This window comes from Acinetobacter sp. YH12076, assembly GCF_013419525.1.
GTDB classification, from domain to species: domain Bacteria; phylum Pseudomonadota; class Gammaproteobacteria; order Pseudomonadales; family Moraxellaceae; genus Acinetobacter; species Acinetobacter amyesii.
In genome coordinates this window covers 1-56,314 of record NZ_VOZY01000015.1, presented here as the reverse complement: position 1 = coordinate 56,314, position 56,314 = coordinate 1, and the positions used below count along the sequence as shown (strand labels likewise).

The following is a 56,314-nucleotide window of genomic DNA, read 5'->3' as shown; positions in this document are numbered from 1 at the left end:
ACCTCAGCAGTCAAAAATCCTTAATTGCCCATGCACAAAGCAAGATCAGTCTATTTGCAGCACAAGAGGGATTAAGAGCTTATGCAGGCAAAGGCAAAGTTGAAATCCAAGCCCAAGGAGATGGGGCGGATTTGATTGCCCGAAAAGGTATTCAAATTATTTCCACAGAAGAAAATGTTGATATAAAAAGTCCAAAGGAAATTATTCTTACCGCTGGTGGGTCACAACTTAAAATTACTAGTGCAGGAATATTTCCAACAACTGCGGCAAAGTTTGAGGTAAAGGCGGGACAGCATAAGTTTGTGGATGGAGCTCAAGTCAGTCCAGTAATTCCACCGTTACCAACTTTGAATATTAAGCCTGCATGGATTGAGCTGGCATTGCATACTGAAAATTTAGAACCAGTGTCTAATGCACCTTTTACAATCATTTTTGAAGATGGATCAACACTCAAAGGAACACTGGATAAAAGTGGATTTAAACGGATTGAAAATGCACCCAATATGAAATATGAAGTTTTCTTTGGTGATACGGATCATATAGAACCATTACGGCCTGTAACAGAATTAGTTGTAACAGAAGAAAATATTTTAGATGATTTAAAAAGTATTGGAATTGATGTAGAAACACCAGATTTTGATTTAGAAGGCTTCTTAAGAGAGTGTTCGGGAAGAGATTTAGACCCATTTAATGCTTTAAATGATTTGATTGCACAACAAGAACTAAATGAGGGCGAAAATAATGGCTAATACACAAGCCCCAAAGACTTTAACAAATGATCCTAAAGCAGATGCTATTGTTGCGATTGGTACTGCTATCACTTTAGGCGCAGTGCCATTCGCGGGTCAAGCAATAGATATCTATGACACAGTTGAAGGGATATGGGGAGTATATAGTAAAAGAAATAGTACCCAAAAAGAGAAAGATGAAGTTACTGTAGATCTAATTTTAGCTTTAATTGGGTGGATGCCTGGACCAGGTGATGGAATAAAAAAAATATTTAGATTGGTCAATCGTGAACCTAAGAAATATGCTCCAGTGATGATGGATTTAGTTCGTTATGTTGCACAAAAGAGCGGTATAAATACAAATATAGAACAGCTTATTTTAGATGCTACAGACAGTTCTAAATTAAAACCCTATCTTAATAGTGCTAAAAAAGTCATAGAGGATTCAAGCCTTTACGAAAGTCTTCCTAAAGATAAGCAAAAAATTGTTGGTGATGTATTCAAGATATTGTCTCAAGTATTTATGGCTTCTGTTGCTTTATTGGAGAGGCGTGTTATTGATTGGCTGAGTTTTGCTCCTAACAATGTTGCCTTTTCGAATAAGATGAAAAAACGAGGAGGACATAAAGAAAAAGTTCCTGAGCCGAAGAAAGAAAACACGAGTAATAGAGGATCAAATGCTCCCAAATATGGGAAACCAAGCAAGCAGCTATTAGCTACAATTGCTTCGCAAAGCCTAGATAAGATTACGACAGGTTTAGTAGGTGATATGGGGGAGCATATTGCTGATTATTATTGTGCAGAAAAGTTAGGATGGGGGAAATCTTGGAAAGGCCATGATCTAGGACCAAATGGAAATTGGGGCAAAACTAATCCCTCAAATACTGTTGCAGGTAAATTAAGTAATTCACATAAACTTTTTCTATTGAAAACAGGAAAATCGAATGGTCAAGGATTGGATGCAGTTTGGAAAGTCAGTTCGAATGCGCAAAATGGTGGTAAGCCATTTGCTATTGTAGAAGCTAAAAGCCATTTACCAATCACAAAAAAACCACATGGTTATTTCAAAGGGAAAAACCCAAATAAGCCATCTATGGCGGGTCGTTTAGATGTAAATGGGATGGAGGCTGTAAAAAGGGAATTAAAAACACTAGGTGCGTTATTACTTGACGGTGAAAAATCAGGTACAGCTGATGCAAAATCTTATGCCAATGATGGAGGCTCGGGGAAACCTGGTGGTGGGGGAGCAGGTAAACCAGGCGGAAAACCAAATACTACTGGAAGTGGAAAACCTAGTACGGGTAATTCTGCAAACCCTCCTGGAAGGCAGAATAAAACTCAATTAATTGTGCAAATGAGTGAAGAGTGGATTAGCAAAAATATAAAGAAAGCTGTAAATAGTATGATTTCAGATCTAATTTTATTAGATGGTCGTAGGAGCTATTCGAGATATATAGTTTATAGTCCATTATATTCTGATGGTTCTATTGAGCCGTTAAAAGCTACTAAACTACCTGCAGCGATTAAAGATGCAATTACTCATGCTAAAGTCCTAATGGCTGGTGAGGCAGAAAATGAGCAATTGCATCGTGAGCATGAAGCAGTGTTATATAATGAGGCGGAAGTAAAAAATATTGTAAATAAAATTAAAGCAAAATTAAGAAGCAAATATGCACATGTTCCCAATGTTGCTATAGAAATGTTAAAGCATGAAAAGTAAGGTGGTACCAATGCAACGTAGGCAAGTTTTTTTAACAGCAGATAATTATGATCGCTTGCATGGATATTTCTTTGAAATTTCTAAAAAAATTGAAATTAAAAAACAAGAATATAGTGGGATTTTGGAAGATCAAAGTCGTCTTTCACTATTCTTGGCAAGCGAAACATATCAATTTTTTTCATTAGAATATACAGCAGGTCATGATATTTCTAAAATGAGGTATTTTCTAGAAATAATAATTGAGAGATATGAAGCATATACTTTTGCTTTAAGAGAGTATGAAAATGATAATGATTGGGCACCATTTTACTTTACAGCTATAGATGAGTACGAAAGATGTATGCAGTTGATAGGGCTGTGTTATCTATTACACAGAAGAGACTTATTACCACGTATTGCAGCGATGCAAGACAAAATTTACCATGAGCAAACAGAACAATTAGATACGCTGTATGAGGACTTTTTATCATTTGAGTTGGCAGATAGATATGATGTAGATCAATGGTTTTTTGATAATCCATATCGCCCATTAATTTTTAGTAAATATAGAGATACTAAAGAAGAGAGTATTCAAGATATACAGGAATATTTGAAATTATGGTATCCAGCATTTGAAAGTGCTCCATGGCATGATATTCATAAATTGGATGAAAGTTTTTATTTTGGCTATTGGGCTATAGAAGCTGCTGCTTACGTTTATCTGTTAGATTTAGATGATAGCGAAATAACACATATGATTTATCCAAAAGATTTGGTTAAATTTGCCCGAGAGTTTGTACCTTCTGAGAAGGATATAAGTAATCCTAGTACAAAAACTCTAAGATGCGAAGCAGGCCAAATTTGCCCTAAAACAGGTGAGTGGTATAGTCCTGCGAATAACATGGAAAAACGTCATTTTAATCAAGGAGAAGATATGCCTGAGATTAAAGATAACCCTTGGGGATTAACGATTTGGTATCTGACTGAATAAGTAGATGCCATTCGGGGGGGGCATTTTGAAATGGATGCGAATGTATATTGGCAGTTTACTGGTGATAAATAGGATAAATTTTCCTTTTGGTTCTTCGTTTCTAATGGATAATATTTTTAATTTTCTTTGATTATTATTTTTAATTAAATAAATTAAAACCCCATATTTTTTAAAGGATAATAATGAAAGTTTTAAAAACGAATTTAATGCTTATTATGCTTTCAGCAATGAGTTTAATAGGGTGTAATACACATTCAACAAAAACTTATGTATTGACGACAACATCTTATGGCTATGATGTCAATTATATTCCTTATATAGTCGAATTAAATGGTGAAGAGTTGGGTGGTGGATTTGGTAGTGGAACAAAAAGATCAGCAGTGTTAACAGGGTCCCAATATGTTAAATGGGGTGAAACAAACAGTTCGCGTAAACATAAAGCTATAAATGTTCCTTTATTAATTTCTAAAGACTTAAAAGATAAAAAATATTTAGCAGTCCATTTATACCCAGATGATAGTGTTGAGATTACTCTTTTAAATGAATTACCTCGTGCTACAAATAAAGGTTTAGAGTGGAGAGCAAAAATTATTGATGAATTGAAGGTAAAAGAAGAAAAATAGCTGTATTAGTCATGAGTGGCATATAGATCAAAAAAAAGCGCATGATGACATGCGCTTTTTAATTTACAGCTAATTATTTTTCAACGAAAGCACGTTCAATCACGTAGTCGCCTAGAACGCCCATCTTAGGAGATTCTTTCAGGCCGTGCTGGTCAAGTAGTGCAGCAACGTCGTCTAGGAATGCAGGTGAACCGCAAAGCATTGCGCGGTCAGTTTCAGGGTTGAAACGTGGAAGACCAATTTTTTCGAAAAGTTGACCAGTTTCAATGGCAGTAGTTACACGGCCTTGAGTATGGAATTCTTCACGAGTTACCGTAGGGTAGTAAACCAATTTCTCTTTCGCGCCTAATTCACCAAAGAATTCGTGGTTAGGAATTTCATCTAAGATTAAATCTTGATAAGCCAATTCCGAAATGAAACGAGTACCATGTACAACGATGATTTTTTCAAAACGTTCGTAAGTTTCAGGGTCACGAATTACAGAAAGGAACGGTGCAAGACCTGTACCTGAAGAAAGTAGGTATAAGTTTTTACCAGGGTTTAAGTCATCTAGAACCAACGTACCTGTAGGTTTTTTAGACACTAAAATTTCATCGCCAACTTTTACTTTTTGTAAAATAGACGTTAAAGGACCATCTGGAACTTTAATAGAGAAAAACTCTAATTCTTCTTCATAGTTTGCGCTTGCAATAGAATAAGCGCGCATTAAAGGCTTACCATTTACTTCAAGGCCGATCATCACAAATTGACCGTTTTTAAAACGTAACGCAGTATCGCGAGTGGTTTTAAAAGAGAATAAAGTGTCATTCCAATGGTGGACGTGAGTAATCTTTTCGACGTTAAAAGCAGCCATTAAAGGTCTCAATAAAATTATCAAATTAGAACAGCTTACTATTCTAATCTAAAATCATTCTCGATAAACTGAATATATTTAATTGAACTTATCAGAAAAAGTGATTATGTCTGAGCTTAAAATGCCAATTATCGGGTATATGAAATCTCCCTACCGAGAAAAGTTTGGTATTCCACGTCAGCCAAATTTGGTGCAAGTCGAATCTTATATTGAAATGGTAGAACCTTATAACGATTTATTGGCTTTCGAAGGGATTGATGATTTTAGTCATCTTTGGCTGATTTGGCAGTTTCATGAAAATAAAAATGCAGATTCGACAAAATTTCGTCCGCAAGTTCGTCCTCCGCGTTTAGGTGGTAATCAAAAAATCGGGGTATTTGCGACACGAAGTATGTACCGGCCGTCACCTATGGGCTTGTCGGTTGTGCAGCTCAAAGCGGTGAAAAAAGTTGGTAAATCGGTACGAGTCTATGTGGTCGGCAGTGATTTGTTAGATGGCACGCCAATTTTAGATATCAAACCCTATATTCAATATTCAGATGCAGTTATGGATGCGCAAAGCGGTTATGCGCAGGATGAGCCAGAAAGAAAATCTGTGATTTGGTCAGAGCACGCTGAGCAACAAAAACAGGTATTTTTGAATAATGGCAATTTAACCGAACAATTAACAGCAGAACTGGAACAAGTATTGAGTTTAGATCCACGTCCTGCTTATCAGCATGATGCTGAACGTATATATGGCATGTTGTTTGCTGGCTTGAATGTAAAATTTCAGGTCTGTGATCTACAAATTCTGATTATTGAAATATCTTAATAAAAAAGGAGCTAATTTAGCTCCTTTTTTATTAAATGTGTAAATTATTTATTTGCTGCAAAACTTTGTTTGATTGCATTAAGAGCAACATCGTTATACATGCTGCAAGAGTTCTCAGCTAATTGTTTAAACTCTAAAAATTGAGTTTTTTGAGTAGGATTAGTTGAAGTATTTATCCAATTATCAATAACCTTAATTAAATCCTGCATATTGTATTCCACTCCTTTAGGAGATAGGTAAGCGTCATAAAAATGATTTTTATATTGAGCTACGCCATATTCACTCTCATTATCAGCTACGGTATAGGCTACAGTATCTTTCATGATGTATTTTTTCGCAGTAATATCTGTACTAAGATCAGTCCACCAGTCAGCTAAAAAACTTTGACTATCACTATCTGATGAATCTGTTAAATCTAAATACTGTTCACTATTTGATACTTTATTTAATTGTAAACAACGAGAACCAGCGGGAAACTTAACATTTGAAATAGCTGTTAAGTATTTGAGAGCATCGTTAGAAATATAGTTGCTTGAATCAGTAATATTATTTTTTATGATCCAATAATTATAGGCATCAACTTGAGATGCTAGGATTTCACCTTCAAGATTGAAGGACTTCATTGTTGTCGTAATTTTTAGACCTGATGAATTAATAGAGGAATGAGGACTTAGCGTCCACACATTATTTGCAATGGATATATTGCCATTCAGATAGCCATACGAACTGTGTAGAGATCCTTCATCATACAAGCCATTCGCTGTGACCATAAATGAATCGCTACTTTCTGAAGTATATAGTTTACCATTATCGATAGTTGCAGTATCACTTTCGTATGACAGCACATCACTTTCACTGTCGAGTTCAAAAGTTGACCACTGTTGGAAAGCAGCATTTGGTATCGTTGGATTTTCGCTGGAGTCATTATTAGAGGTTGAGTTTCCACCGCCACCGCCGCAGGCAGTTAAGCTAAGAATAGTCATGGTACAAATTGCTAATATTTTTATTTTCATCATAAATCTTCTTATATCGTAATTATAAAGCCCTGATAGGCAACTTTATTATAGCTTAAATTTATGAATGATTTCATTAATAAAAAAATAGTATGCTTTCAGAAAATCTATGTGCAAAACACAAATGACACAAGCGTGCCTTTAGAATTTTTTGCTATAGTGGTTTTATGTTTGGGGAACATAGAACAATGACTTTTAATTTTGAAATTGACACTTCTTGGTGTTTAGACCAATTACAAAAAGACGGCCGCATTACTGAAAGAGACAAAATGCTGATTCAAACCACGCACCGTCAGCGCGAGCAGTTGAAATGGCATCCTCTACAATGGATTGCCAATTTTAATTTAGTCGATCAGAGTCATCCGCAGTCTACCTTAACGCTCAATAGACTCTGCCAATGGTTGGCAGAAAAGTCTGGTGTACCGTTTTATATTATCGATCCTTTAAAAGCTGATGTGCCTGCACTGACTGCAATTATGTCGCAAGAATTTGCAGTACGAAATCGCATTTTAGCGGTGGAATTACAAAATGAGCATGTGTTGATTGCAACGGATCAACCTTATAAAAATGAATGGATTGCCAACTTAGAAAGAACGGTATTACCACGCAAGATTCAACGTGTATTGCTCAGTCCAGATCAACTACAGCGTTATTTGGTTGAATATTACCAAGTAAGTCGTGCGGTCAGTAATTCGCAAAAATCATCGAGTTATGACCGTGAAAATAAAGGCGTTGAAGCACTATTACAATTAGGTGATACACAAAATCCAGATGCCAATGATCAGCATATTGTGAAGCTTGTGGATTGGGTCTTACAGTTTGCCTTCGAACAAGGTGCAAGTGATATTCACCTCGAGCCGCGTAAAGATACAGGAAAGGTGCGTTTTCGTATCGATGGCGTATTGCATACCATCTACAACATGCCTGCAAATACCCTGACAGCCGTGGTCTCGCGAATTAAGATCTTAGGTCGGATGAATGTGGCTGAAAAACGTAAACCGCAAGATGGACGTTTAAAAACCCGTACACCCAAAGGCCAAGAAACAGAGCTACGTTTATCGACGCTGCCAACAGCCTTTGGTGAAAAGTTAGTCATGCGTATTTTTGACCCTGAAGTCTTGGTACGTAGTTTCCAACAGCTCGGTTTTGAAGGGCGTCTGTTGGATGATTGGAAAGCATTAACCAGTCATAGTCACGGTATTATTTTAGTGACCGGTCCGACGGGTTCGGGTAAAACCACCACGCTTTATTCATCGCTCAAACAATTGGCAACTGAAGAAGTGAATGTCTGTACGATTGAAGACCCGATTGAGATGTTAGAGCCGAGCTTTAACCAAATGCAGGTGAATACAGGGATTGATTTAGGCTTTGCTGATGGTGTACGGGCTTTAATGCGTCAAGACCCTGACATTATCATGGTCGGGGAGATCCGAGATCATGATACGGCAAATATGGCGATCCAAGCTGCATTAACAGGTCATTTGGTGCTTTCAACTTTACATACCAATGATGCACCATCGAGTTTGACGCGATTACATGATTTGGGTATTCAGCCTTTTTTAACCGCAGCGACCATATTAGGGGTTTTGGCACAACGTCTAGTTCGTCAACTGTGTCCACATTGTAAGCGTGAGAATTTTATCAATGAACAAGAGTGGAAACATCTGACCTTTGATTATGCGATTCAAATGCCTGATTTCGTCTACGAGGCGGTGGGCTGTGATGAATGCCGTCAAACGGGTTATAAAGGCCGTGTGGGAATTTATGAATTTATGCCACTCAGTATTGAAACCAAGCAATTGATTGGTGCTAATGCAGATCTAACCCAACTACGTACACAGGCACGTAAAGAGCATGTCGAGCCATTACGAATTGCAGGTGCGCGTAAAGTACTTGCAGGGGTGACGACTTTAGAGGAAGTCCTGCGCGTCGTACCGCTCAACTAATGGTTCGATCAAATAAATAAAAACGTCTTTGCATCTTAAGATTCGACTCATCTTGCTTTGTTTAAATAGCGCTATCGAAATAGACAAAGTAAGAGAGACCGAAGATGACAACATTCACTCAATTGGTATGTGGTTTAGCATTTGCAGGTGTGGCATCAGTGGCAGTTGCGAATACAGCAGTCAATCAGGCTGCAGTTGCACCGATGAAAACCACATCGGTGAAACATGCCTTAGGCTTAAAAGATGATAGTAAAGTTCAATTGAAAGGTTATGTTGTGAAATCGATGGGCGATGAAAAATATCAGTTCCGCGATAGCACAGGCAGCATTACAGTGGATATTGATGATGAACTTTGGCAAGGCAAAGCGATTTCAGCTAAAACACCAGTAACGCTCATTGGTGAAATCGACATTGATTACAAACCGACGAAACGCGTTGAAGTTGATGTCGATCAAGTAAAATTTTAATTTAGCCTGTCATTCAATACAGTGCTGCACTATAAAAAACCACGGCTTGCTGTGGTTTTTTTATGATTTGAGTAGATATGAGCAAAAGTTCGATACACTGAAGTCGGAACCATAGAAATAGGGTAGGTAAGATGCGAATTTTATTGGCAGAAGATGATGCATCCCAAGCCGACAGTATAAAAACATGGCTTGAAATGGATGGCTACAGTGTTGATTGGGTTGAGCGAGGCGATCACGCTATTTTGGCTTTAGAACAACATCAATATGATTGCATACTTTTAGATCGTGGCTTACCAAAAGTAACTGGTGATGAAATTTTAAAACGTATCGTACAGTTGCATCCGCTTACACCAGTTTTATTTATTACTGCTCGGGACAGTATTGCAGATCGTGTTGAAGGTTTAGATCTGGGAGCCCATGATTATTTGGTGAAACCCTTTAGCTTAGAAGAGTTGTCAGCAAGGGTACGTGCCCAATTACGCTTGCATCATCAGCAGCGTGATAATTGTTTGACTTTTGGTGATTTATGTTTAGATGTACAAGCCAAAATGCTGCGTAAAAATACGGAATTGATTACGCTGACATCGCGTGAGTATCAAATCTTGCATAAGATGATGTTAAATCCTGAGCATATTATGACGCGTAGCCAACTCGAAGAATCACTCTATGCTTGGGGCGATGAAGTGGAAAGTAATGCGATCGAAGTTTTTATTTACCAATTGCGTAAGAAGATTGGCAGTGATTACATTAAAACCTTAAGGGGGTTGGGTTATCGCATGAATCTTCCGCAACAAAGCTAAGTCTATGAGTGATAAAAAAAGCATTTCCTTACAGTCGCAACTGATTAAAACCTCACTGCTCAGTGCAATTTGGGCGGGAGCAATCTCCCTGTGTCTGATGTTGGGATTTGGTCTTTATCACATCATGAATGTACACGATGCCCTGATGGACGAAGTGGCAGATATGCTTACTGCTACTGATCTAACGCTGAAGCAAGACGAACAAATAGATGAACTGAGTGAAGAGTTTGATATGCAATATCAACTCATGCAAGGGTCGCAAGTCTTAACCACATCGGAACAACACACAGCATTTGAACATCAGCCCAATTTAAAACAAGGGTTGCATTATCAATGGAGAGAAGGCGCGCTTTGGCGTAGCTATGCACTTCAGGACGATGGATTAACCGTACAAATCATTCAACCGATGAAAACACGGCTGAGGGAAACGCTGCAAAGCGTACTAGGCTATGCAGGGATTCTGTTGATTGTCTGGTTGATCCAATGGCTATTACTGCATATTTTTATTAAACGTCAATTGAAAGTTCTAAAGCTCTTTTCAAAACAAATCGCTGAAAAAAATGTAGATGACTTACAAGCCATTGTTTTACCTGAACCTGTATTACAGGAACTAGAACCGATCCAAACACAGCTGAATTTTTTATTAAACCGATTAGATCAAGCCTTAGAGGCGGAACAACGCTTTACCTCCGATGCCTCACATGAATTACGCTCACCGCTGTCTGCGATTCAAATGCGACTTCAGGTATTAAAACGAAAATATCCCGACATTCAGCAGGATTTATTGAGCATACAGCACGATGTTAATCGAGGAACACGCGTGTTGGAAAATCTACTAATTTTGGCACGGCTCGACCCGACGCAATCGGAGCAATTAGATAAAAAACAAGACGACTTAGAACAGCTGAGTTTACAAGTCCTTGACGCTTTACAGCCTTTTATTGAAGAAAAGCAGATCGAATTGAAGCTACAGACCCAGTCTGTACAGTTTGAGATGAACGCAGAGTTGATGTTTAGCTGTCTACGCAATTTAGTCGATAACGCTATTCGCTATAGTCCTACGCAAGGACAGGTCAAGATTGATTTAATGGTAACAGCACAGCAGGCGGTTTGGACGATTGAAAATCAAGGTGCAGGACTGACAGCCGCAGAATTGCAACGTATTGGCGAGCGGTTTTACCGCGTATTGGGAACGAAGACGCAAGGTTCAGGTTTAGGTATTTCAATTGCCCAAAAAATTGTACAGTTACATCAAGGCCATTTAAGTGTGGATGCATCTGAACTGGGTGGCTTAAAGGTACAACTCATTTTTCCAATCCGCTAAAAACATAATTTGCCCTATTGAATTTGAGCGAAAGAGTATTGTGAGAGGAAGATGAGTGTTGCGATTTAAATTAAGTTTGAGTAGCTATAAAGCTTAATTTAACTAAGTACAAAACTTAAAAAACAGTAAGCGTATAGCTTACTGCTTGTGTCCACGATTATTTTTATTGCGCTGATAATTATTATTTTTATCAGAAATTATTTGGTCAAAATAAGGCGATTATTTCGTGTTAAACGTAGTCGATATTCTTCACCTGCATGCATAATGCGAATTTCACGTCCTAAAGCAAAAAGGTTGTTTGAATGTAGCATTGGCAGTGAGTGGTGTGCTTCATTGCTACGAGTAAAAAGGCTAAATGGTGCGTTCATTCCGTCGACTCCGTGGTGTATTTCTGAATGTTTTAAATGATAATCATTATCGAATAGGCCTGTCAACGGTAATTTTAGAATTTTATAAAAAAGATAAATTTGCTTACACTTGGATATCAATTGGAACAGAGTAGAGAGCAGGGAACTATGTCGAAACCGCAAATCGATGTCGCCATTGCGATTTTATTGCATCAAGACAAAGTACTGGTGGGGTGGCGTGAAGCAAAACAACATCAGGGCAATAAACATGAGTTTCCGGGTGGTAAAGTCGAGCAGGGTGAAAGTCCTGAACAAGCGTGTCGTCGTGAAATTTTTGAAGAGGTTGGCATTGGTTTACACGACTGGCATGCTTTTGATTTTATTCAGCATGAATATGATGATGTTATTGTGAATTTACATTTATTTCATGCCACTGTCCCGCATGCATTGCTGAATGAAATCCAAAAGCCATGGGCCTGGTATTCACGTCAACAGCTCATGAGCTTGAATTTTCCAAAGGCCAATCAAGCTATTTTGCAACGTTTATATTGGCAGCAACAGATCAAAATCACAGCCGATCTACCAACACTTGAAACGCTTCAAGAGACGCTGTTGTATTATTGGCGAGTCGATGCCAGCGCAGAAAATGCAGAGGCATTAAATCAATTACCTACCGTGATTTTAAAGCAATTGATAATTAATGAAGATCTATGGTCATTACTCTCTACAGAGGTGCAAGCACATATTTCGGCTTTACATCTTAAGCAGCACCAATTGCTGAAAAAAAATAAAGGTGATTTACAGCTTGGGAAGCGCTATATCGCCGCTTGTCATGATCAAGTTTCTGCACTGCATGCGCAAAAAATTGGCTGTGAGGCTATTTTTATGAGCCCAGTTCTGGCGACACAAAGTCATCCAGAGGCGCAAGGTATGGGATGGGCGCATTTTTCTGAGATTGCACGAGGCATAGAAATCCCTGTTTTTGCTTTAGGTGGCATGCGTCCTGAATTATTGTCTATTTCACAGCAACATCATGCTTATGGGGTGGCAGGTATTCGCAATTTTTAGAAACTAGAATGTGTATATTGAATTAAAGTCGTATTTGAAAGTCGTTATGTAAAATTCAGTGAAGGTTGGTTAGAAATAGACTTACTATTTGTAAGCTATTTACTGATGTTACGCCCATAAAAAATAATTACGCATTTTTAAAATGATTTTTAAGCCGATACGACGGAGTCTTAAATCTTGAGATTGAATAAAGGGATTAGCCTTCGGCTGGAGGTACTCGTACGAAACGATGTTTCTCATTAGGCAAAATGAGAAGCGTGCTTCGCAAGGAAACCAACTTGCGGTGCAATGCACCTCACTGACAAAACTCGTTCACTAGCGTTAATTTATCCAAAGTATCGCAAAAACATTTTTAAATAGATGTAGTCTTGTCTCAAATACTTGCGGATGAAGTTACCGTATATCGTACTTTTATTTGGATCAAATTACGCTCCTGATGTTACGGCGTAACATTATTTAATAATAATTATGAGAAATAAACTTACTTTTAGTATGTTATGAATAAAAACAAGCCTGATCTCAATTAAGATCAGGTTTGTTTTTGGGTGCTTAAAGAGCTTTAATGGCTTGTTGTGCCTTCTGAATGGTGCTGCTTTTCTTTTGCATTTGACCGGCTTTTAAAACAACATTCCAAAGCTGTTGTTTCATCGGCTTGGTTTGAGCATAGCTTAATCCACGCAGTGCCAACGATTCTGCATTCGCAGGTTGATTTTTTCGATTGGCGATCATTGCCAAATATAAAAAAGTTTCCGCAGATTGTGGTGCCAAACGCTGTGCTTGAGTTGCCGCACTTTCAGCTTCATTCCATTTTCCATTGGCATAAGCGGTTTGCGTAGTTTGCATCAATTTTTTGAATGCAGGTAAGTTGCGACCATCATCAAACTTTTGAATTTGGGTTTTCTGTTCAGGAATAACGATGCGTTGACGTTTAATTTCTGGATGGTCATATGGCGTAATGATGACCCCAGAAGGGTCATGGATATCTGCCTTTTTTTCAGGCGGAGCAGGCGGCTTTTGCTCAGGTTCGATCATAGTTTGGCAACCTGCCAAAATGATCGTCAAAACGCTCAGAATACTGAACGTTTTTAAAACTTTAATATTTTGCAGTTTAATTTGAATACTCTCCACTTGAGATGATGCGAGGTTGATCAGATGAACCCTGATCATTATCGACATCACTTTCACGAATGTAGTCACCTAAACTATCATTTTGTTCCTGAGTTGGCTGCGTCTCTTCAGTATCAACTGTGTAAGGTTCTACTTCATATTGTGTCGAACCACATGCTGTCGCCTGATTTGGAATGGAGTTGCGCGACAGAGGAATATACATCGCACCTGTACAATGCTGCGCAGATAAATTACCTGAATAACGGTCTAACCAATGCCACTGCACGCTGTCTGGTTGACGTAAATTAACTGGTTTTTGACGTAACTGCTTCATCACATTGGTCCAAACAGGAAGTGCTCCTGACGAACCAGTTAAGCCTGTAACTTTGTTGTTGTCTAAACCCAACCAAACCACACTTAAATAATTACCTGAATAACCTGCAAACCATGAGTCACGCGTATCATTGGTTGTCCCTGATTTACCTGCAAGTTTGAGTGAAGCTGGTAATGATGCATAAGCAGAACGGCCTGTCCCTGAACTCATCACTTGTTGTAAACCGTAGTTCAAGATAAAGGCTGCATCAGGTGCAATAGTCGGTTGTACCGTTAAGCTATAACGATCTAATAAACGACCATTGGCATCGACCACTGAACGAATAGCTTTCACTGGATATTTGAAGCCACCGGTTGCAAAGTTTCCATAGACACTCATGACTTCCATCGGTGACATATCGATAGCACCGAGGTAAATCGAAGGGTAGTTTGGAATATTAGACGTCACACCAAACTTTTTCAGATGGTTAATAAAAGTCGACATACCGAACTCTTGACCTAAGCGTACCGCAGAGAGGTTATAAGAGTTTGATAGGGCATCGACCATTGGTACGACACCATGTGCACCACCACTATAGTTTTTCGGTGTCCAAGCTTTGCCATCACTTTGAATGCTGATAGGGCTATCTTCGATCTGACTCGCCCAGTTATAGCGGTTGGATTCTATCGCACTGAGGTAAATCACAGGTTTTAGCAATGAACCGACTTGACGTTTAGCATCCATTGTACGGTTAAAGCCGGTAAAGTCCTGCGTTGAACCGACTGCTGAAACCAATTCACCATTTTCAGGATGAGACACCAATACCGCGCCTTGTAATTCTTTCAAACGTGCTGGATTGGCATTGCTTAAACGCGCCACAGATTCTTTAAATGCAGTTTGTACACGAGTTTGAGCAATCGGGTCCATCGCGGTGAAAATACGCAGACCTTGATTGGTCAAATCGCTTTCTTGGTATTCAGTACGCAGTTGACGACGCACGATATCCATATAGTCTGGGAAGCGAGAAGGGCCCAATGTTGGTTTTGTAATGACATTCAATGGACGTGCTGACTCAGTTTCATATTGTTCCTGAGTTAAATAGCCCATCACCACCATATTGTTTAACACAATATTACGGCGTTTAATCGCACCTTCAGGGTTTTTCCACGGATTAAATAGGGTCGGGCCTTGAACCAGACCGACTAAATAAGCCTGTTGGGAAATATTTAATTCACGTAGGGGTAAACCAAAATAAAATTGCGAGGCTAAACCATAACCATTGATTGAATAGTTACCGTTTTGACCTAAATTCACTTCGTTTAAATAGGCTTCAAGAATTTCATCTTTGTCATAGTGGAGTTCAATCAGCATCGCCATTAAGGCTTCATTGGCCTTACGCTTAATGGTTTTTTCAGGCGATAAATAGAAATTTTTCACCAATTGTTGAGTGAGGGTCGAACCACCTTGACGTTTACCACCGGTGACATTACTTACGATGGCACGTGCTGTACCACGAATGGAAATACCATGATGCTGATAGAAATTACGGTCTTCTGTAGCAATTAAAGCTTGGATTAAAGGCTTAGGTACTTTATCCAGTTTAATCAGCACACGGTCTTCATTGTGCTGAGGATAAATACCACCAATTAACATCGGCTCTAAGCGGGCAATACCACTACTTGAAGGCTTGGTCGCACTTACTTCAGTGATTTGATCTTCACCAAAGGTCACTTTAAGGACTTGTTCAGGGTCGACACTATCACCAAAGTCAAAACCACGCGTATGGATATAGGTTACATTGCCAGAAGTAACGTAACTTCCCGTTTTCGCATAGCTGTCTTGAGCGTTATAGCCCAAAAGTTTCAGTTCTTGGTTGAGGTCTGCTTGGCTTACAGGCGCATTGGTGTAAATTTCTAAAGGACGAGCAAATACCTTAGCTGGAATATCCCAACGTTGACCTTCGAATTTGTCCCGTACAATATTATCTAGACGAATAAGATAAATGCTGAACACGAGAAATCCGCCGATAATCAACAGCGAAAAAATCAGTGCAATTATGCCTATGCCATGTTCAGACTTCATAAATAGTGATAATACCCTGAGAAATTTTGCTAATCATGCGAAGCTTTTCAGTATTTTGCAATATTTAAACTGTTATATGTATGCAAAATATTGGAAGCTACTTCACTAAAGTCGAAACTTTAAAGTTTTTTTAAATCATTTCTGTTAGTGATATGATACCAATGAGGCGAAGCGGAGCAAAAGCGCAGGTGCAAATTTCACATAAATCATTTCGAAACATTGGGTTGATTGGTCGTCCAGACAAATCATCAGTGATCGAAACCCTATGTTTGATCCACGATCATATTTTGAGTTTGGGATTACATCCTGTATTTGATACGCAAACAGCGCAGCTGGTTCCCTACAATAATACTCAGACGGTCAGCCGTAATTTATTGGGTGAAGTTGTCGATTTGGTGATCGTTGTCGGAGGTGATGGTTCATTGCTTCATGCCGCACGTGCCTTGGTGAAATATAATACCCCTGTGATTGGGGTGAACCGTGGTCGTTTGGGCTTCCTGACCGATATCAAACCGACAGAAGTGATTTTCAAGTTAGATCAAGTGCTCAAAGGTGAGTTTCAGCTAGACCGACGTTTCTTGCTAGAAATGGAAATTCGCTCGAAAGGCGAGTCGATTTATGATGCCGTGGCTTTAAATGATATTGTGCTGCACTCGGGTAAATCGGTACACATGATCGACTTTGAACTGAATATTGATGGGCAATATGTATACCGCCAACACAGTGACGGTTTAATTGTTTCGACACCAACCGGCTCTACAGCTTATGCATTATCTGGTGGTGGTCCGATTGTCCACCCAAGTATGGATGCGATTGCCTTAGTGCCAATGCATCCACATACTTTGTCGTCACGGCCGATTGTCGTCGGCGGACAAAGCGAAATTAAAATTTTGATTCGTGAAAATCGTGTTCTACCAATGGTCAGTGCCGATGGTCAACACAGTGTATCATTGGGTGTCGGCGATAGTTTACATATCCGCAAACATCCATTTAAGCTCAACTTATTACATCCACCTGGTTATGACTTCTATATGGCATGTCGTACCAAGCTAGGCTGGAACCAAGATTTTGACTCATTAAAGCAGGATTAATTATGAATATTGAACAGATGCTTGCCGTACTCGATCCTGAAATTGTTGGTCGATTAAAAACGGCAATTGAAATTGGTAAATGGCCAAATGGCGTAGCGCTGACTCAAGAACAACGTCAAATTTGTATGCAAGCGGTGTATGCATGGGAAATTAAACATTTGCCAGAAGATGAGCGTAGTGGTTATATCGACCGCGGGACCAAAGAAGAAGATGAGCATTGCGACTCGCATGTGGAAGAACCTGAGTTCAAGCCGATTCGTTTCGTTTAATCCGTTTTCTGTCTGATTGAAAAAGCCAGCTTAATGCTGGCTTTTTATTGGCTTGATGCATGCCTAAATTTTTTGCTTCATACTGCTTATTTAAGCGTGACGATTTGCCCACATGGTTTTGGCAGTTTGCATTGCATCATCAAAACTTGCGACGGCGCCCATGGTATACAGTGCGATTCCCATGGTTTCGGTCACTGCGATTTCACCATATTCATGTGTCTGCTGACCGTCCCAAACGGCTTTAAAAACGGCCAAATCAAGTTCTTCTTCGACTGGACTACGGTTGTCCGTCAGTTTAGGCAACTCATGTTCATACATTTCACCATCCTTGATGCCACAAATTAAGGTTTTTGCATCGGGGTTACGTTCGAATTCACCACCTTCACCCTTAATGACAGCACTATTTTGATAACCCAATTGGAATGCCGCACGTTGGTGTGATCCACGATAGGCTGGATGGAAAATCGCTTGCATGGTGGCTTTGGCATTAAATGGATTTATCAGACGCGCAAGGGTGTGAATTGGGGAACGTAAGCCCATGACATTGCGTAGTGAAATTAAATCACTGAGTATTGGTGAAATGACGTCGAGCGGAATATAAGCAAAATGACGTTGTATAAGCTGCTGTTCCACATCTGTATCATTTTGGCAAATAGGAAAACCCAAATACTCTAATACTTGTTCTGTATAAAGGCGGTTAATGGTATGACCTGAAGCGCCATGCATTACGACATTGTAGCCGTGTTTTGCCAGCGTTAATGCGGCCAATAAAAACCAAGGATAATGTTTGCGTTTACCTGCATAAGATGACCAATCTAAATCGACATCAAGCTTTTTAAACTTGAGCTGATCACGTGTGGCTTGGACAAAGCCTGTCAGTTCATCGACAGATTCTTCTTTTACACGCAATAACATCAAGAAAGCGCCCAATTGAACGTCTAAAACCTCATCTTTTAAGATCATGCTGAACGCTTGGTAGGCTTCATCATAAGTGAGAGAACGTGCGCCATTTTTACCTTTACCCACGATACGGACAAATTGCGCAAAAGGATGTTCAAAATCTTTGTAAATATTTCGTTTATTGTTCATGCAAATACTGGGCTTAAAATTAGGACTTAAGGATAGTTTACTTCTATAGTTGGTATTTTTCAGCCTGATAACAGGTTTAAAAAAGGATGTCTTTAGACTATCGTCTAATAAACTCGGTCTATTATTTAACCGAAATTAACATTTGTGGCAGAACAAGCCATTAAAAAACAGGTAAAATTTAACCTACTTTAGTATGTGTTTCATCTCCTGATCAATGCGCTGATTTTATATCAGGTCCTGATGTGATTATTTAATCACCATACATATTTCGTTTTTCTGTATTTGGCTAAGTCAAATACCTTTGGTGCTCTTTTGTCGAAGACAAAGGGGTTTTGGGCTGTTTATTTTTTGAAAATAGACAAAAACTGAATATTTCTTTGAAGCAGAAATATATCGTGAAGTAATGTCATGGCTAAAAAACCAATTTATAAGTCACTATATTTTCAAGTGATCGTTGCCATTATTGCGGGTGTATTGGTGGGGCATTTCTCACCAAGTGGCACACAAATTATCAATGGTACCGAGCAATACGTAAAAGGCTGGGGTGAATTGTTCTATCCACTAGGACAAGGTTTCATCAAGCTGATTAAAATGATTATTGCACCTGTGATCTTCTGTACCGTGGTGAGTGGTATTGCAGGTATGGAAAGCATGAAATCTGTGGGTAAAACAGGTGGTGTCGCTTTACTATACTTCGAAATTGTTTCGACCATCGCACTCATCATTGGTCTTGCAGTAATTAATATTGCAAAACCAGGTGTAGGCATGAACGTAGATCCAGCATCTTTAGATACTGCAGGTATTTCTAAATATGTTGAATCTGGTGCAGCACAATCTACCCAAGATTTCTTTATGAATATCATCCCAAACACCGTTGTTGGTGCGTTTGCTGAGGGTGAGATTCTTCAAGTTCTATTATTTGCCTTATTATTTGGTTTTGCATTGCATAAACTTGGTGATGCAGGTAAGCCTGTATTGAAGTTTATTGATCAAATTGCACATGTATTCTTTAACATTGTAAACATGATCATGAAGCTTGCGCCAATTGGTGCCTTCGGTGCGATGGCTTATACCATTGGTAAATATGGTATCGGTAGTTTGGCGCAATTGGGTCAATTGATCATCTGCTTCTATATTACCTGTTTGCTGTTTATTTTCCTTGTACTTGGCTCAATTGCACGTATTTGCGGTTTCAGTATTTTGAAAATGATTCGCATGATTCGCGAAGAGTTACTGATCGTACTGGGTACGTCATCTTCAGAGTCTGTACTGCCACGTATGTTGAAAAAACTTGAACTTGCTGGTGCAGAAAAATCTGTAGTGGGTCTTGTTATTCCAACAGGTTATTCATTTAACCTAGATGGTACGTCTATTTACCTAACCATGGCAGCAATCTTTATTGCACAAGCGACCAATACACCGCTTGATATTTCGCATCAGATCACATTGTTATTGGTTCTACTCATTTCATCTAAGGGTGCTGCGGGTGTGACGGGTTCAGGCTTTATTGTGATGGCTGCAACATTGTCTGCTGTGGGTCATATTCCTGTTGCAGGTTTGGCATTAATTCTTGGTATTGACCGTTTCATGTCAGAAGCACGTGCATTAACGAACCTTGTAGGTAACTCTTTGGCAACGATTGTGGTTGCGAAATGGGTGGGTCAATTAGACAAAGAAAAACTGGATTTTGCTTTAGCAAATCCTGAAGAAATTGACCGTCAGATGCAAGAAGAAGGCAATGCACATCATGCATAACGCTGATGCTGTGATGTAAAAGATGTAATTAAAAAGGAAGCTTCGGCTTCCTTTTTTAATGCAAGGTCAAAGCCAAATTTGAACGCTTTAGTTTTTAGGCATGACGGCTGTTCTAAACTGCAATAGGATGGAGCTCAACAAAATAACAAACTCAACCAAGGAAGAAACACATGCTAGCTTATGATGCAGACTTAGAATTATTTCGAGATAACTTTCGCCGTTTTATGGCAGAGCATGTCGCACCACATTATGAGCAATGGGAACGTGAAGGCATTATGCCGCGTTCAGTATGGAATGCCTTGGGTGAAAATGGCTTTTTATGTGTCGATGTGCCTGAAGAATATGGCGGTTATGGCGTCCCAACGCATTATTCACTGATGCTAGTTGAAGAATCTGCACGGGCAGGTTTTAGTGCATTATCGACAGGTATTTCATGCCATTCTGAAATTGCAGCACCGTATATTTTGCACATTGGTTCAGAAGAACAAAAACAACATTGGTTACCGAAAATGGTCACAGGTGAAGTGGTCGGTGCCATTGGTATGACAGAGCCGGGTGCAGGTTCGGACTTACAGTCTATGCGAAGTAGTGCGATTTTGCAGGGTGATCATTATATTCTCAATGGTTCGAAAACTTTTATTTCAAATGGTCAACATGCAGACCTAGTGGTATTGGCGGCGAAAACCGATCCACAAGCACGTGCCAAAGGTGTGTCATTACTTTTAGTCGATACACATTTGGATGGATTTAAGAAGGGTACTAACCTGGATAAAATTGGTCTGCATGCGCAAGACACTTCTGAATTGTTTTATGACAATGTTAAAGTGCCGAAAGAGCAACTTTTGGGACAAGCTGGACAAGGCTTTGCTTACTTGATGCAAGAGTTACCGCGTGAACGTACCGCGATTGCTTCGACTGCAATTGGTGCGATTCGAGGCTCGATTGATGTGGCAACGCAGTATGTCAAAGAGCGTCAAGCGTTCGGACAGGCGATTGGACAGTTCCAAAATACTCGTTTTGTATTGGCGCAGGCTAAGATCGACGAATTAGCTACAGCGGCATTTTATAATCAAAATGTTGAGCTTTATATGCAAGGCAAACTTGATGTTGAAACTGCAGCAGCACTCAAGAGCTTCTCTACCGATATGCAAATGAAAGTAGCACATAATCTACTTCAATTATTTGGTGGCTATGGTTATATGACCGAATATCCAATTTCACGTTTCTTTGTCGATGCACGTATTCAGCAAATCTACGGTGGCACCAATGAAATTATGAAAGAAATCGTGGCACGAAGTATTTTAGGTCGATAAACAATTTATCAGGCTGAAAATTAAAATAGCGAAGTGAAGACTTCGCTATTTTTTTTAAGATGTCTTTCTATAGATTTGCTTATTTGAATTAGATTATGCGGTTGAGTGTAAGTGAATATATTGAAACCTATGATAATGAGGGTTGCCCCAAAACTTGCAAACAGACTTCAATAAATTCAGGGGTATCTAAAGTACTGCGAGACGATATGTACAGGTTATTATCATTCACGACCGATTGATCCGACACCACCACACCTGCGTTTAACAAAGCGGATTTCAGCGTTTCAGATTGGGCGAAATGGCGACCTTGTATGACACCAGCTTCTAATAACAATTGTGGACCGTGACAACTGCTCAAAATCGGCTTTTGGCTATCTGCAAAATTACGTACAAAATAGATAAAACGGTCATCTAAAGCGAGTTTCTCGGGTGAATAACCGCCGGGGATAAACAAGGCATCAAAATCATGCACAGAGGCGTCATCGATACTCTGATCAATGGTGATCTGGGAGCGTCGTTTAATGCCGTGAACGATTTTTCCAACCTGATCTTCGATATTGATAATGCTGTGCCGAGCGGCTCGAAATGCCTCTACAGGCTCAAGGTACTCAATATCTTCAAAATCGTAGGTCACTAACACTGCAATTTTCTTGTGCATCGCTGTACCTCAGTGTTGTTATTTTTGTCATGTTATTGAGACTATAAAGCAATGAAAAAATTTGCTTGTCCCATTTGTTATAAATCTGTCAATGTCTGTAAATACTAGGTTAGGACATCAATTAAATCACTGAAAAAGCGACCAATGACAGTCGAAGCATAAATCGATAAAAACGTATCAAACTGTGTCGATCAGATCTATTTTCTATATCAGAAATAGTTAAAAGTTCTGAACTCTGCCAGAACAGATCAATTTGCCTTGGTTAGTATAGAGAAGGATCAGACTAAACTTGCATTCGGATCATAATGCGGAATATTAGGGTGATTAGACTTAAATAAAAAGTTAATAAAATGCAAAGGCTTATCAGTTTATCTGTACTCATTGTTCAGCCAAGCTGATGAAGCTTTAATCAACTGTATGTTTTTAAGGCTGAATCAATCAAAGTCGTATTGCGCAACATTTGAAAGCTAACTATTGTTATACTGTTTGCAAAATTTTTTTGAAGGGCGACATAACAATGATCAACGATGATCAAAACACTCCGACTTCTCTGGACTTAGCTCAAATTCGTGAAGATATCGACTCTGTTGATATGCAGATTCAACAACTTATCAATCGTCGTGCGAAACTAGCTGAAGCTGTGGCAAAAGCAAAATTTGCTGCAGAAGAGAATCCATTGTTTTATCGTCCTGAACGTGAAGCGCAAGTTTTACGTAAAGTTATGGATCGTAACGAAGGCCCATTGTCTGATGTGACAATGGCACGTTTATTCCGTGAGATCATGTCGGCTTGTTTAGCCCTGGAAGCGCCGCAAAGTATTGCGTTTTTAGGTCCAGTCGGAACTTATACGCATTCGGCTGTTTTAAAACATTTCGGTCAAGACGCTGTTGTTCGCCCTCTTCCAACGATTGATGAAGTATTCCGCGAAGTAGAAGCAGGCAGTGCGCACTATGGTCTTGTGCCTGTAGAGAACTCATCTGAAGGTGTAGTGAACCATACCCTAGATTGCTTCAAATCTTCACATCTGAATGTTATTGGTGAAGTGGAGCTGCGTATTCATCACCAATTCTTAGTGTCTGAAAATACACGTAAAGACAGCATTAAACAAATTTATGCTCATCAACAAACTTTGGCGCAATGCCGTGGTTGGTTAGATGCTCATTATCCAGGTGTAGAACGTGTTGCACTCAGTTCAAATGCAGAAGCTGCACGCCGTATTCGCAATGAATGGCACTCAGCAGCAATTGCTTCTGAAGTCGCTGCGAACATTTACAACCTTGAAATTTTGCATAGCAATATTGAAGACAATCCTGAAAATACTACTCGTTTCTTGGTGATTGGTCGTGAGAAAGTACCGCAATCGGGCAATGATAAAACTTCATTGTTGATTTCTGCGCATGACCGTGCAGGGGCGTTGCTTGAAATTCTTGCACCATTTGCAAAACACAATATCAGTTTGACCAGTATTGAAACACGTCCTGCCTTGCCTGAAAAATGGGCCTATGTCTTCTTTGTTGACCTTGAAGGCCATGTAGAACAAGACAATGTCAAAGCAGCGATTGAAGAAATTCGTCCATTGGTTAAAGAAATTCGTGTATTGGGTTCATATCCGATTGCTGTTCTTTAAGATCACAACTGTGATCAATTCCATCAGGAGTTGATCACCTTCATCATTTGAAAAAACTGGAAGTGTAAAATGACGTTTGTCCCAGCCAATGAAGGCATTGCAAAGCTAAAGCCTTACCAACCAGGTAAACCAATTAGTGAACTTGAGCGTGAGTTGGGTATTACAGATATCGTAAAACTCGCATCAAATGAAAACCCATTGGGTTGTTCTGATAAAGTGAAAGAAGCGGTTGCTGCTGAACTTGCAGAAATTGGTCGATATCCGGATGGTGGCGGTTTTATTTTGAAAGACCAAGTTGAAAAACAATTTGGTATTGCACATGACCGCATTACGTTGGGTAATGGTTCAAACGATCTTCTAGAAATTTTCGCTCGTGCTTTTGTTTCAGAGCATGACTCTGTGGTGTATAGCCAACACGCATTTGCTGTGTATGGTCTGGTGACACAAGCCATTAATGCTGAAGCGATTGAAGTGCCTGCAAAAGGTTTTTCACATGACCTAGATGCAATGGCTGCGGCAATTAAAGACAATACTAAATTAATTTTTATTGCGAACCCAAATAATCCAACAGGTACATGGTTTGAAGAAGCTGAATTTGAAGCGTTCATGCAAAAAGTACCTGCAAATGTGATCGTGGTTTTAGATGAAGCATATGTGGAATATTTCCCAGAAAACTTCAACAGCTTGAAATTCTTAGATCAATACGCAAACTTAATCGTTAGCCGTACCATGTCAAAATGCTATGGCTTGGCTGCGTTACGTGTTGGTTTTGCCTTGGCTTCAGTTGAAGTGACGGATTTCCTCAATCGTATTCGTCAACCATTTAACGTCAACCATTTAGCAATGGTTGCTGCAGTTGCTGCACTTAAAGATGAAGCGTTCATTGAAAAATCACGCGTAGTGAACAAAGCGGGTATGGCTCAACTTGAGTCAGGCTTTGATGCTTTAGGTTTAGCGTATGTGCCTTCACGTGCCAACTTCATTTTAGTAAATGTAAAAGCAGATCCTGCACAGACTTTCAATGCTTTATTAAAAGAAGGTGTGATTGTTCGTCCAGTTGGTATCCCTGAGCATTTACGTGTATCAATTGGGACTGAAGCTGAAAATGCTAAATTCTTAGCTGCATTGGCTAAAGTTTTGGGCTTAGAGGCTAAAGCTTAAGTCATGTCTGTGCCACTATTTGAAAAAGTTGCTTTTATTGGGCTTGGGCTGATTGGCTCAAGTCTAGCTCGCGTCATGATTGCTGAAGGTTTAGCTAAGGAAATTGTAGCGTCTACGCGTTCACAAAAAACTTTAGAAGATGCAAAAGCTTTAGGGCTTATTCAGCAGGGTTATAGCGATCCTGCTGAAGCGGTCAAAGGTGCAGATCTCGTTGTCTTGGCTTTGCCTGTACGTGCGACACAAAAAGTCCTTGAAGCGATCAAGCCTTATCTATCCGAACAGACGATTATTACCGATGTTGGGAGTACCAAAGGCAATGTCGTTGATGCAGCGAAAGCCGTCTATGGTGAGCAATTGCCTGCTGGTTTTGTACCGGGGCATCCGATTGCTGGGGCTGAACTAACAGGTGTGCATGCAGGTAAGGTAGATTTATTTGCTAATCACAAAGTGATTTTGACACCTTTACCAAGCAGTGCAGATTGGGCTGTAGAGAAACTAATTCAATTGTGGCAAGCTGCCAAAGCGGAAGTAATTTGCATGGATGTGGAAAAACACGATGAAGTGTTGGCCCATACCAGTCACCTTCCGCATTTGATGGCATTTAACTTGGTTGAGCAACTCGCGAACCGAGAAGACAATTTAGATATTTTCCGTTATGCCGCTGGCGGTTTTCGTGATTTCTCACGCATTGCTGCAAGCGACCCACATATGTGGCATGACATCTTTTTTGCCAATAAAAAGGCAATTTTAAATGCGGTAGATGGCTTTGAAAAACAATTGGCTATTCTTCGCAAACTGATTGAAGATGAAAACTCACAAGCGTTGATGGGGCTGTTGGGGCATGCACAAGCAGCACGCCAACATTTCAATCACATGCTCGCAAAGAAACCACTGATGGAGAAAAATAAAGTGACGACACAGCAATTCAAAATTTTACCGGGTCCAAAGCAATTCCAAGGTAAATTTACTGTGCCAGGTGATAAATCTGTGTCACATCGCTCTATCATGTTTGGTGCTATTGCAGAAGGCACAACGCATGTCACTGGTTTCCTTGAAGGTGAAGATGCCTTGGCAACCCTTCAAGCATTCCGCGATATGGGTGTAAGTATTGAAGGCCCTAAAAACGGCGAAGTCACTATTCATGGTGTAGGTATGCATGGTTTAAAAGCACCTGCAGGCGCTTTGTATATGGGCAATTCAGGTACTTCAATGCGTTTGCTTTCAGGCATGTTGTCGGCACAGAAGTTTGATTCAGTGATGACGGGTGATGCGTCATTATCAAAACGTCCAATGGAACGTATTGCCAAACCATTACGTGAAATGGGTGCGCAAATTCAAACTACAGGTGAGCGTGGTACGCCGCCCGTGTCTATTTCTGGAAGTCAAAACCTTAAAGGTATTCACTACGACTTACCAATGGCATCTGCACAAGTAAAATCTGGTATTTTGTTGGCAGGTCTTTGGGCGGAAGGTGAAACTGTTGTCACTGAGCCAGAACCGACACGTGACCATTCTGAACGTATGCTTCGTGCATTTGGTTATGACGTGAAAACAGAAGGCAACCGCATTTCACTTCAAGGTGGCGGCAAGTTAGTCGGTACGGATATCCAAGTACCCTCTGATATTTCATCTGCAGCATTCTTTATGGTGGGTGCAGCGATTACTGAAGGTTCAGATGTCACACTTGAAGCGGTCGGCATTAATCCAACACGTACAGGTGTGATCGAAATTTTAAAACAGATGGGTGCTGACCTGACTGTTGAAAATGAACGTATCGCTGGCGGTGAGCCGATTGCAGATATTCGTATTCGTGGTTCACGTACACTCAAAGGCATTCATATGCCAGAAGATCAAGTGCCATTGGCGATTGATGAATTCCCAGCGTTATTTATTGCTGCTGCATGTGCAGAGGGTCAAACCATTTTGACTGGTGCAGCTGAACTTCGAGTGAAAGAGTCGGATCGTATTCAAGTGATGGCAGATGGCCTAAAAATTATGGGTATCGATTGTACGCCAACCGAGGACGGTATCATCATTGAAGGTCAAGGCAAAGCGGGTGAGTGGGGTGCAATCTTCACAGGTGGTCAAATCGAATCACATCATGACCACCGTATTGCAATGAGCTTCTCAATGGCAGGTTTACGTACTTCGGGTGAAATTAATATCGTGGGTACAGAAACTGTTGCAACAAGTTTCCCAACATTTACAGAGCTAGCGACTCAAGCCGGTTTAACGATTGCGGTAAGTGAATAAATAATTCACTAAATTTGTATATTTATTCAACAACAGCCAAGCAAATGCTTGGCTGTTTGGTTTTAATTGCTTATGCTAAAACTATACAACAAGAATGTCTTTGGATAGATACATGAGAAAACTACAATTCACCGCCCATAGCGATTCAAATCGAGTTGAAAGCAGTACTGATACTCAAACTCAAGTGGCTGAGTTTTTAGCAAGTAAGCTTGAGAAATATGGCTTTCAAACGTTATCGCAAAGTGGTGATCAGATTGCAGTCAGTGTCGATCAACATGAATTGCCACTTTCAGTGACATGTCAGGGGCAGGATGAATCAGGTCGTCTAGTCTGTGAAATCACCTCTTATCCAGATGAAGACCAAGATTGGTTAGATCGTATTACTGAGCAAAGTTTATTGAATCAATTGGCTCAAGCGGTCGAAAACAGTTTAAAAGAAGAAGAGTCATATAGTGAGTTTCAATGGAAACAAATGACAAAATGATTTGAAAAATTGAATTAAAAATCATCCATAAAAAAGCAGCATAGCGCTGCTTTTTTGTTTTTTAACGGAATGTATTTACAACGTTATAGACATTCAATATTGATAGGATTAATAGTTCGATTGCTCTTTTTCACATAGTCACACATTTTTTCTGACTCTTGTTCATTGAGTCCCCAAAACACTATCACACCACGTTGATCAGTCAATTTGCTATCGCTTAAATAAATATAATGGGTGTCATGATAGTTTTTATCGAGCATATCTTTATATTTTTGATCGGTAAAAGATGAACAAGACGAAATTTCAGCTTCTTTACACACCGAGTCACTCGAACAGCGTTGCTTAAAGGTTGAAATCATATTCATGGTGTCAGTGCTGTTGAGTTGGGCTTCACACACTTGGCTGTTGGGAAAGTCGTAGACCATTTTTAAGCTAAAATCACGACCATCGACATTCATCTTGTATGACGCAGTCAAATAGGCTTTGGGACCATCGTTCGCAGCAACCGTAGACGCTGGCAAATTTGTCGTTGTGGATGGGGTTGAATTAAAATAATAGACCAAAGCTGCAATGCTTAGACTTAAAATCACAGCAACAATAAATTTCATTTTTCCCTCTAAATTTTATCTTAATTTTTCTGGGTATTATTTCTGTAGTTGATTATTTAAACAAGTAAATAATTGGTTTTTAGATAAAAAAATGTTGCGTAATAAAAATTAAACGAGCATCGGCTTAAGTCATTACATGTTGAACGAATTATGATCACTAATGCAAAAAAATGGATAAATCGAAAAGCGAGAAGTTGAATTTATCTGGAATATTGGTGGAATAGAGCGTTCGCTAGGCAAAAAAAATGAGCCAGTTAAGCTGACTCATTTTTTTGTATTTTTTATACTAAAAAGCGTGAGATCGCGATACGAAGCTGTTTGAGATAACCTGTAAAGAAGTGGTTTGCACCTGGTAAAACCGTGATTAAATGGCGCTGTGGTTTGGCCCACTGAATCAAGTCAGATAACAGTGTGACATTATCTTCTTCACCATGAATAAATAAAATATCACCCTTAATATGCGGTGTCACATAGTGACGTACACCTGCAACTGTTGTGGTTGGTAAGCCGCATAAAATAGTCTGTACAGGCTGTAACTCCACTGGCAATAGGGCATAGCATTTAGTCATGACATTTGCACCAAAACTAAAACCGCCTGCATAAAATGGCAAGTTTGGGTGTTGGCTACGAGCAAATTCAATGACTTGCATGGTATCTTTGGTTTCACCATTGCCTTCGTCATGTATTCCTGCACTTTGGCCAGAGCCGCGGAAACTTGGGCGATAGACAACATAGCCACGTTCTAAGAACATTTGCGCTAAAAGCACAGGGACTTTGTGGTGTGGTGTACCACCTTGCAATGGGTGAGGGTGTGTAACTACCGCAAATCCTTTCACTTCACCCTGTGGATAATCAACAAAAATTTCAAGCTGACCAACAGGCCCTTGAATGAACAGTTGTTCTGACATAATGACTAAAATGTGAAAGCGGGAGAGTCGCATAGTTTACAGATTATGTTTATCAAAAACACAGATTGGATTTGAAAATACTCTACTGTTATAGTTTGTTTAATTAAAAATTAATCAGGATGTTTATGCTCGCTTTAATTTCTCCAGCAAAAACTTTAGATTACGAAACCGCTTTACCGACTGAAAAATTCACTCAACCACGGCTATTAGATCATTCTGAAGAATTAATCTCAGTCGCACGTAAATTGTCGGTAAGTGAAATTTCAAGCTTGATGAGTGTCAGTGAGAAAATTGCGACTTTAAATGTTGAGCGCTTCCGAGATTGGCAGCCTGATTTTGATTTTGCCAATGCACGCCAAGCAATCTTTGCCTTTAAAGGTGATGTATATACCGGTTTAGATGCTTATAAACTTACAAACTCAGACCTTGAATATGCACAAACCCATTTGCGTATGCTCTCGGGTCTCTATGGTTTATTGCGTCCGCTTGATTTAATGATGCCATATCGTTTAGAGATGGGGACCAAGCTGCAAAATCCACGTGGACATAACCTATACGAGTTTTGGGACAATACCATCACCAATCTCATCAATGACGATTTGGAAAAAGCCGGCTCTGAACTTTTGGTCAACATTGCTTCAGATGAATACTATAAGTCGGTCAAAGAATCAAAAATCAAAGCCGAAATCATCAAGCCTGTTTTTCTCGATCAAAAGAACGGCAAATATAAAGTCATCAGCTTCTATGCCAAAAAAGCACGTGGCCTAATGGCGCGTTATTTGTTGGAAAATAAAATTGAACGTATTGAAGATATCAAGTCGTTCAATACCGATGGTTATTATTTCGATGCTGAGAGTAGCTTAAAGGGTGAATTGGTCTTTAAGCGAGATGAACAACAAGCCGTTTAATTTCGAAATTGAAAAGCTTAGACTGAAAAGAATATGTATAGCCGCTGCCTTGAAGTCAGCGGTTTTTTATCTTCTTCATTCGAGATTTAATGGTGGGGCTGTGAAATTGATGGTGCTTTAAATTTCGTATGTGAAATGATCTATGATTTGAAGCTTTTTGCGGAAAAGGATTCGAAAAATCATTCAGCGATTATCTTGTCTATCAGTCTAAAATATATTACAAAGTTAACATTGATTGAACAAATAGCTTATTAAATGACTTAATAAGATATAAAATTGTGAAATACGTCACTTTTTTGTTTAAGTTTTTTGTTATTATAGCCAAATATTTAAACATGAATAAAATTTTGTTATGAAAAAAATACTGATACCAATTTTTATACTCAGCATTGTGTTCTTAGGGTTTAGTGTTTATAAAAATGCAGAGTTAAAGCGACAGCAAGAAATTAATCAGGTGTTCAATGATGATTTGAACGCATCACCTTATATGCGCTAAAAAAATCAATCTTGCTGCTTTTGAATTGAGCTCAAGCATGATCTTGAAGAGTTCGTCTAAATATTGATATTTTATTTTTACATATAATAATTTGAAACTTTATAAATAAAACAATGTCTTAAATTTACTAAATTGAAAAGCGATGAAAATGTGGAAACATTAAAAAATCAATGTGTTATAATTTGCCGAAATTAATTTGATCAGTATTTATTGATATTAAATACGAATTAAATGACATAAATAGAGGAGCTGCATAGGTTTATGCAGCTTTTTTGTTTGCAAATTTCAACATTTGTACTGTGTTGTATGCTGTTGAAAATAGGATTTTTTAAAGCCTACAATCTGCCGAATTGGCATATTCGTTGCTTAGGCATACACAAAATTAATGATGAATACATCACATGATTAATTTTGTGGAATGCTTATATGCATAAAGTTTACTTCATAGGGGCTAGGTCATGACGACTCCTAATCCATCTTCCGAGAACATGCTTGAACGTCTGTTTAAACTGAGCGAAAACAAAACCAGTTTCAAAACAGAAGTCATTGCAGGTGTAACTACTTTCTTGACAATGTGTTACATCATTATTGTCAATCCAATGATTTTGTCCGAAACGGGTATGGATCATGGCGCTGTTTTTGTCGCAACCTGTCTAGCAGCAGCCATTGGCTGTTTGGTGATGGGTCTTGTTGCTAACTATCCAATTGCCCTAGCACCCGGTATGGGCTTAAACGCTTACTTTACCTATTCTGTATGTTTGGGTATGGGCGTGGAATGGCAAACTGCTTTAGCAGCTGTTTTTGTCTCTGGCCTTGTTTTTATCGCTATCAGCATGTTCAAAATCCGTGAAGCGATTGTCAATGCGATTCCAATGTCGCTTAAACTGGCGATCGGAGGCGGTATTGGTTTATTCCTTGCACTGGTTTCTTTGAAAAATGCCGGCATTATTGTTGATAACCCTGCAACACTGGTCAGTCTGGGTGATTTAAAACAGCCGTCTGTCTTGTTAGCTTTACTTGGCTTCTTGATGGTTGTGGTTATGCATCACTTCAAAGTACGTGGTGCAATCATCATCAGTATTTTGGTGATTACTGCAATTTCAACCCTGCTGGGCTTCAACGAATTTAAAGGTGTTGTGGGTGCTATTCCTTCAATCGCTCCAACATTCATGCAAATGAACTTCGAAGGTCTATTCACCGCAAGTTTGATTGGCGTGATCTTTGTATTCTTCTTAGTCGATTTATTTGACTCTACAGGTACATTGGTCGGTGTATCACACCGTGCAGGCCTATTAAAAGACGGTAAATTACCACGTTTGAAGAAAGCATTATTTGCTGACTCATCTGCAATTGTTGCGGGTGCGGCATTGGGTACGTCATCAACTACGCCTTATATTGAATCATCAGCAGGTGTTGCTGCCGGTGGTCGTACAGGTTTAACTGCAGTTGTAGTTGCTGTATTGTTTATTTTGGCATTGTTCTTAGCACCACTTGCTCAGTCAGTACCAGGTTTTGCAACTGCGCCAGCATTGTTGTTTGTTGGTGTGTTGATGATTCAAGGTATCGTTCATATTGAGTGGGATGATATTACTGAAGCAGTCCCTGCATTCTTAACAATTGTATTTATGCCGTTTACCTATTCAATTGCAGACGGTATTGCAATGGGCTTCATCAGCTATGCATTAGTTAAATTGCTTACAGGTAAAGCGAAAACTGTACCGTATATGGTCTGGATTATTGCTGCACTTTGGGCATTAAAATTTGCTGCATTTGGCGGTTAATACTGTCAAATAGCGAAAGGGTGTAAACTCAGTTTGCACCCTTTTTTATTTTTATGAGGATAAAAGATGGATCAACTTGAGCTGATTCGCGCTTTGCCAAAAGCAGAGTTACATGTGCATATTGAAGGGACATTTGAGCCTGAACTCATGTTTGCAATTGCCCAACGCAACAATATTGCAATCCCTTATCAATCAGTCGAAGAATTAAAAGAAGCGTATAATTTTCATAATTTACAGTCTTTTTTAGATATTTATTATGCAGGTGCAAATGTACTGATTCATGAGCAAGATTTTTATGATTTAGCATGGGCATATTTAGAAAAATGTGCAGAAGATCATGTGGTTCATACTGAAATGTTCTTCGACCCACAAACTCATACAGATCGTGGCGTTGCTTTTGAAACGGTTTTGAATGGCTTACAACGCGCTTGTGATGATGCCAAAGTAAAACTGGGCATTAGCTCACATCTGATTATGTGTTTCTTACGTCATTTATCTGAAGACGCAGCATTTGCAACATTAGAACAAGCTTTACCATATAAAGATCAAATTATTGGTGTCGGTTTAGATTCGAGTGAAGTGGGTCATCCACCATCAAAATTCGAACGTGTTTTTGCCAAAGCACGTGAAGCAGGTTTTCTTATTGTTGCGCATGCAGGGGAAGAAGGTCCAGCAGAATACGTATGGGAAGCCTTGGATTTGCTGAAAGTAAATCGTGTTGACCATGGTGTACGTTCAGAAGAAGATCCAGCCTTAATGCAGCGTTTAATTGCAGAGAAAATGCCATTAACCGTTTGCCCGCTGAGTAATTTAAAGCTCTGTGTGGTCAATGCTATGGCTGAGCATAATATTCGCCGTCTATTGCAACAAGGTGTGCATGTAACTGTCAATTCAGATGATCCATCTTATTTTGGTGGCTATATGAATGATAACTTTATTGCGATCACCGAAGCTCTTGATCTAAGCAATGCAGAGTTAAAGCAACTGGCAATCAACTCTTTTGAAGCATCATTTATTTCAGATGCTGAAAAGCAAGCTTGGATTAAAAAGATTGAAGCGTTGAATTAATAATCAGCGTATAATCTCAGGCAGTGAATATTCACTGCCTTTTTTATGTTTAAATCATGCTTTTCTCTCATTCAAATCGCTCTATATTTGCCTCATCGATTACATTTTTAGCCTCAGTATTGATTTCATCCGCTGCTATTGCAGATAAGTCAAGTTTAAGTCAGCGTATGCTAAAGCCCGTGATTGAATATCAATGCTCGCAAGAGTTAAATAGTTCTAAAATTTGGAAAGGTGCTGCGTTGTTTATGAGTGCTCAACAGAAAAAAGACAATCAAGCTGCGATTTGTCAGTGCGTGAGTGAGCATGCTATGGATGATATCGGTGCGAAAGATCTGATGACTGCTGCAGTGAATGAAACTGAAAAGAATAAACTGATTTCTAAAGCGGTTTTGAATAGTATGCGTGGCTGTGCTCAGCAAGTGCTGAATTAAAAGATGATGCTCACAATAAAAGCCACATAATGTGGCTTTTATTTTGTCTTTGTTAGGGTTTTGGTTGTCGTGTCATGCTTTTGAGCACATGGTCTTTATCAATAAAATGATGTTTCAGTGCTGCCAAAATATGGCCCACTAAGAGCAAGCCTGCTGCCCAAGAAATCCAAATATGTAGCGGTTTCACGATGGCAAGTAATTCAGGATTATCTTGGACCAAGCGTGGTATTTCAAACAAATACAGGACAGGGGCCGGGTGACCTGCGCTCCAACTAAATAAGCAACCTGTAATAGGTAAAGCCAGTAGTACAAAATAAAGTGCTAAATGACCCAAATGTGCCAAGGTTTTCATGCCGGAGGACATGTTGTCAGGTAAATCTGGAGCGGGGTGGGTATAGCGCCAAAAGATTCGTATCACCACCAGAAAAATAATCGTAGTCGCAATATTTTTATGGAGGGTAATGACTTGCCCTTTAAAGCTGCCATCGACGTCATAACTCAGAAAATTACCACTATAAAAGCCAATTAACCATGCCACGATGAATATGATCGCCATCAGCCAATGTAAGACCTGAGCTGTTCGAGTGTAGTATTGTGTGTTATTGCTCATGTTGATTATTTAAGCGTCCAATCTTATGCAGATTCTAATACAGACCACAAAAATATGCGTCGTTTAAAATCGGGACACTGTGTTGTGAATATGCAACACAGGCTTTGATGATTAACTACACAACTACCGAATTTATTTTAAATAGTCATATCAGATGGTGTGTGATTTGGGGCACAATATGCGCGTTAATTAACAGAACAAAGGAAATATTCGTGAAAAAATTAGTTGCTGTTCTAGCGCCATTAGCGCTTGTACTTTCTGCATGTGCTGCGACTGGTACAACAGGTACAAGTACATCTACAGGTACAACTTCAGCAAACAGCTTGGCAATGATGGCTGTTAAAGTGGGTGTTCAAGCGAAATGCGTGACTGAGCTAAATAACAACAGCTACTGGAAAACAGGTTCAAAATTATTAACAGAAACTCAAAAATCTGAACTACAAACTGAAGTTTGTTCATGTGTAGGCGAGAAAGCGACAACTAGCGTGACTGCAACGGATTTGGTTGTAGCAGCAATGGATAAAACTTCACAAGCTAATCTTGCAGCTAAAATCGTGACAAATACTTTAAATGCTTGCGTGATCGAAACATTTAAAAACTAAGATTTAGAACATTTTATACGACCCAGACATTGGTATTGCTGAGTATCAGCAAATCCAAATTAAGGGTCGTATTTTATTTTGAGTGAGAGATATATGAAAATTGCTGGTGCAGATGAAGCGGGTCGCGGTCCATTGGTGGGTTCGGTTGTTGCGGCAGCTGTCATTTTAGATCCAAATAACCCGATTGAAGGTTTAAACGATTCTAAAAAGCTCACTGAAAAAAAACGTGAAAAGTTATTTATTGAGATTCAAGAAAAAGCCTTGGCTTGGGCGATTGCTGAAAGTTCTGCACAAGAAATTGATGAGATCAATATTTTGCAGGCATCATTACTTGCAATGCGTCGTGCAGTGGAAAAACTCAATGTACAGCCAGAACACGTGCTGGTCGATGGTAATAAAGTCCCAGCTGGTTTAGCGATGAGCTGTGATGCTGTGGTAGGCGGAGATGCGATTCATCCAGAGATTTCGGCTGCGAGTATTTTGGCAAAAGTGACTCGAGACCATGAAATGGTTGAACTAGATGCAAAATATCCACAATACGGTTTTGCGAAACACAAGGGCTATCCAACCAAAGCGCACTTCGAAGCGATTGCGCAGTATGGGGTGATTGATGAACATCGCCGCAGTTTTGGTCCCGTACGTAAAGTTCTAGAAGGGCAGTAATAAAGCTTAGTTGAACGTCTATAGTAAAAGCATGTTCTAGATAAATTTAAAGCGGCCTAATGAGCCGCTTTATGATTTAAACAACTTAAATCTTAGCGATTATAGTTATTTTGGGAATAATCAGTTTCTTCAAAAGATGGCTGATATTCTTGATCAATGTTTTGGAGATGTTCGTGCATTGCGCGTTCATGTTGAATTCGTTGGTAAATTTCTTCACGATGAACAGATACTTCTTTTGGAGCATTCACGCCAATACGAACCTGATTACCTTTAACACCAAGTACAGTCACGCTAACTTGGTCTCCAATCATTAATGTTTCTCCGACACGACGAGTCAGAATCAGCATGTTTCTCTCCTTGCAAAATGCAAAACCTGCAAATGATCTGTTATGTAAAATTCATAACTTGTAAAAGCAAAAAATTTAGCAGTGCATCTGAAACAATCATTGTGACAGTCGCAAACTGAGTAAATTTTAAAATCCTCAGGTTTAATATAACAGAGCCACTATAAAAAAAACTATAGTGGCTCTGAATTTTTACGATGTTTTTCAAAATCTGTCTAACAATGACAAATTTTGACACACAGCAAGGTTAATTAAGCACGTGCGCTTGATTCACCTGTTTCACGGTCTAGACCGAATGCAGTGTGTAGAGCACGTACAGCAAGCTCTAAGTATTTCTCATCAATAATCACTGAAATTTTGATTTCAGAAGTCGAAATCATCAAAATATTAATACCTTCTTTTGCAAGAGCAGTAAACATTTTGCTTGCAACACCTGCGTGTGAGCGCATACCAACACCAACAATCGATACTTTTACGATGTCTGCGCGAGTTGCAACTTCACGTGCACCAATTTCTTGTGCAGTCGCTTCAAGAATTGCTTTCGCTTTTGATAATTCACTACGGTTAACTGTAAATGTGAAATCAGTTGTGCCGTCTTCTTCAACGTTTTGGATAATCATATCCACTTCAACATTGGCATCACCAATTGGTGAAAGGATGTTTGAAGCGATACCTGGTTTATCCGGTACACCAAGAATAGTTAATTTAGCTTCATCACGGTTGAACGCGATACCTGAGATGATTGGTTGTTCCATGTTGTCTTCCGCTTCAGTGGTGATTAGTGTCCCGACGTTTTGTTTAAAGTTTTCGTCGAATGCGCCATCATCGTCATTATCAAAACTTGATAATACGCGTAAAGGCACTTGGTATTTACCGGCAAATTCTACAGAACGAATTTGAAGGACTTTAGAGCCAAGTGATGCCATTTCAAGCATTTCTTCAAAAGAAATACGATCAACTTTTTTCGCTTTTGGAGCGACACGAGGGTCAGTGGTGTAAACACCATCAACGTCTGTGTAAATCTGACATTCATCAGCTTTAAGTGCGGCGGCCAATGCAACACCCGAAGTGTCAGAACCACCACGACCTAGAGTCGTAGTGTTACCTTCGGCATCAAAGCCTTGGAAACCTGCCACTACAATGACACGTCCAGCGTCAAGGTTTGAAGTCAATACATCCGTATCAATCGCTTCAATACGCGCCTTGGTAAATGCGCTGTCGGTTTTAATACCGACTTGACGGCCTGTAAGTGATTTAGCTTCAACACCAATAGAGTTAAGTGCCATTGCTAACATAGAAATCGTTACCTGTTCACCCGTAGACACCATTTGGTCTAATTCGCGTGGATCAGGGGTTTCGGTAATGGCTTTCGCTAAAGCAAGTAGACGATTGGTTTCGCCACTCATTGCAGATACAACAACCACAACTTTGTGACCGTGATCATGCCAACGCTTTACACGACGAGCAACATTTAAAATGCGCTCTGGAGTACCCATTGAGGTACCGCCATATTTTTGAACGATTAATGCCATAACTATCCTTACCAAGTAAATAAGTCTAAAGACTTAAAGCACTTACACATATTTTAAGACCGCACTTCGGCGCGATTTTAATATACCACGTAGCTTATGAACTCCAAGGTAGGAGGAGTTCAAATAGATACTTTGTGTCTGCAGGGGATTCACATGAACCCAGCCTTTTAGACTCCATTTTCATCATTTAGCCAGAGGTTGAATATTGGTTTCAACATGATGATTGAGTTTGCGCTTTCACGCATCAACAGTGTTTAAGCAGGATCCAGCATTAAAAAACACACTGCTTAAACCTGTTGATTTGCTCAAAGGAGGTGAGTCACTTTGAGCTATAGGACTTTTGGTCTTATTTTGCAGCTAACCATGCAACGAGGTCAGTCATTACCGCTTCAAGTTTGTCGCTATAAGGCGCACCACCTTGAGCCATATCAGGTTTACCACCACCTTTACCGCCAAGTTCTTGACCAAGGTGTTTGATGATGTCACCTGCTTTTACAGCAGCAGTGTATTCTTTAGCAACCGAAGCAATCAGGCTCACTTTGTCGGCATCAACCGCTGCGATCACGATCACAGCATTGTCTAACTTAGATTTCACACCGTCGTGCAAGTTGCGAAGTGATTTCGCATCTACACCTTGAACAGTAGTGATTAATGTTTTGCGGCCAGCAATCTCTTGAACTTGACTCAATAACTCAGCGGCTTGGAAGCTCGCTAGTTTTTGGTTTAATTGCTCAATTTGCTTTTGCAAGCTAGATGCTGTGTGAGATAAAGCTTCAACTTTTTCTAAAGTTTGATCTTTTTGCGCTTTCAGCAAGTCGTTAATTGCATGAATGTCACGATCAGCTTTTTGCGCAGCTTCAACAGCTTTAGTACCCGTAACGGCTTCAATACGACGTACGCCTGCAGCAACACCGCCTTCAGATGTAATCTTGAATAGACCAATATCACCGGTGCGTTTTACATGAATACCGCCACAAAGTTCGATAGAGAAGTTTTTCTCATCTTTGGTTGTACCCATTGAAAGTACACGTACTTCGTCACCGTATTTCTCACCGAACAACATCATTGCGCCTTTTTCTTTGGCCGCCTCGATGTCTAAAAGTTCAGTTGAAACAGCAGTATTGGCAATCACTTCGGCATTGACAATGCGTTCAATTTCTTGAAGCTGTTCAAATGAAACAGGTTGGTCATTAGCAAAGTCAAAACGTAAAAGTTCGCTTGCAACCAATGAACCTTTTTGCTGTACGTGCGTACCTAAAACTTGGCGAAGTGCTGCATGTAATAGGTGAGTTGCAGAGTGGTTGCGCGATGTTGCTGCACGGATATCTGCTTTAACAATCGCTTCAACCGCTTGAGCCGCTTTTAAGTTACCCATGGTCACGATGCCTTGGTGTACAAATGCGCCGCCTGATTTTTTGGTGTCTTGAACTTCAAAAATACCAGTTTCGTTTTTGAAGATACCCGTATCGCCAACTTGACCGCCACTTTCTGCATAGAAAGGTGTTTGGTTGAGAACGATCAGCGCTTCGTCACCTTCAAAAACTTCATCAACTTGTTCGCCGTCTTTGTAGATTGCAACAATTTGACCTTGGCCTTGAGTTGCGTTATAGCCGTCAAATTGAGTCTCGCCTTCAACTTTGACAATTGAGTTGTAGTCGACAGCAAATTTACCAGCATCACGCGCACGTTGACGTTGAGCCGCCATTTCGACTTCGAAACCAGCTTCGTCAATGGTTAAATCACGTTCACGTGCAATGTCTGCTGTTAAGTCAGTCGGGAAGCCGTAAGTATCGTAAAGTTTAAATACAGTTTCGCCTGGAATCACTGAACCTTTAAGGTTTGCCAATTCGCCTTCAAGCAATTTCAAGCCTTGCTCGAGTGTTTTAGCAAATTGCTCTTCTTCTTTAAGAAGTTGTGCTTCGATACGTGCCTGGTTAGCAGCAAGTTCAGGATAAGCAGCACCCATCACGTCGATCAGCGGCTGCAACATTTTATGGAAGAATGAACCTGTTGCACCCAATTTGTTACCATGACGTACTGCACGACGGATAATACGGCGAAGTACATAGCCACGGCCTTCGTTAGACGGGTTAACACCGTCTGCAATCAAGAAGCAGCAAGAACGTGCATGGTCAGCAACCACTTTAAGAGAAGCAGGGTATTCAACTGGTTTGTTTTCTGCTTGTGCTTTTGCTTCAAGTTCAGTGGTGTCTAAACCAATGATTTCAGCAGCAGCTTTAAGTAGGTTTTGGAATAGGTCAATTTCGTAGTTTGAGTTTACATGCTGTAAAACTGCAGAAATACGCTCAAGGCCCATACCTGTATCTACAGAAGGTGCAGGAAGAGGGTGTAGTACGCCATCAGCAGTACGGTTAAACTGCATGAATACGTTGTTCCAAATTTCGATGAAACGATCGCCATCTTCTTCAGGAGTGCCCGGTAAGCCGCCCCAAATGTGGTCACCATGGTCAAAGAAGATTTCAGAACATGGACCGCAAGGACCTGTATCGCCCATTGCCCAGAAGTTATCTGAAGCGTATTTTTCGCCTTTGTTGTCACCGATACGGATAATGCGTGAAGCGTCTAGACCAATTTCTTTGTTCCAGATATCAAATGCTTCGTCATCTGTATGGTAAACAGTGGCATATAGTTTATCTTTTGGCAGACCTAACCATTTTTCGTTGGTTAAGAAATCCCAAGCAAATGTGATGGCATCACGTTTGAAGTAGTCACCAAATGAGAAGTTACCCAACATTTCAAAGAACGTGTGGTGACGTGCTGTATAACCAACGTTGTCTAAGTCGTTGTGTTTACCGCCGGCACGGACACATTTTTGTGAAGAAGTTGCACGAACGTAGTCACGTTTTTCAAGACCGAGGAAGCAGTCTTTAAACTGGTTCATACCAGCATTTGTGAATAATAGTGTTGGGTCGTTGGCAGGTACCAGAGAACTCGACGCGACACGTGTATGCCCTTGCGATTCAAAGTAGCTTAAAAAAGCTTCGCGAATTTCAGCTGATGTCATAAAACGAGTACTCACAACCAAGTCTCTCCTAATTTCGATTTGGTAATAGCATATCAAGCAAGTCTTACAAAAATTTAAAGCTGGCTTGAGATGCTGACATAAAATTTAAAAACGCTAAATTATAACGGAAAAAGGTGTAGTGACCAATGATTTTCGGCTATCTCTATGACTTTTTATATGTTTTAAATTTAGCACCTATATTTTTAGATTTTTAAACCTTTGGAACGCTGAAAGTATTCATTGATTAATCTAGTGAGCGCACTGTTGCTGCGTTTTATTTATATGTCTTGAAAAGCTTTGAAATTTCAAATTCAACATGTTAATGAATGCTCTACATGAAGGTGGGTTGCTTTTATATTTTTCAGTTCATTTGGATAATTGCATGTTTATACCCAATTTAATAATAGTGTTTGGACTTGATCTTAGTGCTGTACATTTCTAGTGAAGCTAATATTTGGATCTAAACAGGCGCTAAGGCTTTATAAAAATAAAGCCCAATAAGCATTAAACGAATAAATGATAACGTTTTCATGTTGAAATCCATTAACATATAGATGCTTTATTTTTGTTTTAAAACGAAGGATTGGTCATGCAGCGAGTGGCAATTAATGGATTTGGTCGAATCGGACGCAATGTTTTACGCGCTTGGTTTGAAAATCCAAAAGAATTTCATTATGAAATTGTTGCCATAAATGATGTCGCTGATGTGGAAACCATGGTGCATTTGTTTAAATACGACACCACGCATGGTCGTTTTGCAGGCCAAGTCGAAATTCTTGAACAAGATGGCGCTATTTTTCTAGATATCTCTTGTGCTCAAGCGCATCTCAAAGTGCAAGTTTTAAATGAAGCACAGCCGAGTCTTTTGCCTTGGCAGCAACTGAATGTCGATGTGGTACTCGAATGCACAGGTTTATTTAGATCGCGAGAGGCAGCCACACAACATATTGGTGCAGGTGCCAAACGTGTGATAATTGGTGCGGCGCCGTTTGACAGTGTTGATGCTGCGATTGTCTATGGTGTTAATCATCATGAAGTCAAAGCGACGGATCAAATTATTTCGAGTGTGTCGTGTACCACGCAAGCTTTGGTGCCTTTAGTCAAAATTATTGATGATGCCTTTGGTATAGACACAGCACTCATGACAGAAATTCATGCTGTGACTGCGGATCAGTCTGTATTGGATCATGCACATCGTGACTTACGTCGTGCGCGAGCTTCGGGTCAAAATATTATTCCAACGACTTCTTCAGCTCTAGGGGCATTGAAACGGGTGATGCCGAAAATGGAAGATCGAATCGATGGCTATTCGATACGTGTACCGACTATCAATGTTGCTGCAATCGATTTAAGTTTTGTGTCCCAATCGCTTATCACCAAGCATGAGTTAAATGCAGTGTTAAGCAAAGCTGCACGTTTTGATTATCATGAAATTATGTCAGTAACCGATGAACCTTTGGTATCAAGTGATTTTAATCATTCACCTTATTCATTGATTGTCGATTTGAATCAAACCATGGTGGTAGGAAAACAAGCAAAAGTTTTCGCATGGTATGACAATGAATGGGGTTATGCGAACCGCTTGCTCGATTTATGTGAAAGTTTTCATTCTCTATAAAAATTCAAACATATCCAATGTAAAAACATCTACTAGCCTGTAGGTGTTTTTTATTTTCTAAAATTAGATGAAAAATCATGCTTAATGACCTACATATGGCTCGAAAATATTGAAAAACTTTAAAAAATATTCAAGCACAGCCAATTTATTGTTTAAGATGAAAGTCAAAGAAATATATAAAGAGTATTGAGCATGATGTTGATGTTACTTTGGGGATTTATTTTATTATTGGCGCTGGCGGTTATATTTTTAATTTGGCTACAGTTTAATCGTGACGTATCGCAATCTACCGCGCATGAAACCTTGCCACTTGAAGAAAAAGTGGTGCATTTAGAAGCCAACCTGAAAAAGACCTTGGAAATTATGCAAGATCTTGCAAAGAAAATGCATATCCAGCAAGAAGTATTAGATCAAACCACTCACAAATTACAGCAAGTTGAATTGCAAAATGCAGAGTTGGTGAACCTTTTGGCAAAAGTGGTCAAGACAGACCAAAGCTAATCAAAAAAATACAAAAGACTGCCCACACCTCGATATCTGCATGAAGCATGTGATCTCAAGGTATGGGTATTTTTTATCCAATAAGATGATTCCTAATATTCATCATCATTGGGTTTAAATCGTAGTTCTTTCGTTATTCAAAACATGATCGCGTATTACTTAGTTAAATCAAAATTTGTCTTAATACTGCTGCTGAAAGCATGCTAATCACAACGGTAGGCAATAACGAAAAACGTGATGCTGCAAATAGGGTAATGGCCATCGCGATCAGATCAGCAGGATTATCTTTAACAAAATAAGGCGCGATCACTGATATCAATACACAGCCGGGAACAACTTCCATAATTTGACGTTGTTTGTTGGTGAGGCTACGGTTTTTCAGTAACACATAACCCAAGATACGGGTCAGGTAAGTGGTTAAGGCTATAAATAGGATTGCGATCAATGTGCTAGTGTGGATCATGCATCATCTCCAATCAGGAAAAATGCAGAAGCAATACCAGTAACTGCGCCAATCGGAACATACCAGCCCGCTGGGAGATACAAATACGCCAGAGATGCGGCAATCAAACTGACCAGCCATGGACGCGCCGCTTTAAAGCCTTTCCACATGCCACGCAGTAAAACAAGAAATACAGCAGGGAAGGCCATATCAAAACCAAGTCGACTAATATCGCCAAGTATGGGCCCGATCATTGCCCCTAGCGTGGTAAAGCCAACCCACATCAAATATAGAGCACAGCATAAGCCTGCATAGAACATCAAACTAAAGGCGCGCTGAATTCCCAAAACATTAGATTTTTTTTGCGCATCAGCCAAACCCACAGCCCAACTTTCATCGCACATAAAAAATAAAGCGGTATAAACCTTACGATTCGGTAGATGTCGTAAATACGGGACAAGGCTCGCCCCCATTAATAGGTGCCGACTATTCACTAAAAACGTAATAAACATCAGCATGAGAATATTAGGGGGATTGGTCCAAACTTCCAAAATGGCAAATTCAGAACCACCGGCAAAGTTAAGGCCAGTCAAAAGCGGAACTTCTAAACTAGAAAAGCCTTTATGTGTTGCCTGAGCACCCAAAACTAATGCAAAAGGAATAATGCCCAGCAGCATTGGAATAGATGTTTTTAGACCTCGTTTAAACTCAATAGAATGCTCTGAATGGGGGTGATTGAGTGTACTTTGTCTAAACATCATCATGACATTTTCCATGAAGCGAGATCGAAAGCAATATTTTATGGATATCTGAGCAGCATTTGGCAGCTATTTTATGAAAGATCGCTTTTATTGTGCAATGAAATTGCTAAAATAAAGCTTATTGTGAAATTTAGTGCCTTTGTTAATGGATCAGATAGATAAACGCATTTTGCAAGCATTACAGCAAAATGGAAAACTACAAAATAATGAATTGGCCCAACTTGTTGGTTTATCGCCTTCGCCATGTTTGAGACGGGTCAAGCAACTAGAAGATGAAGGCTATATTGAGAAATATGTGGCTTTACTGAATCAGTCAAAATTGAATTTAAGTTTAACGGTATTTGCGCGGATTTGGCTAAAAGGTCAAGATGCAAAAACCGTGAATGATTTTGTCGTAGCGATTCAAACGATGCCTGAGGTCGTTGAATGTCAACTCATGGCAGGGGATTGTGACTTTTTCTTACGTATCGTCGTGGCAGATTTAGAAGCCTATCGAAAGTTTCAGATTCATCATTTAACGCAGATCGCCAGTGTGCAAAATGTAAAAACAGAGATACCGTTACAGGCCGTTAAACAAACTTCAGCGCTTCCATTGGATTGATGTTCGTGTCTTAAATTAAGTTATTGAGCCTGATCATATTTATAACTTTGTTTAAAACTTCATCTATAGAAAGTAGGATGCTTATTATTTTTTATCAAATGGTTAAAAAATAACGTTCACAGAATTTTAAAATATAAGCATAAACATGGATTTAGTTGTAAAAATTAAAGCTGTTGATGAAGTAATGAATGCTGAAGCATCTTTTATGAAAAAGTCGTGTGCAAGCGTAAAACTATCGTGCTAAACTAGGAGAAATCGGGTGTGCTCCCGATTTTTTTATGCGGATTTGTTCCGCGCTGACAAGAATTTAGGTTTACAACATGCCCATTTCAGAGACATGGTTATTACCTGATGGTGTAGCTGATGTACTGCCAGAACAGGCGCAAGTGATTGAATCTTTGCGTCGTGAAGCATTAGATTTCCTCGCATCTCGAGGTTATCAGTTGGTGTACACGCCATTCATTGAATACATCGAATCTCTATCTTCTCTTTCAGAATCGAATCAAGATTTAGACTTAGCCACTTTTAAAGTGATCGACCAACTTTCAGGTCGTTTGCTTGGTGTGCGTGCCGATATGACACCACAAGTGGCTCGTATTGATGCGCATGTACATCCTGTCGAAGGTGTAGCTCGTTATTGCTACGCTGGTACAGTACTACATACTAAGCCACAGGGTTTTAATACCACACGTGCACCTTTACAGTTAGGTGCAGAATTATTTGGTTCAGACAGCATTGATGCTGACGTTGAACTGATTGATGTCATGATCAACTTGCTTGCTAAAGCAGGTCATGCAGATGGTATCCATCTTGATTTAGGGCATGTCGGTTTATTCCGCAGCATGGTGAAACAAGCTGGCTTGAGCAAAGGAGTTGAACGTCAGTTATCTGACTTGTATCAACGTAAAGCTCTACCTGAACTTGCTGAATTCACACAAAGCATTCCAAATGGTGCTGACTTTTATACTTTAGGTCGTTTTGCAAGTGATTTAGATGCGTTACAAGCAAATTTAAGTGCTGAAGTTTTAAATAACGAAGCATTTAAACTTGCATTTGATGCAGTCAAATCGACACAAGCCGCAATTCAGGTGCGTTGGCCAGAACTACATATTGGTATCGATGTTGTAGAACTTCGTTCATACCATTATCACACTGGTTTAATGTATGCCGTATATGCACCAAACCGTGCTGCGCCATTGGCTCAAGGCGGTCGCTATGACGGTATTGGTGAACACTTCGGTCGCGCGCGTCCAGCGACAGGTTTCTCTTGTGATCTATATGCATTAACTGCAGGTCAAGTTCAGAAAAACCAAGTTTTGGTTGCACCAAAAGGCATCGAAGCAGATTTATTAAAGGCAATTGAAGCAGCACGTACCGAAGGATTCAGTGTTGTTCAATTGTTAGGTAATGATGATTTAAGCTCAGCACCGTATGCAACGCACCAGTTGGTGAATGCAAATGGCGAGTGGACAATCAAACAAATTTAATCTCGGATGTGCCTGCGGGCACACACGTTTTTCCAATTTTAACAGCATGATGCAATGAGGCTATTATGGGCAAGAATGTTGTGGTACTTGGTACCCAATGGGGCGACGAAGGTAAAGGTAAGATCGTCGACCTGCTCACAGATCAAGCGGCTGCGGTAGTTCGCTATCAAGGTGGACACAACGCAGGTCATACACTTGTGGTTGGTGGTAAGAAAACTGTATTACACCTCATTCCATCTGGTATTTTACGTGACAACGTATTGTGCTTAATTGGTAATGGTGTTGTTTTATCACCTGAAGCTTTAATCCACGAAATGGAAGTTTTAGAAAAAGAAGGCGTGCCTGTACGTGAACGTCTACGTATTTCTCCAAACTGTCCATTGATCCTTCCACACCATATCGCACTTGACCAAGCACGTGAGAAAAAACGTGGTAATGCGAAAATTGGTACAACAGGTCGTGGTATCGGTCCTGCATACGAAGACAAAGTGGCTCGTCGTGCAATCCGTGTTGCTGACTTGGTTCGTGGTGGTGCTCATCTTAAAGCTCAACTTGAAGAGCTTCTTGAATACCATAACTTCCAATTGACTCAATTCTTCGGTGTTGAAGCAGTTAAAGTTGAAGATGTGATCGCTCTATGTGACGAATGGCGTAAAGTCATCGAACCTATGGTGATGGACGTTACTGGTGAACTTCATGCTTACCGTAAAGCAGGTAAGAAAATCATGTTTGAAGGCGCGCAAGGTTCACTTCTTGACGTTGACCACGGTACATATCCGTATGTTACATCTTCAAATACAACTGCTGGTGGCGTAAGCTCAGGTTCAGGTCTTGGTCCATTACACCTTGACTATGTATTGGGTATTACTAAAGCGTACACAACTCGTGTAGGTGCTGGTCCGTTCCCAACTGAACTTGTTTATGATGCTGCTAATGATGTTGGTGATGCAATCGGTAAACACTTGGGTACTGTCGGTTCTGAGTTTGGTGCGTCTACTGGCCGTCAACGTCGTTGTGGCTGGTTCGATGCTGAAATTCTACGTCGTTCAGTAGAAGTAAACTCACTTTCTGGTATTTGCTTAACTAAACTAGACGTTCTAGATGGTTTAGAAGAAGTGAAAATCTGTGTAGGTTACGAAGCAGCTGATTCTGGTTGTGTAGGTTCTTCTGATGCGCTTGCATTTGAAACTTTAAAACCAATCTACGAAACCATGCCAGGTTGGTCTGAGTCTACTTTCGGTGCGAGATCACTAGATCAATTGCCACAAAATGCAATTAACTACGTGAAACGTTTAGAGCAATTGATTGAATGTCCAATCGACATCATTTCAACTGGTCCAGACCGTGATGAAACAATCGTATTACGTCATCCATTCGACGCATAATGTGCTGTTGAATTAAGATGTAAAAGCCTCGCGAAAGCGGGGCTTTTTTATATAGCGAAGAACATAACTTCAAAAAACGGCATGTATTATAAACTGATAGTACTCAGTAACATCCGAAGTGCCATTTGATTCAAATAAAAGAATGATACGCGATAATTCATCCGCAAGTGTTTGAGACAGGACTACTTTTAATTAAAAATGTTTTTGCAATACTGTAAATATTTTGACACTAGTGAACGAGTTTTGTCGGTGAGGTGCATTGCACCGCAAGATGGTTTCCTTGCGAAGCACGTTTCTCATTTTGCCTAATGAGAAACATTGTTTCATGTGTGTACCTCCAGCCGAAGGCTAATCCCTGTATTTAAACCCAAGATGTAAGACTCCGTTGAATATACTTAAAAGTATTTAAAAAATGTGAAATTATTTTTACGGGGTAACATCAGATATTAAATTTAAATAATGGAAAAATAAAGATTTTGAAAAAAATAAGCATAAAAATATTGAGTCAGTCAATTTTTTGTATATATTTGACACTCTTTATAAATAACTAGAGATCATGATGAATTATAAAAAATCTTTGGCATGCTTTGCCGTAGCAGCTTCTTTATCAGGTTGTACCACGATTGCTGATCTTGCAGGTGCTGATTCTGCATCTTTGAACTTACAAGCAACACAGTCTTATAACGCAATGCTGAAAGACGCGCAGACCAAACAAGTGCTCGATACCAAGTCTGCGACTTATCAAAAAGTAAACCGTGTTTTCTGGAAAATGAAACCGTTTGCAGATCAGATGAATCAAACGGGTCAGGCTTTTGATTGGAAAGTTGCCGTGATCAAGTCTAAAGAAATCAATGCTTATGTCGCACCCGGTGGCAAAGTTGTTTTCTATACAGGAATCGTCGAAACACTCAAACTTACGGATGATGAAGTCGCTGCAATCATGGGTCACGAAATGGTTCATGCCTTAGAAGAACATGCAAAAAATAAAATTGGCGCTTCAGCACTAACCAATCTTGCGGTGAGTATCGGTTCACAATATGTAGGCAATGCTGCAGGCGGCTATGGTGCAACCTTGCTTGATTTGGGTAGTCAATTTGGTGTGGGCTTGCCGTATTCACGTAATTTGGAAAGCCGCGCGGATAAAGGTGGCCTAGTGATGATGGCAAAGGCTGGATACAATCCAGAAGCGGCGATTTCATTGTGGAAAAAAATGAATGCGAATGATAACAGTGGCAACGACGCACTGAGCAAATTTATGTCTACACACCCAAGCAATAATGACCGTATTGCTGCTATGCAAAAAATGATGCCGGAAGCGCAGCAATATTATAAAAATGCGACACCATCGAGTGTACGTCGTTAATATCTGCGGTTTTCAAGACTAAAGTTGCATTTTAGTACGCTATACACTTTGTGGTGAGTTGCTAAAATGCAATTTAAATTAGGAAGAGAAGTGCAGGATGCAAAAGAATATTTCGACCACCATTTTTTATTCTTTATTATTTGCGATGGGGGGAGCACCCACTATTGCTATGATGATCATTCGTGCCCAAACTCAAGATCCACAATTAATTTATCAAGCCCTGATTGGGTTGTCGGTGATTATTGCCTGTATTCTTGTGCCCATAGTTTTGATACAAAATGCTGTCCTATTTTTTAAGCGAAAAAATATGCAGTTAGAGGAAAAAATTAAGCCATTAATGCATGTGTATTTGGGCTTGAATGTGGTTTGTTTAATCTATTGGTTGGTTCTTCAATTTTCAGCTTAAAAAAATTACATAAATACTATTATAAGTCGCTATAACTTCGTTTTAAGCTCCAAACCATAAGAATATAATACCCATAAATTCACTTATATTTTAATGGTCTGGAGTATCCTTAATGAAAAAAATAATTCTAACGAGCCTGTGTATGGCCGGTGTAATGACGATTTCGGGCTGTGCGACAGTGGCAGATATGGCAGGAGCGGATACTGCTACATTGAACGCGCAAGCAACACAAAGTTATAACAAAATGGTGACAGATGCGCGTTCTAAAAATCAGCTCGATACCTCTTCGAGTACATATAAGCGCATTAATACTGTATTCCAAAAACTGCGTCCTTATGCAGACCAAATGAACCAAACGGGTCAAGCGTTCCAATGGCAATTGGCGGTTATGAAATCAGACCAAGTCAATGCCTTTGTAGCTCCAGGCGGTAAAGTTGTATTTTATACAGGTATCGTCAATAAACTGAATTTAACCGATGCAGAAATTGCAGCAGTTATGGGACATGAAATGGTCCATGCTCTTGAAGAGCATGCAAAAAGTAAATTGGGAGCGCAAGCCTTAACTGATCTTGCATTGAATATTGGTTTAAGTGCGGCAGGTAATAATGTCGGTCAATTGGGTACTGCGGCCGCGCAGTTGGGTAGTCAAATTGGTATAGGTCTGCCTTATTCACGTTCTCTGGAAAGCCGTGCTGACCAAGGTGGTTTAATGTTAATGGCACGTGCAGGTTATAACCCACAAGCGGCGATTACACTTTGGGAAAAAATGAACAAGCTTGAAGGTGCGGGAGGTTCATCATTCCTGTCTACGCATCCATCAAACTCACAACGTATTGAAGCGATGCGTAAAAATCTACCTGCAGCGCAGCAGATTTATAACCAACGTCGTTAATTCATAAGAATTAATTATCCGTTTTAAAAAAGCAGGCCGTGGCCTGCTTTTTTGCATTTAATAGTTTGAAAAGTTCTTATATGGCATACCTATATCAGGCGCATTAAAAAAGGCAAAGTAAAAACTTTGCCTTTTTGCACTAGAGATCAGAAGATCTTAGTGGTGGTGACCGCCTGCACCGTGTACGTGACCGTGTTCAAGTTCTTCAGCAGAAGCCTCACGGATTTCAACGATTTCAACTTCGAAAGTTAAATCTTGACCAGCAAGTGGAAAGTTCGCATCAACAACAACGTTGTCGCCTTCAACCGCTTTAACTGTCACGATTTGAACGCCGTCATCAGTTTGAGCTTGGAATTGCATACCTGGTTGGATGTTATCCACGCCTTGGAACATTTGAGCAGGAACTTCTTGAACGAGATCAGGGTTGTATTCGCCATAACCTTCGGCAGCAGGTACAGTTACAGTGAATTTTTCACCAACTGTTTTGCCTAAAAGAGCTTTTTCAAGACCTGGAATGATGTTACCAGCGCCGTGCAAATATGCTAGTGGCTCACCTTGAGATTGGTCGAGAGTTTCACCCTCTGCATTAGTCAATGTGTAGTGGAAAGAAACCACAGAGTTATTTGCAATAGCAGTCATGTTATTGATCCATTCAATTTTTTAAGGGTTACATCATAAAGTGAAATTGCACTTTTGTAGACTAAATTTATCAAAAAAATGCAATTTTTAAATGTTTATGATGATTTTTTCATTAATCGGGGCAAATCTGTAAATTTCAATGCAATTTAATTTTAGGCGCAATTTTTCGTGTAACAAAATCTTTAGCCGTTAATAGTCCTGCATGTGCGTAGCCGTAAATTGTGGCTTGATGCATTCGATAAAGTGAAACGTACATTGATTTGGCAACAAAGCCTTGAACATTGACCTGACCTAAAAGTTCACCTACTGCTTTATGTTTACTTAATGAGACTAGGGAGCCTTTGTCTGAAAATACGAACATTGGGAGTTGTTGACCACGGATACGCGCCTTTAAACAATCCACGAGAAATGACGCTTGTTGGCTAGCAACTTGAGCGCGTGGGCCGAGGACAGGCTCATCTGCACGCGGTTGGCAATGTGCACAATCACCAAAGGCGAAAATATCTGGGTGTGCCTTAGTTTGTAGTGTTGCATATACACTCAAACGCCCCATACGGTCTTTTTTAAAGCCTTCAAGCTTCGAAATTACTTCTGGTGTTTTAATGCCTGCTGCCCAAACCTTCAGTTCAGCTTTAATTTTACTGCCATCATTAAAATAAACATGTTCAGCATCGACTTTTTCCACACGTTTAGAGGTTAAGACTTCAATTTTCATGCGTTGTAATTGCTGCTGTGCGTGCTCGGCCATTTTTTCAGGGAGTGCAGGCAGAATCCGATCAGCACCTTCAATCAAATTGATCTGTACGCTTTGCGGATGAATTTTATTTAAACCATATTTATAAAAATTATTTTTGGCTTCAACCAATTCTGCTGAAAGTTCAACCCCCGTTGCACCTGCGCCAATAATGGCAATTTTCAACTCACGTGCTGTATTACTATTTTGTGCATCCAAATACAACTGTAAGAGATCTTGTTGGAAGATTTCAGCTTGTTGCAGGCTGTCCAAATAGTGACAATGTTCATACACGCCCGGCGTGTTGAAATCGTTGGAAACTGAGCCTAAAGCAAGAACAAGGGTGTCATAACTCAGTTGCAGTTGTTCTTGAGTAGATTCATATTTACCTTGTTGGACTTTGCTAAGCTGAATGGTTTTTTCAGCAGGATTGATATCTTCAAACTTAGCCAAGACAAATTCATAATTATGCTTCGCAGCATGTGCATAGTAGTTAATTTCTTCTTCACTAACCGACATCGTCCCTGCGGCAATTTCATGTAAAAGGGGTTTCCAGACATGCGTGAGTTTCATATCTACGAGGGTAATGCGTGCTTTCTTTTTTTTCCCGAGTAAATCACCGAGTTGAGTGACCAGTTCTAAACCACCGGCACCACCACCGACAATGACAATATGGTGTAACTTGGAGTCATCAGCGTTATTCATTGAATTACCTATTTTATTATTGTTGAAAAAAAAGAAGATGGCACGAGTATGCCATCTTCTTTTTTGCACGAATAACGAATTGTCTTACAAGTTACATAATCACATCATTGACCTAGAGGGTAGGTTTTAACTTCTGCTGAATCCGTATTAAAGATGCTAAAAAGACCTTTGATCCACATCATGAAACGCTCAAAAATATTGGCTTCTTCAATTTGCACGTCATCTTCAATATCAAAGGTATTAATCAATTGGTTATTTTGATAAACCGTAACGGTGGCTAATTTCATCACTTCAGCTAAAGGCGCAGTGAGTTCTTTTTCATTTACTTCAACACTCAGTTTAGTCTGTGTTTCATGAAGTGGTTCAATGGCTTGAATTTGGCCATTGCCTGTATTTAAAAGAATACGTTGCTGTGTAGGGTCAAAAGCTTTTAAATCGATGGCATAAGCTTGATCATAAAGTGAAGTAGTAATCAGCTTAGGTTGTTGAGTTTCTACCTTAAACATTTTCAAGGTTGATTTAACCACAGGTAATTCTGCAATTAATTGCTTATCTTTGATTGCAACTTCATTACGTGTATAGGTATAAGCCAAGTTCATGAGGTTGTGTGCTATTTCTGCACGTTTTAATCCACTTTTTGCCCCTAATACCACAACAATCAAACGACGTTCTGGCGCGTCAGGATTCGCGATCAAACGGTTGGCTGTTAAAGCTAAATTATAACCTGCAGCTTTAGTAAAACCTGTTTTTAAGCCATCAACGGTAGGATCTTGTTTGAGTAAAATATTAGTTGCATGGTGGAAACGGTGATTATAACTAAAACTTTGTTGTTTTGAATAATACAAATAATCAGGTGTTTCAGTCACCAGTGCTTGCCCTAAACGTGCAAGGTCAGCCGCCGATGAATAATGTTCTGGCATGGTAATACCGGCTGGATTTTGAAAATTAGTGTCATTCATGCCCAAAGCTTTGGCTTCTTTGTTCATGCGTTCAATAAATTTTGGAATATCACCAGAAATGCGTTCAGCTAAGGTTACTGCGGCATCATTGGCAGACATGACCACAAGACCTGCCAAAAGCTGATCAACTGAAATTTGTTCGCCTGCTTTGAGATACATTTGTGATTCATCCCATTGAACCACTTGTACAACTGGGGTTGCGGTTAGGATTTCATTTTTCTTTAAATGACCTGCTTTAATTTCCTTTAAAGCAATATAAGCCACCATCATTTTGGTAAGTGAAGCAGGGGCACGCTGAACATGGCTATTATGTTCTGCAATCACCTGACCCGACTGAGGGTCTAAAATGGTCCAAGCTTCAGCTTCAACAGTTTCAGGGACAATATTTAAAAGGGCAGCATTTGCTATCGTGGAGCATAGAAAACTAAGCAGCGCGATGAGGTAGATCACGTGTTTCAATGAGGTTCCTTAACCAACCATTCCGTTGGTGGTAAAACGAAAAAATTTTTAGGCATGCTATGCCTTTTTTTTTCTGCTGACTAGTCATAATTGTAGACAATTGCGACAGTTCCGCATTCAGTTGTAAAAAATGTTAATCTAATTGATAAGTTATCTTTTACTAATTTTATATCGCCCATTATGTTGCATTATCAAATCGAATTTGACGATTATCGTCAGCATCTAGTCCATGTCACTGCACGTTTCTTGGCAAATCCAACACAGGTGCTTTTTTTGCCAACTTGGATTCCCGGAAGTTACTTAATCCGAGAATTTTCGAAGCATATCGAAGCTGTTCGAGCTTATGATGAAGATGGGCGTTTGTTACAAATAGAGAAATTTGAAAAAAATAAATGGCGTTTATTTAATACTGATCATGAGTTGATCACCGTTGAATATGATGTTTATGCCTTTGACTTGTCGGTCCGTGGTGCTTATGTTGATCAAAGCCGTTTATATGTCAATCCAGCTTGCGCATGTTTAGGTTTAGTTGACCAAGAAGATACAGCCATTGAGGTTGAAGTTTTCTTGCCACCTGAGTTAAAGCATTTCCAACTTGCGACTGGATTGAAGTCAAAAAGTTTAGTAAAAGGTCGTTATACCTTGTATGCTGATAACTATGCTCAGTTAATTGATGCACCGTTTGAATTGGCGGAACAAACTCGTTTCAGTTTTGAAGCCAACGGCATTCCACACGAATTTGTGGTTTCGGGCAAACATGCCATGAACGCGCAGCGTATGCAGCAAGACATCGAAAAAATTTGTTCGACAGAAATTTCCATGTTTGGTTCAGCACCATTTAAAGACTATACCTTTATGACCATAGCAACGGCGAATAGCTATGGTGGTTTGGAACATCCAAACAGTACGAGTTTAATTAGTCCGCGTGATGATTTACCAAAAGCTAATGAACCTGTAGAACCATCAGCAGATTATCAACGTTTCTTAGGTTTATGCAGCCATGAATATTTCCACTCATGGTTGGTAAAATTTATCCGTCCAGAAAACTTTGTGAATTATGATTTGAACAAAGAAGGCTACACTTCTTTGCTTTGGATATTTGAAGGTTTTACATCGTATTATGATGATTTGATTTTATTGCGCAGCGGCGTGATTAATCAGGATTCATATATCAAGCTTTTGAAAGCACAAATTGATCGCTATTTACAAAATCCAGGTCGTGAAATTCAAACCGTTGCTGAGTCAAGCTTTGATGCATGGGTGAAATTCTACCGTCAGGATGAAAACTCAAATAACGCAGGTACCAGTTACTACAACAAAGGCTGCCTCGTGGCGCTGTGTTTAGATCTTGGTTTACGCCTACGTGGTTCAAGTCTTGATGCCCTAATGCGTAAGTTATATGCAAATGCGCAAAATGGCATTCAAGTCAATGAACGGACAATTTTCAATTTATGTAATGAATTAACAGGTTATGATTGGTTAGAACAAATCAATCACTTGATTAATACTACAGATGAATTGCCGCTAGATCAGTTGTTCCCAGAGTTTGGCTTAAGCTATACGCTAAAAAATGACAAATCCTTGCCATTTGGTTTAAAACTGGCGGATAAGCCTGAAGGTGTGTTGGTTCAGTCTGCTCGTCGTGATGGTGCAGCGGCAAAAGCTGGCTTGTCTGCAAATGATGTGATTATTGCAATTGATGGTTTAAAAGCGACGGTTAAATTGGCAGAAAAATATGCCAAGCAAGACGGAACTTATACCGTACTAGCATTCCGCCACGATGAACTGATGAGCTTTGAAGTGAAAGCGGCAGGTTCAGAATTGACGGAAGTTCAACTTAAAGTTGAAGATCAGGCTAAAGCTGAGAAGTGGTTGAAGGCTTAATTTGAAAAACATTTAAATTTCATGTAAAACCCATACTTAGTATGGGTTTTTTATTAGAAGAATTATGGAATTGGGGCTGCAACAATTAAATTCATTAGCAGGGTTGGTTGATGATTTATTATTGGATACAAGTCGAAAAGCTGAATTAATAAAGTGGTTTAATTTTCATTTTGATAACGAGTTCACTTTTACTGATGATGGCTGTAAAGGCTATTTTTACTATATTTTAGCGAATTGTAGTTCAGAAATTTATAAATATCAGGATGAGCATTGGTTTTCGAAAAACTTAATAACTACGGTTAATTTGTATGAGAAGTCATTATATATCCTTAAAAAAACAAATGATAATCATGGATTATTATCATTTGTTTTAACAAATTTTGGGAATTTTTTATCTTCAATAGGGCGCAGTTTTTGTGCTCAATATTATTGGGATCAAGCAATAAAAATGGATAATAACCCTGTAGCGTTAGTTGCTAAAGCACAAGGTGTAATTTTTAGGGGCTTTGTTGCACAAACCTATCTGTAAAGGCTTTTTCAGCGATATAATTTTCAAATGAAGAAGCCTACACACAAAATCTACCGCACAACCAATTGGCCCGCATATAACCGAGCACTCATGAGTCGC

General features: G+C 39.7%; 52 protein-coding genes. 34 read left to right on the top strand and 18 right to left on the bottom strand.

The window, feature by feature from the left end:
* The 4 genes from FTU22_RS14240 to FTU22_RS14225 all read left to right on the top strand — a co-directional run.
* The coding region (locus tag FTU22_RS14240) for a DUF2345 domain-containing protein (protein WP_180095105.1) at window positions 1-749 on the top strand (749 nt) is incomplete at its 5' end.
* Entirely contained in the window at window positions 742-2,448 is a 1,707-nt protein-coding gene (locus FTU22_RS14235; RefSeq protein WP_180095103.1) for a hypothetical protein, read from the top strand. The genes FTU22_RS14240 and FTU22_RS14235, both read left to right, overlap by 8 nt.
* A 10-nt stretch (window positions 2,449-2,458) precedes the next feature.
* Window positions 2,459-3,418, top strand: coding sequence for a PoNe immunity protein domain-containing protein (locus FTU22_RS14230; RefSeq protein ID WP_180095101.1), 960 nt, complete (start codon window positions 2,459-2,461; stop codon window positions 3,416-3,418).
* Between the two features lie 182 nt (window positions 3,419-3,600).
* Entirely contained in the window at window positions 3,601-4,041 is a 441-nt protein-coding gene (locus FTU22_RS14225) for a hypothetical protein (protein WP_180095099.1), read from the top strand.
* 73 nt (window positions 4,042-4,114) lie between these two features.
* Here FTU22_RS14225 and FTU22_RS14220 read toward each other — a convergent pair whose 3' ends face one another.
* A complete protein-coding gene (locus FTU22_RS14220; protein WP_111885341.1) occupies window positions 4,115-4,894 on the bottom strand; it encodes a ferredoxin--NADP reductase in 780 nt (259 codons plus the stop codon).
* 106 nt (window positions 4,895-5,000) lie between these two features.
* On the opposite strand from FTU22_RS14220, the gene tsaA reads away from it, so the two are divergent.
* Window positions 5,001-5,708: a tRNA (N6-threonylcarbamoyladenosine(37)-N6)-methyltransferase TrmO gene (tsaA, locus tag FTU22_RS14215; RefSeq protein WP_180095097.1), complete on the top strand. Its 708-nt coding sequence runs from the start codon at window positions 5,001-5,003 to the stop codon at window positions 5,706-5,708.
* Window positions 5,709-5,752: 44 nt separating this feature from the next.
* Here tsaA and FTU22_RS14210 read toward each other — a convergent pair whose 3' ends face one another.
* Complete coding sequence (locus FTU22_RS14210; RefSeq protein WP_180095095.1) at window positions 5,753-6,724, bottom strand: hypothetical protein; 972 nt, start codon at window positions 6,722-6,724, stop codon at window positions 5,753-5,755.
* Window positions 6,725-6,909: 185 nt separating this feature from the next.
* Between FTU22_RS14210 and FTU22_RS14205 the strand changes: the two genes are divergently transcribed.
* The 4 genes from FTU22_RS14205 to FTU22_RS14190 all read left to right on the top strand — a co-directional run bounded on the left by FTU22_RS14205 (window position 6,910) and on the right by FTU22_RS14190 (window position 11,258).
* Window positions 6,910-8,667 (top strand): GspE/PulE family protein, encoded by a 1,758-nt coding sequence (locus FTU22_RS14205; RefSeq protein ID WP_180095093.1) that lies wholly within the window; start codon window positions 6,910-6,912, stop codon window positions 8,665-8,667.
* Window positions 8,668-8,771: 104 nt separating this feature from the next.
* Window positions 8,772-9,134, top strand: coding sequence for a NirD/YgiW/YdeI family stress tolerance protein (locus FTU22_RS14200; protein ID WP_180066629.1), 363 nt, complete (start codon window positions 8,772-8,774; stop codon window positions 9,132-9,134).
* Window positions 9,135-9,265: 131 nt separating this feature from the next.
* On the top strand, window positions 9,266-9,934 hold the full coding sequence (locus FTU22_RS14195) for a response regulator transcription factor (RefSeq protein ID WP_180095091.1): 669 nt from the start codon (window positions 9,266-9,268) through the stop codon (window positions 9,932-9,934).
* Window positions 9,935-9,938: 4 nt separating this feature from the next.
* Window positions 9,939-11,258, top strand: a complete 1,320-nt coding sequence (locus tag FTU22_RS14190) for a HAMP domain-containing sensor histidine kinase (RefSeq protein ID WP_180095090.1) — start codon at window positions 9,939-9,941, stop codon at window positions 11,256-11,258.
* A gap of 197 nt (window positions 11,259-11,455) precedes the next feature.
* Here FTU22_RS14190 and hemP read toward each other — a convergent pair whose 3' ends face one another.
* A complete protein-coding gene (hemP, locus tag FTU22_RS14185) occupies window positions 11,456-11,626 on the bottom strand; it encodes a hemin uptake protein HemP (RefSeq protein ID WP_078189103.1) in 171 nt (56 codons plus the stop codon).
* Window positions 11,627-11,773: 147 nt separating this feature from the next.
* Here hemP and FTU22_RS14180 point away from each other — a divergent pair, with 147 nt between their 5' ends.
* The gene (locus tag FTU22_RS14180) at window positions 11,774-12,673 is read left to right on the top strand and encodes an NUDIX domain-containing protein (protein WP_180095088.1); all 900 of its coding nucleotides are present in this window, start codon (window positions 11,774-11,776) and stop codon (window positions 12,671-12,673) included.
* A 549-nt stretch (window positions 12,674-13,222) separates the two neighbouring features.
* Here the strand turns inward: FTU22_RS14180 and FTU22_RS14175 are convergent.
* The gene (locus FTU22_RS14175) at window positions 13,223-13,705 is read right to left on the bottom strand and encodes a tetratricopeptide repeat protein (protein ID WP_180095107.1); all 483 of its coding nucleotides are present in this window, start codon (window positions 13,703-13,705) and stop codon (window positions 13,223-13,225) included.
* 76 nt (window positions 13,706-13,781) lie between these two features.
* A complete protein-coding gene (gene mrcB, locus FTU22_RS14170; protein WP_180095086.1) occupies window positions 13,782-16,175 on the bottom strand; it encodes a penicillin-binding protein 1B in 2,394 nt (797 codons plus the stop codon).
* Between the two features lie 152 nt (window positions 16,176-16,327).
* Between mrcB and FTU22_RS14165 the strand changes: the two genes are divergently transcribed.
* Together FTU22_RS14165 and FTU22_RS14160 are read left to right on the top strand one after the other, a co-directional pair.
* Complete coding sequence (locus FTU22_RS14165; RefSeq protein WP_078189100.1) at window positions 16,328-17,266, top strand: NAD(+) kinase; 939 nt, start codon at window positions 16,328-16,330, stop codon at window positions 17,264-17,266.
* Window positions 17,267-17,268: 2 nt separating this feature from the next.
* Window positions 17,269-17,535: a YeaC family protein gene (locus FTU22_RS14160; protein ID WP_078189099.1), complete on the top strand. Its 267-nt coding sequence runs from the start codon at window positions 17,269-17,271 to the stop codon at window positions 17,533-17,535.
* A gap of 90 nt (window positions 17,536-17,625) precedes the next feature.
* Here the strand turns inward: FTU22_RS14160 and FTU22_RS14155 are convergent, their stop codons facing one another.
* Window positions 17,626-18,624, bottom strand: coding sequence for a glycosyl transferase family protein (locus FTU22_RS14155; protein ID WP_180095084.1), 999 nt, complete (start codon window positions 18,622-18,624; stop codon window positions 17,626-17,628).
* A gap of 408 nt (window positions 18,625-19,032) precedes the next feature.
* Here FTU22_RS14155 and FTU22_RS14150 point away from each other — a divergent pair, with 408 nt between their 5' ends.
* Together FTU22_RS14150 and FTU22_RS14145 are read left to right on the top strand one after the other, a co-directional pair.
* Entirely contained in the window at window positions 19,033-20,379 is a 1,347-nt protein-coding gene (locus tag FTU22_RS14150; RefSeq protein WP_168379336.1) for a dicarboxylate/amino acid:cation symporter, read from the top strand.
* A 170-nt stretch (window positions 20,380-20,549) separates the two neighbouring features.
* On the top strand, window positions 20,550-21,692 hold the full coding sequence (locus tag FTU22_RS14145) for an acyl-CoA dehydrogenase family protein (protein ID WP_180095082.1): 1,143 nt from the start codon (window positions 20,550-20,552) through the stop codon (window positions 21,690-21,692).
* 127 nt (window positions 21,693-21,819) lie between these two features.
* On the opposite strand, the gene FTU22_RS14140 is transcribed toward FTU22_RS14145, so the two are convergent.
* Window positions 21,820-22,350, bottom strand: coding sequence for a DJ-1/PfpI family protein (locus FTU22_RS14140; protein WP_180095080.1), 531 nt, complete (start codon window positions 22,348-22,350; stop codon window positions 21,820-21,822).
* A gap of 517 nt (window positions 22,351-22,867) precedes the next feature.
* On the opposite strand from FTU22_RS14140, the gene pheA reads away from it, so the two are divergent.
* The 4 genes from pheA (at window position 22,868) to FTU22_RS14120 (ending at window position 27,875) form a co-directional block, all read left to right on the top strand.
* On the top strand, window positions 22,868-23,977 hold the full coding sequence (pheA, locus tag FTU22_RS14135; protein ID WP_180077541.1) for a prephenate dehydratase: 1,110 nt from the start codon (window positions 22,868-22,870) through the stop codon (window positions 23,975-23,977).
* 69 nt (window positions 23,978-24,046) lie between these two features.
* The gene (gene hisC / locus FTU22_RS14130; protein WP_180095078.1) at window positions 24,047-25,138 is read left to right on the top strand and encodes a histidinol-phosphate transaminase; all 1,092 of its coding nucleotides are present in this window, start codon (window positions 24,047-24,049) and stop codon (window positions 25,136-25,138) included.
* Between the two features lie 3 nt (window positions 25,139-25,141).
* Complete coding sequence (locus FTU22_RS14125; RefSeq protein ID WP_180095076.1) at window positions 25,142-27,391, top strand: bifunctional prephenate dehydrogenase/3-phosphoshikimate 1-carboxyvinyltransferase; 2,250 nt, start codon at window positions 25,142-25,144, stop codon at window positions 27,389-27,391.
* Window positions 27,392-27,503: 112 nt separating this feature from the next.
* Window positions 27,504-27,875, top strand: a complete 372-nt coding sequence (locus FTU22_RS14120; RefSeq protein WP_180009482.1) for a hypothetical protein — start codon at window positions 27,504-27,506, stop codon at window positions 27,873-27,875.
* Window positions 27,876-27,958: 83 nt separating this feature from the next.
* Here FTU22_RS14120 and FTU22_RS14115 read toward each other — a convergent pair whose 3' ends face one another.
* Complete coding sequence (locus FTU22_RS14115) at window positions 27,959-28,483, bottom strand: hypothetical protein (RefSeq protein WP_180085752.1); 525 nt, start codon at window positions 28,481-28,483, stop codon at window positions 27,959-27,961.
* A gap of 281 nt (window positions 28,484-28,764) precedes the next feature.
* A complete protein-coding gene (locus FTU22_RS14110; protein ID WP_180095074.1) occupies window positions 28,765-29,391 on the bottom strand; it encodes an alpha/beta hydrolase in 627 nt (208 codons plus the stop codon).
* 125 nt (window positions 29,392-29,516) lie between these two features.
* Between FTU22_RS14110 and yaaA the strand changes: the two genes are divergently transcribed.
* The 4 genes from yaaA to FTU22_RS14090 all read left to right on the top strand — a co-directional run bounded on the left by yaaA (window position 29,517) and on the right by FTU22_RS14090 (window position 34,075).
* Window positions 29,517-30,299 carry a peroxide stress protein YaaA gene (yaaA, locus tag FTU22_RS14105; RefSeq protein ID WP_180095072.1) on the top strand — a complete coding sequence of 261 codons (783 nt, stop codon included), beginning with the start codon at window positions 29,517-29,519 and terminating at the stop codon, window positions 30,297-30,299.
* 954 nt (window positions 30,300-31,253) lie between these two features.
* On the top strand, window positions 31,254-32,576 hold the full coding sequence (locus tag FTU22_RS14100; protein ID WP_111885323.1) for an NCS2 family permease: 1,323 nt from the start codon (window positions 31,254-31,256) through the stop codon (window positions 32,574-32,576).
* Window positions 32,577-32,642: 66 nt separating this feature from the next.
* Entirely contained in the window at window positions 32,643-33,644 is a 1,002-nt protein-coding gene (locus FTU22_RS14095) for an adenosine deaminase (protein ID WP_180095070.1), read from the top strand.
* 56 nt (window positions 33,645-33,700) lie between these two features.
* Window positions 33,701-34,075: a hypothetical protein gene (locus FTU22_RS14090; RefSeq protein ID WP_180095068.1), complete on the top strand. Its 375-nt coding sequence runs from the start codon at window positions 33,701-33,703 to the stop codon at window positions 34,073-34,075.
* A gap of 52 nt (window positions 34,076-34,127) precedes the next feature.
* Here FTU22_RS14090 and FTU22_RS14085 read toward each other — a convergent pair whose 3' ends face one another.
* Window positions 34,128-34,685, bottom strand: a complete 558-nt coding sequence (locus FTU22_RS14085) for a cytochrome b (RefSeq protein ID WP_078189083.1) — start codon at window positions 34,683-34,685, stop codon at window positions 34,128-34,130.
* 212 nt (window positions 34,686-34,897) lie between these two features.
* Here FTU22_RS14085 and FTU22_RS14080 point away from each other — a divergent pair, with 212 nt between their 5' ends.
* Together FTU22_RS14080 and rnhB are read left to right on the top strand one after the other, a co-directional pair.
* Window positions 34,898-35,287: a hypothetical protein gene (locus tag FTU22_RS14080; RefSeq protein ID WP_078189082.1), complete on the top strand. Its 390-nt coding sequence runs from the start codon at window positions 34,898-34,900 to the stop codon at window positions 35,285-35,287.
* Between the two features lie 93 nt (window positions 35,288-35,380).
* Window positions 35,381-35,950: a ribonuclease HII gene (rnhB, locus tag FTU22_RS14075; protein ID WP_180095066.1), complete on the top strand. Its 570-nt coding sequence runs from the start codon at window positions 35,381-35,383 to the stop codon at window positions 35,948-35,950.
* A 92-nt stretch (window positions 35,951-36,042) separates the two neighbouring features.
* On the opposite strand, the gene csrA is transcribed toward rnhB, so the two are convergent.
* From csrA to alaS, 3 genes are all read right to left on the bottom strand, one after another.
* Window positions 36,043-36,297 carry a carbon storage regulator CsrA gene (gene csrA / locus FTU22_RS14070; RefSeq protein ID WP_078189080.1) on the bottom strand — a complete coding sequence of 85 codons (255 nt, stop codon included), beginning with the start codon at window positions 36,295-36,297 and terminating at the stop codon, window positions 36,043-36,045.
* Between the two features lie 248 nt (window positions 36,298-36,545).
* Window positions 36,546-37,826 (bottom strand): aspartate kinase, encoded by a 1,281-nt coding sequence (locus FTU22_RS14065; protein ID WP_078194395.1) that lies wholly within the window; start codon window positions 37,824-37,826, stop codon window positions 36,546-36,548.
* Between the two features lie 346 nt (window positions 37,827-38,172).
* On the bottom strand, window positions 38,173-40,866 hold the full coding sequence (gene alaS, locus FTU22_RS14060) for an alanine--tRNA ligase (protein WP_180095064.1): 2,694 nt from the start codon (window positions 40,864-40,866) through the stop codon (window positions 38,173-38,175).
* Between the two features lie 574 nt (window positions 40,867-41,440).
* On the opposite strand from alaS, the gene FTU22_RS14055 reads away from it, so the two are divergent.
* Together FTU22_RS14055 and FTU22_RS14050 are read left to right on the top strand one after the other, a co-directional pair.
* Complete coding sequence (locus FTU22_RS14055; RefSeq protein ID WP_180023959.1) at window positions 41,441-42,469, top strand: type I glyceraldehyde-3-phosphate dehydrogenase; 1,029 nt, start codon at window positions 41,441-41,443, stop codon at window positions 42,467-42,469.
* Window positions 42,470-42,667: 198 nt separating this feature from the next.
* Entirely contained in the window at window positions 42,668-42,970 is a 303-nt protein-coding gene (locus tag FTU22_RS14050) for a hypothetical protein (RefSeq protein ID WP_078189224.1), read from the top strand.
* Window positions 42,971-43,133: 163 nt separating this feature from the next.
* Here FTU22_RS14050 and FTU22_RS14045 read toward each other — a convergent pair whose 3' ends face one another.
* Together FTU22_RS14045 and FTU22_RS14040 are read right to left on the bottom strand one after the other, a co-directional pair.
* The gene (locus FTU22_RS14045; RefSeq protein WP_180012238.1) at window positions 43,134-43,433 is read right to left on the bottom strand and encodes an AzlD family protein; all 300 of its coding nucleotides are present in this window, start codon (window positions 43,431-43,433) and stop codon (window positions 43,134-43,136) included.
* Entirely contained in the window at window positions 43,430-44,176 is a 747-nt protein-coding gene (locus FTU22_RS14040; protein ID WP_180095062.1) for an AzlC family ABC transporter permease, read from the bottom strand. Before FTU22_RS14040 ends, FTU22_RS14045 begins: the two co-directional genes overlap by 4 nt.
* 142 nt (window positions 44,177-44,318) lie before the next feature.
* Here FTU22_RS14040 and FTU22_RS14035 point away from each other — a divergent pair, with 142 nt between their 5' ends.
* From FTU22_RS14035 to FTU22_RS14010, 6 genes are all read left to right on the top strand, one after another.
* Window positions 44,319-44,774, top strand: a complete 456-nt coding sequence (locus FTU22_RS14035) for an Lrp/AsnC family transcriptional regulator (protein ID WP_180095060.1) — start codon at window positions 44,319-44,321, stop codon at window positions 44,772-44,774.
* Between the two features lie 320 nt (window positions 44,775-45,094).
* The gene (locus tag FTU22_RS14030) at window positions 45,095-46,261 is read left to right on the top strand and encodes an ATP phosphoribosyltransferase regulatory subunit (protein ID WP_180095058.1); all 1,167 of its coding nucleotides are present in this window, start codon (window positions 45,095-45,097) and stop codon (window positions 46,259-46,261) included.
* 65 nt (window positions 46,262-46,326) lie between these two features.
* A complete protein-coding gene (locus FTU22_RS14025) occupies window positions 46,327-47,646 on the top strand; it encodes an adenylosuccinate synthase (RefSeq protein ID WP_180095056.1) in 1,320 nt (439 codons plus the stop codon).
* 559 nt (window positions 47,647-48,205) lie between these two features.
* On the top strand, window positions 48,206-49,009 hold the full coding sequence (locus tag FTU22_RS14020; protein WP_078194387.1) for a M48 family metallopeptidase: 804 nt from the start codon (window positions 48,206-48,208) through the stop codon (window positions 49,007-49,009).
* A gap of 97 nt (window positions 49,010-49,106) precedes the next feature.
* On the top strand, window positions 49,107-49,415 hold the full coding sequence (locus FTU22_RS14015) for a hypothetical protein (RefSeq protein WP_168379352.1): 309 nt from the start codon (window positions 49,107-49,109) through the stop codon (window positions 49,413-49,415).
* A 112-nt stretch (window positions 49,416-49,527) separates the two neighbouring features.
* Complete coding sequence (locus FTU22_RS14010; RefSeq protein ID WP_078194384.1) at window positions 49,528-50,307, top strand: M48 family metallopeptidase; 780 nt, start codon at window positions 49,528-49,530, stop codon at window positions 50,305-50,307.
* Window positions 50,308-50,463: 156 nt separating this feature from the next.
* On the opposite strand, the gene FTU22_RS14005 is transcribed toward FTU22_RS14010, so the two are convergent.
* The 3 genes from FTU22_RS14005 to FTU22_RS13995 all read right to left on the bottom strand — a co-directional run bounded on the left by FTU22_RS14005 (window position 50,464) and on the right by FTU22_RS13995 (window position 53,802).
* On the bottom strand, window positions 50,464-50,946 hold the full coding sequence (locus FTU22_RS14005; RefSeq protein WP_078194383.1) for a peptidylprolyl isomerase: 483 nt from the start codon (window positions 50,944-50,946) through the stop codon (window positions 50,464-50,466).
* Between the two features lie 136 nt (window positions 50,947-51,082).
* Complete coding sequence (locus tag FTU22_RS14000) at window positions 51,083-52,384, bottom strand: NAD(P)/FAD-dependent oxidoreductase (RefSeq protein WP_180095054.1); 1,302 nt, start codon at window positions 52,382-52,384, stop codon at window positions 51,083-51,085.
* A 104-nt stretch (window positions 52,385-52,488) separates the two neighbouring features.
* Window positions 52,489-53,802 carry a D-alanyl-D-alanine carboxypeptidase PBP6B gene (locus FTU22_RS13995; protein ID WP_180095052.1) on the bottom strand — a complete coding sequence of 438 codons (1,314 nt, stop codon included), beginning with the start codon at window positions 53,800-53,802 and terminating at the stop codon, window positions 52,489-52,491.
* A 180-nt stretch (window positions 53,803-53,982) separates the two neighbouring features.
* Here FTU22_RS13995 and FTU22_RS13990 point away from each other — a divergent pair, with 180 nt between their 5' ends.
* Window positions 53,983-55,686 (top strand): M61 family metallopeptidase, encoded by a 1,704-nt coding sequence (locus FTU22_RS13990; protein ID WP_180095051.1) that lies wholly within the window; start codon window positions 53,983-53,985, stop codon window positions 55,684-55,686.
* Window positions 55,687-55,750: 64 nt separating this feature from the next.
* Window positions 55,751-56,215 carry a hypothetical protein gene (locus tag FTU22_RS13985; RefSeq protein ID WP_180095049.1) on the top strand — a complete coding sequence of 155 codons (465 nt, stop codon included), beginning with the start codon at window positions 55,751-55,753 and terminating at the stop codon, window positions 56,213-56,215.
* Window positions 56,216-56,314 lie beyond the last annotated feature (99 nt).

What these genes read in the sequence shown, in the direction of transcription:
- FTU22_RS14030 (WP_180095058.1), top strand. Translation starts at nt 45,095, where the DNA reads ATGCCCATTTCAGAGACATGGTTATTACCTGATGGTGTAGCTGATGTA.
- FTU22_RS14040 (WP_180095062.1), bottom strand. Translation starts at nt 44,176, where the DNA reads ATGATGATGTTTAGACAAAGTACACTCAATCACCCCCATTCAGAGCAT.
- FTU22_RS14125 (WP_180095076.1), top strand. Translation starts at nt 25,142, where the DNA reads ATGTCTGTGCCACTATTTGAAAAAGTTGCTTTTATTGGGCTTGGGCTG.
- FTU22_RS14165 (WP_078189100.1), top strand. Translation starts at nt 16,328, where the DNA reads ATGATACCAATGAGGCGAAGCGGAGCAAAAGCGCAGGTGCAAATTTCA.
- FTU22_RS14145 (WP_180095082.1), top strand. Translation starts at nt 20,550, where the DNA reads ATGCTAGCTTATGATGCAGACTTAGAATTATTTCGAGATAACTTTCGC.
- mrcB (WP_180095086.1), bottom strand. Translation starts at nt 16,175, where the DNA reads ATGAAGTCTGAACATGGCATAGGCATAATTGCACTGATTTTTTCGCTG.
- FTU22_RS14225 (WP_180095099.1), top strand. Translation starts at nt 3,601, where the DNA reads ATGAAAGTTTTAAAAACGAATTTAATGCTTATTATGCTTTCAGCAATG.
- tsaA (WP_180095097.1), top strand. Translation starts at nt 5,001, where the DNA reads ATGTCTGAGCTTAAAATGCCAATTATCGGGTATATGAAATCTCCCTAC.
- FTU22_RS14175 (WP_180095107.1), bottom strand. Translation starts at nt 13,705, where the DNA reads ATGATCGAACCTGAGCAAAAGCCGCCTGCTCCGCCTGAAAAAAAGGCA.
- FTU22_RS14140 (WP_180095080.1), bottom strand. Translation starts at nt 22,350, where the DNA reads ATGCACAAGAAAATTGCAGTGTTAGTGACCTACGATTTTGAAGATATT.
- FTU22_RS14180 (WP_180095088.1), top strand. Translation starts at nt 11,774, where the DNA reads ATGTCGAAACCGCAAATCGATGTCGCCATTGCGATTTTATTGCATCAA.
- FTU22_RS14210 (WP_180095095.1), bottom strand. Translation starts at nt 6,724, where the DNA reads ATGATGAAAATAAAAATATTAGCAATTTGTACCATGACTATTCTTAGC.
- FTU22_RS14115 (WP_180085752.1), bottom strand. Translation starts at nt 28,483, where the DNA reads ATGAAATTTATTGTTGCTGTGATTTTAAGTCTAAGCATTGCAGCTTTG.
- csrA (WP_078189080.1), bottom strand. Translation starts at nt 36,297, where the DNA reads ATGCTGATTCTGACTCGTCGTGTCGGAGAAACATTAATGATTGGAGAC.
- FTU22_RS14065 (WP_078194395.1), bottom strand. Translation starts at nt 37,826, where the DNA reads ATGGCATTAATCGTTCAAAAATATGGCGGTACCTCAATGGGTACTCCA.
- FTU22_RS14010 (WP_078194384.1), top strand. Translation starts at nt 49,528, where the DNA reads ATGAAAAAAATAATTCTAACGAGCCTGTGTATGGCCGGTGTAATGACG.
- FTU22_RS14190 (WP_180095090.1), top strand. Translation starts at nt 9,939, where the DNA reads ATGAGTGATAAAAAAAGCATTTCCTTACAGTCGCAACTGATTAAAACC.
- FTU22_RS14095 (WP_180095070.1), top strand. Translation starts at nt 32,643, where the DNA reads ATGGATCAACTTGAGCTGATTCGCGCTTTGCCAAAAGCAGAGTTACAT.
- FTU22_RS14015 (WP_168379352.1), top strand. Translation starts at nt 49,107, where the DNA reads ATGCAAAAGAATATTTCGACCACCATTTTTTATTCTTTATTATTTGCG.
- FTU22_RS14000 (WP_180095054.1), bottom strand. Translation starts at nt 52,384, where the DNA reads ATGAATAACGCTGATGACTCCAAGTTACACCATATTGTCATTGTCGGT.
- FTU22_RS14090 (WP_180095068.1), top strand. Translation starts at nt 33,701, where the DNA reads ATGCTTTTCTCTCATTCAAATCGCTCTATATTTGCCTCATCGATTACA.
- FTU22_RS14200 (WP_180066629.1), top strand. Translation starts at nt 8,772, where the DNA reads ATGACAACATTCACTCAATTGGTATGTGGTTTAGCATTTGCAGGTGTG.
- FTU22_RS14045 (WP_180012238.1), bottom strand. Translation starts at nt 43,433, where the DNA reads ATGATCCACACTAGCACATTGATCGCAATCCTATTTATAGCCTTAACC.
- FTU22_RS14120 (WP_180009482.1), top strand. Translation starts at nt 27,504, where the DNA reads ATGAGAAAACTACAATTCACCGCCCATAGCGATTCAAATCGAGTTGAA.
- FTU22_RS14035 (WP_180095060.1), top strand. Translation starts at nt 44,319, where the DNA reads ATGGATCAGATAGATAAACGCATTTTGCAAGCATTACAGCAAAATGGA.
- FTU22_RS14020 (WP_078194387.1), top strand. Translation starts at nt 48,206, where the DNA reads ATGAATTATAAAAAATCTTTGGCATGCTTTGCCGTAGCAGCTTCTTTA.
- FTU22_RS14155 (WP_180095084.1), bottom strand. Translation starts at nt 18,624, where the DNA reads ATGAACAATAAACGAAATATTTACAAAGATTTTGAACATCCTTTTGCG.
- FTU22_RS14235 (WP_180095103.1), top strand. Translation starts at nt 742, where the DNA reads ATGGCTAATACACAAGCCCCAAAGACTTTAACAAATGATCCTAAAGCA.
- FTU22_RS14160 (WP_078189099.1), top strand. Translation starts at nt 17,269, where the DNA reads ATGAATATTGAACAGATGCTTGCCGTACTCGATCCTGAAATTGTTGGT.
- FTU22_RS14025 (WP_180095056.1), top strand. Translation starts at nt 46,327, where the DNA reads ATGGGCAAGAATGTTGTGGTACTTGGTACCCAATGGGGCGACGAAGGT.
- FTU22_RS14205 (WP_180095093.1), top strand. Translation starts at nt 6,910, where the DNA reads ATGACTTTTAATTTTGAAATTGACACTTCTTGGTGTTTAGACCAATTA.
- FTU22_RS14005 (WP_078194383.1), bottom strand. Translation starts at nt 50,946, where the DNA reads ATGACTGCTATTGCAAATAACTCTGTGGTTTCTTTCCACTACACATTG.
- FTU22_RS14110 (WP_180095074.1), bottom strand. Translation starts at nt 29,391, where the DNA reads ATGTCAGAACAACTGTTCATTCAAGGGCCTGTTGGTCAGCTTGAAATT.
- FTU22_RS14230 (WP_180095101.1), top strand. Translation starts at nt 2,459, where the DNA reads ATGCAACGTAGGCAAGTTTTTTTAACAGCAGATAATTATGATCGCTTG.
- FTU22_RS13985 (WP_180095049.1), top strand. Translation starts at nt 55,751, where the DNA reads ATGGAATTGGGGCTGCAACAATTAAATTCATTAGCAGGGTTGGTTGAT.
- hisC (WP_180095078.1), top strand. Translation starts at nt 24,047, where the DNA reads ATGACGTTTGTCCCAGCCAATGAAGGCATTGCAAAGCTAAAGCCTTAC.
- FTU22_RS14220 (WP_111885341.1), bottom strand. Translation starts at nt 4,894, where the DNA reads ATGGCTGCTTTTAACGTCGAAAAGATTACTCACGTCCACCATTGGAAT.
- pheA (WP_180077541.1), top strand. Translation starts at nt 22,868, where the DNA reads ATGATCAACGATGATCAAAACACTCCGACTTCTCTGGACTTAGCTCAA.
- FTU22_RS13990 (WP_180095051.1), top strand. Translation starts at nt 53,983, where the DNA reads ATGTTGCATTATCAAATCGAATTTGACGATTATCGTCAGCATCTAGTC.
- FTU22_RS14195 (WP_180095091.1), top strand. Translation starts at nt 9,266, where the DNA reads ATGCGAATTTTATTGGCAGAAGATGATGCATCCCAAGCCGACAGTATA.
- FTU22_RS14150 (WP_168379336.1), top strand. Translation starts at nt 19,033, where the DNA reads ATGGCTAAAAAACCAATTTATAAGTCACTATATTTTCAAGTGATCGTT.
- hemP (WP_078189103.1), bottom strand. Translation starts at nt 11,626, where the DNA reads ATGAACGCACCATTTAGCCTTTTTACTCGTAGCAATGAAGCACACCAC.
- yaaA (WP_180095072.1), top strand. Translation starts at nt 29,517, where the DNA reads ATGCTCGCTTTAATTTCTCCAGCAAAAACTTTAGATTACGAAACCGCT.
- FTU22_RS14085 (WP_078189083.1), bottom strand. Translation starts at nt 34,685, where the DNA reads ATGAGCAATAACACACAATACTACACTCGAACAGCTCAGGTCTTACAT.
- FTU22_RS14100 (WP_111885323.1), top strand. Translation starts at nt 31,254, where the DNA reads ATGACGACTCCTAATCCATCTTCCGAGAACATGCTTGAACGTCTGTTT.
- FTU22_RS14055 (WP_180023959.1), top strand. Translation starts at nt 41,441, where the DNA reads ATGCAGCGAGTGGCAATTAATGGATTTGGTCGAATCGGACGCAATGTT.
- rnhB (WP_180095066.1), top strand. Translation starts at nt 35,381, where the DNA reads ATGAAAATTGCTGGTGCAGATGAAGCGGGTCGCGGTCCATTGGTGGGT.